This window comes from Rhodococcus sp. KRD162 (assembly GCF_017168335.1).
Classification (GTDB): domain Bacteria; phylum Actinomycetota; class Actinomycetes; order Mycobacteriales; family Mycobacteriaceae; genus Rhodococcoides.
Window position 1 is genome coordinate 1 of sequence record NZ_JABFAU010000047.1, and the last position, 40,466, is coordinate 40,466.

Here is a 40,466-nt window from a genome sequence, read left to right on the forward strand (position 1 = left end):
CATGGGTGGGATACGTGCGCGCTGCGTCCGAAGCGGGCATGGTGGGCGCACTCGCGGACTGGTTCGCGGTGACCGCGTTGTTCAAGCATCCGCTGGGCATTCCGATTCCGCACACGGCACTGATCAAGAAGAAGAAGGACCAGCTGGGCGCAAGCCTGAGTTCGTTCGTCGGCAGTAATTTCCTCGCACCCGAGGTGGTGTCGGAGAAAGTGGCGTCGGCGCAGATTCCGTTGCGGTTGGGTACCTGGCTCGCCCAGCCCGACAACGCCGAGCGCGTGGCAGCCGAGGCGGCAACGGTTTTGCACGGTGTCGTCGATGTGCTCAACGACGAGGACATCACCGCTGTGATCGACAGCACCATCGTGCGCCGACTCGCCGATCCGCAGTGGGGACCGCCCATCGGCCGCATCCTCGAGGAGCTGATCCGCGAAAACCGTCAGCTGCCGCTCATCGAGATGCTCGCCGAACGGGCCCATCAGTGGGCTCTGGGCAGCCAGGACATGATCGATCGCGTCGTCGCCCGGGATTCTCCGAACTGGTCGCCGAAATTCGTCGACACCCTGCTGGGGGAGAAGGTCTACAAGGAACTCGTCGAGTTCACCTGGAAGATTCGGTCCAACCCCGAGCACGAGGTGCGTCTGGCTGCGAACAAATTTCTCGTCGACTACGCCAACGATCTGCAGCACGACCCGGTGACCATCGACAAAGCCGAGAAGCTCAAGGCGCAGATCATGGGACGTGAGGAGATCACCGGGCTGGCTGCGGCCACCTGGAAGGTGGCCAAGCGGCTGATCACGGAGTCGGTCGACGACCCGACGAGCACCTTGCGCACCAAGATCAAGGAGAACACCGCCAACCTCGGGGTGCGGTTGCGCGACGACGAGGAACTGCGCGGGAAGGTCGACGGTTGGTTGCTCGGGGGAGCGAGCTACGTCGCGGAGAACTACGCCGACGAGATCACCACGATCATCGGAGACACTGTCGCTCGCTGGGATGCAGAGGAAGCCAGCAAGAAGATCGAGCTGCAGGTCGGACGCGATCTTCAGTTCATCCGGATCAACGGCACCGTCGTCGGTTCCATTGCCGGACTCGCCATCTACACGGTCTCGGATCTGATCTTCGGGCACTAGTGCTAGCAGAGTGCTTGCAATAGTTAGCACCCACGGGTACCGTCGTGGACGAACACCGAATCCAGGAGGCCGACAATGGCCGAGAACGAGGGAGATCTGGTCGCCAAAGCGACCGAAGCGACGCAGGTCGTCGCCGAGGCAGGCGACATGGTCGCCGCAGTGGTGACAACGGCAGCTCAGGACATAGGTAGCTACATCCGGTCGCAGCGAGAAGCCGCGCAGGTTTCCATGCGACAGCTCGCAAGCCGCGCCGGAGTGAGCAATCCGTACCTGAGTCAGATCGAACGCGGACTGCGTAATCCGTCCGCAGAGGTGCTCGCGCAGATAGCCAAGGGTCTGCGCGTCTCCTCCGAAGTGTTGTACGTCCGGGCCGGGATCTTGGAAGCGCGTCCCCACGGTCCGGTGCGCGAAGCTCTGCTCGGCGATGAACACATCACCGAACGGCAGAAGCAAGTGCTGATCGAGATCTACGACTCGTTCCGTGGTGAGAACGAGTCGACGCAACATCCAGAATCCGACGAACAGGAGACACCAGATGTCTGATCCCAAGAACTTCGAAAGCGTCAGGACGCCCATCTTCGCCGCCGTCGGTGCAGGCGATGCCGTCGTCCAGGCCGTCGCCGATGTCGTAGCGCAGGTCCGCTCTCGCGCCGAAAGTCGTACCAGCGAGGTCAACGCTCGCTTCGCCGACCTGTCCGAGGACGTCACCGAGGGTGTCGAGAGCCTGCGGGAGCGGCTGACGAATCTGCCCGCGGAGCTGCCCGACGAGATCGCCGAGTTGCGTGAGCGCTTCACCCCCGAGGAGTTGCGGAAGGTCGCCGAGGCATACCTGAAGGTTGCCTCCGACCTGTACACCTCGCTCGCCGAGCGTGGCGAAGAGACCGTCGAGCGCATTCGCCGCACCCCTGCCGTCGAAGAGGGTCTCGGCCGCGCCAACTCTGCCGCCAACGACGTCGTCGACCTCACCGAGCAGGCCCTCGGGACCGTCGCATCGCAGACCCGCGCGGTCGGCGAGCGGGCAGCCGCCCTCGCCGGCATCGCATCGGACAAGGTCCGTGAAGGTGCCGAGGAACTCGCCGACGACATCGACGAGGCAGGCAGCGAGGCCAAGGACAAGGCAATCGACGCATCGCAGAAGGTCAGCGGAGCAGCAGGCAAGGTCGAGGCCAAGACTCGCAGCGGTGCCAACGCGCCGGTCAAGAAGACTTCGGCTCCGGCCAAGAAGACCACGTCGGCACCGGCAGCCAAGAAGTCTGCACCGGCTCCGGCCAAGAAGGCTCCGGCGAAGAAGTCCACTCGCTAAAGCACTCGTAAAGAAACGACCCCGGCGCCGAGCGGTGCCGGGGTCGCTTCTCGTACACTGGCGAACGTGATTGCGAGCAGCTTCTCTCAGACGATTTTCCTGATCCTGCAAATCATCTCTATTGCCGGAGCAGCATTCGCGATCTTCCACGCGCTTCGCCAACGTCCCGACGCCTTTCCCGCCGCAGGCAAGCTGACCAAGAACGCCTGGCTGGGCATCCTGGCCGTCGGGCTGCTCCTGACGTTGATCGGCCCCATGGTCATCATGTTCTGGATCATCGGCATCGTTGCCATCGCGGTATACCTCGTTGACGTTCGACCGAAAATCGACGGCATTCAGCGCGGACCGCGCTGGTAGAGGTACACCTTTCGGCGCCCACGCTGTCGTGGGCGTAGCCTCTACCGAACCACACGGGGGTCACAGGTAGGGGGATTGTTCAGTGGTTTCACGCAAGGTAGTCGAACGCGCGCTGTTCGGAGTCGGAGGGCTGGCAGCGGCAGCCGCGGTCGGAGCATTCGCCGTCCGGCGCCGTAGGTTGCATTCGTTCACCAGGACAACCGACGTACGGCCCGACGAGCTGCTTCAGCCGCCGACGTTCGAGCCACAGGTCACCGAGGTCGTCACCGATGACGGTGCTCATCTGCACGTCCGTAGCTACGGCGATCCCGATGCCGAACCGATCGTCTTCAGCCACGGCTGGACCTGCTCCGCCGATTACTGGTTTCCGCAGGTCAATGCCCTTGCTGGGCGCTATCGCGTCATCGCGTACGACCAGCGTGGGCACGGACGCAGCGATGTCGGAACGCGACCGCTGAGCCCCGACGTGCTGGCCGACGACCTGGCGGCAGTACTGGCCGCGACGGTCACCGAGGACAACAAAGCAGTACTCGTGGGCCACAGCATGGGCGGCATGTCGATCATGGCCTGGGCCGGTAACTACCCCGAACAGGTCGACCGACTTGTCAGCGCAGTGCTGCTCGCCAGTACCGCAACCGACTCCCTGGTGCGGGAAACCACCGTCATCCCCCTGCCGCAGCACTTCCCGCGGGTTCCGGCTCCGGTGGGGCGCGCGGTACTGAGCTCGGCCCTTCCCCTGCGGCCGTCACCTGTCACTCGCCAAGCCATCAAGTACATCTCGATGGCACCGGGAGCGACTCCTGCCGAGGTGTCGTTCTGCGAGAAGATCGTGCTCGAATGTGCCCCACACACCCGCGGAATCTGGGGCGCAGCACTGAGCGATCTCGATATCCGCGAGGCACTGGAGAACATGTCCGTCCCCACCAGCGTCCTCGTCGGCTCGGCCGACCGCCTGACCCCACCGGTGCACGCTCGCAAACTCGCGCGTGCACTCGACGACCACAACCACTTGAGCAGGCTGATCGTCATCCCCGGTGTCGGACACATGAGCTCGGTGGAAGCAATCGACGAATTCAACACCGAAGTGGTGCGGCTCCGGAACCTCTAGAGGCTGCTAACTGAAGACGACGGTCTTGCTGCCGTGCACCAGGACACGATCTTCGAGATGCCACCGCAGGCCGCGGGAGAGCACGAGCTTCTCGATGTCGCGGCCCTGACGCACCATGTCGGCGACCTCGTCGGAATGGTCGACGCGGATGACGTCCTGCTCGATGATCGGACCGGCATCGAGCTCGGCCGTCACGTAATGGCACGTCGCACCGATCAGCTTGACGCCACGGGCGAAGGCTTGGTGGTACGGGCGAGCGCCGACGAACGACGGCAGGAAGCTGTGGTGAATGTTGATCGCCCGGCCGGCCCAGTGCGCGCACAGTGACTGGGGGAGTACCTGCATGAAACGAGCCAGCACCACCGCGTGCGGATCGTAGGAATCGACGAGAGTGCGCACCTCCTCGAACGCGGGACCGCGCTCGGCGGGGTCTTTCGCGAATTCGACATGATGAAACGGTGTGCCGTGCGCAGCGGCGATCGGCTCGAGCGACTTGTGATTACCGATCACCGCGGAGATCTGTGCCGGGAGCTCGCCGCCGGCAGCGCGTCCGAGCAGATCGTGCAGGCAGTGCGCTTCCTTGCTGACGAGCAGTACCACCCGCTTGGGCTCGCCCGAATCATGCAGTGCCCATTCGGTTTCCGGGCCGAGCTCGTCGGCCACCTGAGCGAAACGCGCACGGAGATCCTCGATGCTCATATCCACCGACGAGGCCCGAACGGCCTGCCGGGTGAAGAACCAACCGGTATCGGGATCCGCGTGATAGGCAGCTTCGACGATCCAACCACCGACTTCGGCGAGGAAGGTCGAGATGCGGGCGACGATGCCCGTCTTGTCGGGGCAACCGAGGGAGAGAACGAAGCGGCGATCCTCGGATACGGAAGAACTCATGCCGACGATTGTCTCAGGGCGTGCGGACCCCGGTTGCCACCAGTGTCCCCAGATCGATCGAATCGATACCCCGCTCGGTCAGCAGCGCCGAGAACTCGGAACGGATCTGCGCCCGGGTCGCCTCGTCGAACGCAGCGAGTGCGCCCCGCATCGCGCTGCCCAGCACCAGATCCCAGACGAACGACTCCGTTGCGGGAACATGGTTGGACAGCTCCACGACCTCGACATCGGTGGTTCCGGCCGCGGTGAGCCACGCAGACAGCAGTTCCGCCGTCTCCATCCGCCGGATCGGGTGCTTGTCGTAACCGTCCTGCGCGAGTGACCCGTTGTGCTCGCTCGGCGGCGAGTGCGCGCCGATCACCTCGACGTAGGTACTCGCGAACGCCTCGATCGCACCCTTGCGCCACACCGTCACCCCGACGCGCCCGCCCGGACGAACTACAGACACCAGCCGAGCGAAGTCCGCCTCGGGATCGGGCAGGAAGAAGATGCCGTACGAACAGGCCAGCGCGTCGTATCCGGCATCGGGGACCGTCGACGGCGGCTCCCACTCGGTGGCGTCGGCGGCGACGAAGTCGATGTTGCGCAGAGCGCGTTCGGTGGCCTTCACCCGGCCCACCTCCAACAGCTCGTCGGCCAGATCGACCGCGTGCACGATGCCGTCCGGTCCGACGGCGGCAGCTGCAGGAATCGCCGACGCCCCTGTGCCCGAGCACACGTCCAGAACCGTCTCGCCCGATGCCAACCCGAGCGCGAAGACCAGAGACTGCCCGGCCGGACCCCAGACCTGTGGCGTCAGAGCATCGAACTTCGGGCTCGTGGCATTGAAGGTGGCGGCGAGCGAGGCTGCGGTCATGAACGAAAATCGTAGACCGACAAGGCTACGAAATGCGGAGCTGTGAAAAGCTGGGATGCATGACACTCACCCGAGCCGACCTCGCCGCAATGGTCGACCACACGCTGCTCAAGCCCGAGGCCACAGCGGCCGACGTGGCCGCACTGATCGAGGAGGGCCGTGAACTCGGCGTGCTCGCCGTCTGCGTTTCGCCGTCCATGCTGCCGATTCGCGCGGAGGGAATGCTCACCGCCGTCGTCGCCGGATTCCCGTCGGGCAAGCACCATTCGTTGATCAAGGGATCCGAGGCGCGTCTGGCGGTGCAGCAGGGTGCGGACGAGGTCGACATGGTGATCGACGTCGGCGCGGCGATCGCAGGGGACTACAACGCAGTGCTGGCCGATATCGTGACCGTCCGTGAAGGCATCGGCAATGCCGTGCTCAAGGTGATCATCGAATCGGCAGCGCTGTCCGACGAGGCGATCGTCGAAGTATGCCGCGCTGCGGAAACCGCGGGGGCGAACTTCGTCAAGACCTCCACCGGTTTCCACCCGGCGGGCGGTGCGAGTGTCGAAGCCGTGCGGTTGATGGCGCAGACCGTCGGCGGGCGACTGGGCGTCAAGGCCAGTGGCGGCATCCGTACCACGGACGCCGCCCTGGCGATGATCGACGCGGGTGCAACGCGACTGGGGCTCTCGGGTACCCGTGCGGTGCTCGACGGGCTGAGCTGACCGCTCCCGCGTACCTGGGTTACGCGACCAGCGAGCAACCCTCGGGGGTCTGCTGATTCTGGTTCTGCTGCGTGGCCGGAATGGTGTACTGCCCACCTTCGAGGGTGAGTTCGATGCCGGAGTCGGTGACGGTCAGCGATGTCGGAGTCATGTCCAACGGGTACGTCTGCAGGCTGTCGGTGAGCACGCCGACCACGGAGTCGACCAGATCGGTGGGAAGGCCGAGACCCAGAATCGAGGCGTCGACGGTCTTGACCTCGACCTTGCCGTCGACGACCTGAGGCTTGACGGTCAGCTTGGCCAGCGCGCCGACAGCGAACTCGAGTGTTCCGGCCGAGGCGTCCGAGGTGACGCCCGAGACGAGCGCGCCGATGCCCTGGCTCTGCAGGGTGCGCGTGATGCCGTCGGTCGACCACGAGATGTCGGCACTCGAGCTGCCGATGGTGCCGCCGGAATCGGCAGTCTGGTTCAGATTCAGATCGTGTGCTTCGGCGTGGACGACCATGCCTTCGGCGGGGCCGAAGCGGGCGTCGTCGCTGTCCACGGTCACCGACGAAACCTTCTTGTCCACCAGGGACAGCAGCACCGGCTTGAAGCCGAGCCCTACCTCGACCTGGCTACCGAGTTCGGACTCGAGCTGGCCGGCCAGGCACGACTTGATCTGCTGGCGGACGAACAGCTCTCCACCGATGAGGGCGACGAGGAGGACGACAACGACCGAGACTGCAATCAGCGGCACTGTGCTGCGCTTGGCTGTGGATGACATTCCTGGCAGTCTTCCCGATGTTTCTGAGCAAGCTCTGTGAAACTGACGAACCCTTGTTTACGATGCCAAATTTTGTGATGTATAACACATTCTGACGTACGCTTGCGACATGAGTACGACAGGTCCGAGTGTGCAAGAACTGCACTCGCTCGCCACTCGTCAGGACGGCTACTTCACCGCCGAGCAAGCCGGCGAGCTCGGGTTCGATGCGGCAATGGTGCGCGTCAACCTGGCCACCGATACGTGGACCCGCGTCGAGCGCAACCTGTTTCGGCTCGGCCAGTGGCCGCACAGCGAACTCGAGGTGTTCGCGATGTGGTGTGCCTGGTTCGGCGGCGAGGCGGTGATCTCGCACCAGAGTGCCGCCGAGTTGCACGGATTCGGGCACCTGCACCCACAATTCGTGCATCTGTGCGCCTTCGGCGACCTACGCCTGAGCGATACCCGTCTCGCCGTTCACCGTTTGCGACTCGAACCTCGGGACGTCGAGTCGGCAGGCACGTTCAACATCACCACACCCGTGCGGACAGTGCTCGATCTCGCCGCCGGAGGCATCTCGCAGATCACCCTCGACGAGGTGGTGTGCGACGCCGTGGCGATCGGTCGCGTCGACCCGCAGGCCCTGTATGCAGAGGCGGCAGGCAACACCGACCGCGTGGCCGAACGGGTCGAGCTGGCACTGTCGGCCTGCACCTAGCGACGAGAAAATCGGGTGCAGTAAACCGCGCTGACCGCGGCCTACTGCACCCGATTTCACTCGTCCTCGGAGCGAGGGGCGACCGCCGACCAGGGCACCGTGAGCACGTTGTCTCGCATCCGCCTGCGGGGGATCGTGACTGGAAGTCCTTGTTCGGCAAGTATCTTCAGGGCCGCGCGCCAACGCAGGCGGGGTCCGAAGGTGGCAAGCGGGGCAGCGACCGACCACGCCCGATCGGCGCGCTGCAGCAGATCGTGAATGCGCTCGCCCTCGATGTTGCGATGTATCAACACCTTCGGGAGACGCTGGGCGATATCCGACGGCGTCTCGACATCGAACGGATCCCAGGCCAACGTCAACGACCGCGGCCCCTGGGCATCGAGCAGGACCCACGCGCAGCGGCGACCCAGCTCATCGCAGGTGCCGTCCACCAGCAGCCCGCCGGGTGCCAATCGGGACTGGATCCGGCTCCAGGCCGCCGGAACCGCATCCTCGGGATACTGGCGCAGAACGTTGAACGCCCGCACCAGATCGGGTCGAAGCCCGGCCAACTCGAAACCGCCGCGAGCGAACTCCACACCGTCCTTGCCCGGAACGACGCGGGCAGGGTCGATCTCGAGGCCCGTGACGCGCACATCGGCCCTGATGGTGCGCAACCTGCCCGCGAGCTCGAGAGTCGTATTCGGCATCGCCCCGTAGCCGAGGTCCACCACCAGCGGATCCGGGGATTCGAGCAGGACGCGTCGAACATCGGGGTTGTGCATCAGCGACCGATCGCTACGACGCAACCGATTGATGCCGGTGGTGCCGCGGGTGATGACGCCTTCAGGCCCCTTCAGTGGGCTAGGCGTTCTTGTCGAGCCAGTCGGCGGTCACTTCGCCCTCACCGCGCCACAGGTCGACGAGGTTGACGAGCATCAGTTGCTCGAGTTTGCCGCCGATGAACGGCAGGAAGACCTTGGCCTCGGACGAGGTGCGCAGCGTCGAACCGCCGTTGGTGGGAAAGAGCGAGGTGGTGCCCTTCAACGAACCCGGGCCCGCCGGGATCGACGCGTCGTAGTGACCTGCGGTGACTTCCTCGTACGCATCGAAATGCACGTTCCGGGTGATGATCATGTCCTTCTTCATCACCGTCTGTGCGATGTCGGGCAGTTCGGTGCGGGGAATGACGTGGTGCATGACGATGTCGATTCCGGCCTCGGACACCTCGAAGCTCTTCAGCTCGTTCTCCGAGTACTTGCGCATCTCTTCGATACGCGCGTCCCAGTGATCGCGGCTGGACAACGCGGCATACACCTGCTGCGTCGAGTGGGTGAACCGGGCGGAGTAGTTCATTCGGCGAGCCATACCGGAAGACGATACTTATTGTGAGGTCTCGGTAATCCAGTTGCCCGTGAAGTCCTGCTCGTTGTCGATCAGTGAGAGCACCTGCTCGCTGATCATCGCCTCGATCTTTCCGCCGAAGATGGGGACCTTGACCTCGGTGGTTCCCGACAGTGCGATGACCGTCGTATCGCCGACACCGTCGAGCGTCGTGGTGCCGGTGATGCGAGCCGGCGCACCCTCGACGGTGGCTCCGAACATCCCGTCGGCGTGGGTGCCGTCGAACGGCCCCCAGCTCTCGGTGCGTTCGATGATGAGATCGCCCTTCTTGAAGGCAGTCACCGCGGAGGGCAGCTCTTCTTCGGGAACGGACTGGATCATGACGACGTCGATGGTGCCCTCGCCGACGGTGACGCTCTTCAAGCTCGCACCGGGGCCGCCGATCTGTTCGATGCGGTCCTTCCAATACTGCTCGGAGGTCAGTGCAGCGTGAACCTGGTCGGCGGAGGCGGGCACAGTCGAGCTGTGCTCAATGGGGCGAGGCATTGACGCAGATTACCGGTGGATCCTCACACTACGAATGAGCGGTACCCTCGTCTACCGTGGCTACTGCAATTTCCGAGCTCACCACTATGCGACTCGGCGGTCCGGCTCGTGAGTTCGCCGTTGCGACCACCTCCGATGAGCTGGTCTCTCTTGTTCGCGACGCGGACGAGTCAGGAACTCCGGTACTTCTTGTCGGGGGCGGTTCAAATCTTGTCGTGGGTGACCAGGGGTTCGACGGTCTCGTCGTCAAGGTCGAGACCGCCGGACTCGAAGTTTCACACGACAAGCTAAGGGTTGATGCGGGCGTCGAATGGGATCGAGTGGTGTTGACCTCGCTCGACGCAGGACTCGCGGGCTTGGAGACTTTGTCGGGTGTGCCGGGTTCCACCGGTGCCACGCCGATCCAGAACGTCGGCGCGTACGGCACTCTCACTTCCGACCTACTCTCTGAATTGACGGTGTACGACCGCGAAACCCGGGTGACCAGGGCTTGGCTGCCCCAAGAATGCGGCTTCGGCAGTCACCGGCAGTCGGTCTTCAAACACAGCGACCGTTACGTCATCCTCGACGTGACCTTCGCTCTGGATGTGTCGACCACGTCCAAGCCCATCAGGTATTCGGGTCTGGCAGATCGGCTCGGAATCGACGTCGATGGTCTAGCGCCGGTCTCAGAGGTGCGTGAGGCTGTTCTGCAATTGCGCGGCGAGCGTGGCATGGTTCTCGATTCGGACGATCACGACACCTGGAGTGTCGGGTCTTTCTTCATCAACCCTGTCCTGACGCAGATACCTGACAAGGCGAGCGAGTCGCCGACGTATCCGGATCCGCTGGGAACCAAGCTTCCTGCGGCCTGGCTTATTCAGAACGCCGGCTTTGGACGCGGGTACGGGAAAGAGTGGGGCACCGGCTCCGTCGCGTTGTCGTCCAAGCATGTCCTGGCCGTCACCAACCGCGGCGGTGCCACCACCGCTCATGTCATGGCCTTTGCAGCGCATATCCGGGAGGGCGTCGAAAAGGCTTTCGATATCTCACTGGGTCCGGAGTGTGACCTTGTCAACTGCCGATTTGGATAGATATCGGCCGAATCCACGCTGGCGGACGCCTACCATCAGAAGTTCGGAAGTACGTCAGGAGGACGACAAGTGCAGGTCACAAGCGTCGGACACGCAGGTTTCCATATCAAGACCAGCTCAGGCACCATTCTGTGCGACCCGTGGGTGAATCCGGCCTTCTACGCGTCGTGGTTCCCATTCCCGGATAATTCTGAACTGGACTGGGACGCGCTCGGCGATTGCGATTACCTCTACGTCTCGCACCTGCACAAGGACCACTTCGACCCGAAGAACCTGGCCGAGCACGTCAACAAGGACGCCACGGTTCTGCTGCCGGACTACCCGGTGCTCGATCTCAAGCACGAGCTCGAGAAGCTCGGGTTCCACAAGTTCTACGAGACGACGGACTCGGTCAAACACACGATCGCAGGGCCCAAAGGTGATCTCGACATCATGATCATCGCGTTGCGTGCACCCGCCGACGGTCCAATCGGAGACTCGGGTCTGGTCGTCTCGGACGGCAAGACCGTGGCGTTCAACATGAACGACGCGAGGCCGGTTGACCTGGACGTCATGACCGAGAATTTCGGTCCCGTGGACGTGCACATGCTGCAGTACTCGGGTGCGATCTGGTACCCGATGGTCTACGACATGGTCTCGCGCGCGAAGAAGAACTTCGGCATCCAGAAGCGTCAGCGGCAGATGGATCGCGCCCGCCAGTACATCGAGCAGGTCGGCTCAACGTGGGTCGTCCCGTCGGCAGGCCCGCCGTGTTTCCTCGACGACGAGCTGCGCACGCTCAACGATGTCCACGGCGACCCTGCCAATATCTTCCCGGACCAGATGGTGTTTCTCGAGCAAATGCGACTGCACGGGCACGATAAAGGCCTGCTTATGATGCCGGGCACCGCCGCGACGTTCGACGGTTCCGAGTTGCTGTCGCACGAGCACCCGATCCCGACGGCCGAGGTCGAGGCCATCTTCACCACCGGCAAGGCCGACTACATCGAGGCCTACGCCCAGCGTCAGGCGTCGGTAATCGCCGCGGAGAAGGCAGCCTGGGCCCCGGACGAGGGCGAGCCACTGCTCGAGCCGATGCGGGGCCTGTTCGAGCCGATCATGGCCCAGACCGATCTGATCTGTGACGGCATCGGCTACCCCGTCGGAATCACGATGGGCGACGAAACCGTTGTACTCGACTTCCCGAAACGAATCGTGCGCGAACCGATCTCGAACGAGAAGTTCCGCTACAGCTTCACCATCCCGCCGGAGCTGGTACGCACCGCGATACGTGACCAGGAGCCGGACTGGGTCAACTCGATCTTCCTGTCCACCCGCTTCCGCGCCCGACGCGTCGGCGGCTACAACGAATTCCTCTACACGTTCTTCAAATGCCTCACCGACGAGCGCATCGCCTACGCCGACGGCTGGTTCTCCGAGGCGCACGACGACACCGCCACCATCGAAGTTGCCGGCTACGAGATCCAGCGTCGCTGCCCGCACCTCAAGGCCGACCTCACCAAGTTCGGCGTCGTCGAAGGAAACAAGCTGACCTGCAACCTCCACGGGTGGGACTGGAACCTCGACACCGGTCGCTGCTTGACATCCAAGGGTCACGAACTGCGGACCGAGAAGGTCGAGTAGTCGGACCCGCGGCAGGCTGGTAGACAACCAGCCATGAACATCCCCAACTCCGGATTCCTCGCCGGAGTAAAGGAGTCCGTTCCGTCATTCCAGAGCTCTCAGCTCTAGGCCTCGAAGGCGACGAGCTGTCGCTGTGCGATCACCTGTGCGTGCGCGCCAACTCGGCCGAGGCGTACCTGTAGTCGGTGAAGCAGATCTCCGCGTCCGCCCACGTAATCGACACTTCGGAGGTCATTGGGCGTGCGATCACCACTCTGGAGTTCGACACACCCCTCGTAGCTGCCGGATTTTCGGTTCCGTGGGTCGAAGTCGCGGAACCCAAAGCTGGATCTCTCTATCCATCGGGGCTCGAGCACGCCTAGGCACAGGGATCTGCCATTCGATCTGAAAGCGTGGTCCAAGCCGATCAATCCCGACGCGCGTCTGCCCCCGATGCCGGGTCGGTCAGATTCCATGATGTCTCCCTGGGCGCATCCGTCAGAATTGCAGCGGCTGTCGCAGGTAACGCGCCGGCACCTGACACCGGGGGACCGGTGTTCCTCTCGACACAGTGCAGGATTCGAGAGAGGGACACCATGACGAACGCAGGATCGCGGAGGTTCGGGGCAACATTGCTCGGGCTCGCCGCCGCAGTAGCAATTCTGTCGGGGTGCGGTACATCGATCGGTCACCAGGAAGCGACCGTCGGAGAGGTGACGGTCCCCGCCGCCGGGGCGGTTGTCGTTGTAGCAGGGACGCATGCCAACGCCCCCATTCCGAGTCTGGGGGTGCTCGGCAGGGCAGTAGTGGACGAGACCGTCCGAGCCGGCGGTCCTGTCGACGTCGTTCACGTGGCCGCGACCCCAACCCTCGACCAAGACCTGAAACTCAAGCCGGTGGAAGGTACCGAAGCCGGCAAGAATGCAGTGGTGGAGAAGAACCTCCATCGCGTCGACGAGGCATTGCATCGCGCATCCGATGGCAACGGCAGTGACCTGCTCGAGTCCGTTGCCATGGCCGTGGGGCGACTGCGGTCTGTGGACGCAGAGTCCCCGGCCTTGATCGTCGCCGACCCAGGGCTTGCCGATTCGGGGCGCCTGCAGCTCACCACCGAGGGAATGCTCGAGGCCGACCCTGAAGACGTGGCTCATTACCTCAACGCGACCGGTTCTCTTCCGGATCTGACTGGCACTACAACCTATCTGGTGGGATTCGGCTATACCGCGAGTCCGCAGTCCCCACTGGATGCTCCGTTGCGAGCGAGGGTATCCGCGTTGTGGACCGCGGTTTTCGAAGCCGCGGGGGCAACAGTGCGGGTCGACTCGGCACCGAACACGAATGAAGCCCTCGAGACGACGTTCTCGGTACGGACGGTCGATCTGCCCGCTGCACCCGCGCAACCACCGGTGTGCACGTCGGACGAAATCGTGTTCGGTGGTCGGTCGGATGTGTCTTTCGTTGCAGAAAGTGACTCGTTCGTCGATGCCGAGCGTGCGAGGGCCGCGCTGCTACCTATTGCACAGTGGCTCGTCGCCGATTCCCGGCGGACCGCGTCGATTCAGGGAACCACAGCGGACGACGGTTCGGCTCGCGAGCGATTGCAGGCGCTCGGTCTGCGACGAGCGAGTGCTGTGGTTGCGGAGCTGAGAAACGCCGGTGCGTCCGAATTATCAACGACGGCAATGGGAGTGGGTTCGGAATTCCCCGAGTACGTTCGACCGGACCGCGACACGATGACCGGTGAGCTTCTTCCCGGCCCGGCGGCACTCAACCGATCGGTTCGCATCCTGCTCGACGATCCCTGCTGAACCGTCCCAACGAGTTTCGACCCGAACCCCGCAGGCGCGCATGCCTGCGGGGGTTCGGTGTCTTCCCTGTGCGCCGGAACTTGCCTGCGCATTCCTTGCACGCCACACGAGAGGCCAATCGATGTTCGGTAATAGAAATACCCGAGGTGCGGCAGACGACGACGGCTACACACGAGTCGACGTTGCACCGATGACAGCAGCAGATGCGGTGTTCCCGCGTGCGGTGCCCGCACTGCAGAGGATGCCCGAGCCTATACTGCGGTACGACAAACGAATTGCCTTCGGTGACTGGTGGGCAGGCCGGGTCGACCGCCCACTGGTCCGCGAATTGGCCGGTGTCGATTCGCGACCCGCAGATCCGCCGCTGCGAACCCATCGGCTGCAAACACTTCAACATTGCTTCTTGCACCAGGTCGAGCGTGAACGGTTGTCGACTGTGGCGATGATCGCGTCGATCGACGACCGATTGTCCTCGTTGTACCGCGAGCTCGAGATCCGTGCCACGGAGATCGTCAGGGCGCAGGACCGGGTGGCGCAACTCGGAGGTGAGACGCCGACTGCCTCGCCGCGGTCGACGGCGGAGAACTTCGAGAGTGAAGCAGAACGCATGGCCCGGCGACTGCGCGAGCACGATCGCACCCTCGCCGCAGCAGACGGGCAGTTGGCTTCGCACCGGAGCGCCGAGGGCGATGTCCACCGCGAAATCGCAGTACTGCACACCGATCGAACAGCGCACTGGTCTGCACTCCTGGTGCGCGTGCAGCACAGCTGCGAGTTCTACAACCGGCGTGCCAATACCTATCTACGGGCCGCGTTCGCCCGCTCGGTGGCAGCTACGCGGTCGGTCGAGACGAGTTCGATCTCGCCGCCTTCCTGGGCGAACGCGCAGTCCATCCCCGCGGCCCCCGCCGCGAGTGACCGCGCCGGGGGACCGGTGCAGTAGTTACCGGATCGGCCGGCACCCGCGACGAGAACAGGACCACCGATGAAAATCTTCCCGCATCTGCCCACGAACACGCGAGACAGAATCCGAACGTTGTTCAACCGTCACCCCGTCACTCCAATCGTCAACTGGGATGCGCGCGAACCTATCCCGCAACCAGTTCCCGATCTCGATGCCGCCGTCGCGACCGTCGAAGCGATGATCGACGATCATGCCGATGCCGGAAGCGTCGATAGTGCGCATGCCGATGTGTTGGACCGACTTATCGCATCGGTGACCGATCAGTGGCGAGATGCCGCGAAGCTGCACTTTCTCAACCAGGCCACCGCACTCGCGTCCTTACGAGCCCAAGGAGTGCAGCACCTGACGCGGGTCGGTACCGACCTCGCAGAGATCCGGCGTGAGCACGGCCGCCACCAGAGTTTCTACGAGGGGCGATGGAAGGCCTTGACGGACGAGTCCGAACGGCTGGAGCTGCAGGTGGCGGACCCGGCAACAACACGCGGTTCGCTACCCGAGTTGCAGCAGCATCCGCTCAACGAGTTGTCCATCAGTCGGGTGTATGCGCCGTTCACGCCTGTACTACTCCCAGGTGGAGCGGCCGACACCGACACCGACACCGACACCGACAAGGCGGTCTGAGCATGCCCGACGTGAAAGACGCCGACACTTCAGGAGTACGAGACATGACTGCACCGACACAAGACCAGAAGGCGCAGGGTAGCGGCACAAAGCCCACCGGAAAGGCCAAGCCGGCACCGAAGTCAGGGCCGTATATGCCTACATGGCCTCTCGTGCTGCTGATCGCGGGCGTGGTGTGCATGTCGGTGGACACTCTGCTCGCCAAAGCGACCTTCGACGTACTCGTCAACGAGAACGAGACTGTGTCGTGGCTCGTCGCGATCGCCATCTCCGGCATTTCCGCGCTGAGTGCGATGGGGATCGGCTCGGCATACGTCTCAGGGCACAGGAACGTTGCAATTCTGTTCGCCGTCATCTGGACCAGCATCGGGATCGCTCTCGCTGCTGTCCGGTTTTTCAGCGGATTGATCACCGGTGACGGCGAGAACGACCCGGCCGATATGGTGTTGGCCGGTCTAATGCTTGCGCTTTATCTCGCCGCCGGATTCGACGTGGCCTACCAGACGACGAAGATCTGGCGCCCCGAGTATTTCGAGCTGGTTGCCGCCGATCGGCGGCGGTGCCGAGCACAGCGTCGGCTGTCGGACACCGAGAGCGAGTACGCCCGAATCCAGCACGAGATTGTCGAGGTCGACAACCACGGAAAGCGGATGGAGCACGGACTCGACGTCGTGCTCGAGCGTATCGATCACATGGAGCGTCAGCTGTACTCAACCGCTCGAAACCGGCTTGCGTTGCGCCTCGCCGACCCCGGTCAGACATCGCTGTACCGGACCCCTGCCGCTAAGAGTTCGAAATGAGCGCCCTTGCAACACCATCCGATGGTGAGGCAAGATTCATGACCGAGGCACTCGACATCATCGTCGTCAGTACCACCGCATTGGGCGGCGAATCTGTTGCCGCTCTATTCCGTACCTTCGGCTACCGGGTGCGCGCGCAGATGCCCACTTGCGTGGCCCTGGCCGCCGACCTCGTGGTCTTCGTGTCGGCTGTTGCACTCGAACAGCATCGCAGCGTACATTCCACCCACGATCGAACAGTCTGCGTCGTCGGTGTGCCGAAGCATCAGGGACCGGGAGGCGTCGACCACTACCTGGACCCGAGGATCGACGTCGCCAGAGCACGAGCGTTGCTGACATCGATTCTCGGTGCCCCCGAGCATCATTCGGCCACCGAGTTGTCCGCGCGTGAAGCGACGATCGTCGCAGGCTACGTAAAGGGTAAGACCAGGGGCGAACTTGCGCGAGAGTACTACCTCGCGGATGCTACCGTCTCGACACATCTCAGCCGAGCACGGGAGAAGTACCGCGCGCACGGCCGTCAGGTTCGCAGCAAGGTCGACCTCGCCTACCGTGCCATCGAGGACGGGCTCATCGAATGCCCGTGTACTCACCGGCGACCTCGTCCGATTCGGAGTCCTGAGTAGAGCATGAACCGGACGAGAGCACCACCTCGGCCAGTTGCCATCCGTCAGTACCTATCGACCACATGAACCAACCACAGGAGCAGAGAACATGATCAGGATCTACCGAGCACTGCGCGAAGCGAAGAAATGCGCCAACTGCGGCGCGAACAACAACGTCAAGAACAGCACATGCATTGGGTGTGGCACAGCGTTGTGAGCTCGGGGCCGACCACTCGGTGAAACAAAAAAGGGCTCATGCTCTCAGCGAAATGCTGAGAGCATGAGCCCTTTTCGTCGTTGTAGAGGGGTCAGCGCGCTGCCTCGTCGGAACCGTGTTCGGCCAGGGCCTCTAGCGACCCATCCGCCGTGCCTGCCACGAGCTCGATCGCGCTGCGCAGAGATTCGCCAGTCGCGCCGGCGAAGGACACGGCACTGCGGACCAGCAAGTGAGGACCGGACAAGGCGATTCCAATTCCGACGTACCTGTACGCAGCCGTCAGCGCCGTATGGACGTCGGGGACGTCCAGGTTCTTACCGACGACCGCTTCGAGCTGAATCCATTTGTCGTTCGGGGCGTTGACCAGGACCGTCCTGGTTCTACCGGGGCCATTCTTCAGCGTGATCATCAAGTTGTCGTCGCGCCGGGCCACGTCGGCGTATCTCTCACTGACGTACGCTTCGACGGCAGGCCAGTCGCGTAGGGCGGTGTTCTCGTCGTTCTCGTTGCCTTCGACCGGGCTTTCGGTTTCGCTCGCACCGGAGCGGGCGCGAACGATGCGCAACGTCTCGGCCAGGACCGCGTCGCGGATTCGCATCACGGTGCGTGGGTAGTCGGGTCGGTTGCACTCGAGCCACGCGTTGATGCCCTGGTCGTTCCCTGCGTCGACCAGGGCTTCGAACTCCGCGAGCTGATCGCCGTCGAGGCCTTCGCTGAGTTGCTGGCCGACCTGAAGCTCGATCTCCCCGATCACGTGCTCGGCAAGTGAGTGCAATTCGTCGGATTCGAGATCGGGAAACTGTTCGCGCAGAGTCGTCGAGATGAGGATGAGGTGGTCCATGACATGTCCTTCGGTTTGCTGGGGCGCGGGTGTGTCCCGCTGCCCAGGAAACCGATCCCCCCAGCCCGAAAAGGCTTGCGTCAGGCGTCAGGCGTCCGCGAGCGAGCAGGCGCGAACGTGTGCGTGATCGATGCCCAGACGACGGGCGAGTGCACAAGGGCCCCTGTCATACGCCATCGCTCGAGCTGTTGTCGTTGCCATGCGGCCCATTCGACGACCGGATTGTCGGTTTCGTGAGCGGAGTCGACTGCGAGGGCAAGGTCGGTCGTCGGCGTGGCAGGCGATCCGGTGTCGGTCGGCGCTTCGACGAAAACTTCGTCGGAGGGCAACGTCCACCTTGTGGTCGTGACCAGCTCAGCACCGGAATCGATGATGGCCATCACCAAGCCGAACGTCTCGGCGGAACGGTAATCCACGCCGCCCTCGCACGCGATTAGCGCGACCCTGGCAGGCATCGGCCACAGCTGGTGGCCGAGCGCGCTTGCGTCGGCTCCGAATTGCCTCCACGCCAAAGGGTCTTGACTTTGCGACGTGCCGAGCAGTAGGTCCAGGGCGGAGAACGGACGGTGATCGTCGGGATGCGGAGAAGCCGGTGTTCCGTCGGCGGCGATCCGCGTCAAGGGCGCGGCCATGCCCCACACACTGGACATGGTCTCCGACAGGTGGATCGAGGCCGATCCCGGCTCGTGCCTGGCTGCTGACACGTGCCCGAAGTAGAAGAAGCGTGATCGCGGCACCATCGTGAGTGCCCGGTGCAGCAGATTCCTGGTCACGTCTCTGCCGATTGGCCAGAACGTCTCGTCTTCGGCGTACCGGGCTCGACCGGAGTCCGCGAGAAGTTCTATTCGTGCGGCAAACCGTCTTCTGGCTTCGAGACCGAGAGTCTGAGACAGCCCATGGTCTGCGGCGCGGAGAGGTAGACGCGGATCGATCGCGAACAGCGCGGGTAGCCCTCGCGCGCCGGACCATCGTGGAGCGGACACGCTGCGCTGGGCATGAACCGTCGCAGGTGGGTCGTATCGAACCGAGGCGATCTCGATCAGTCGAAGGTCGTCGCTGTCGACGATCAACAGCTCCCACGGAATCCTGGCCAGTTGCGGGCTCGGAGTGACTCGCACGACGAACTGTCGACCGGAGCGACCGTGCTGCCGCAACTCTTTCAGCAACGCCTCCGGCAGTACAGCACTGGTCAGCGTCGCTGCCATCCGTCTTTCGATCGTGCGATCGCCGAACCCGCCGGCTGTGAGTGCACGCCGTATCGCGTCGGGGGTCTTCTCGCCGGTGATCGGGTCCAGGGCGTGGTCGAGTAGGTCGAGTGCAGCGGCCAGATGCGCCGGGTTCAGCTGCTTCGCGTTGGGGGTGAACGGTGGCCGATGCCAGGTCCAAGACAGATAGGTGGCCCCGGCGTCGGCGCACCTGATCAACAATTGATCCGGTGCGCCGACGTCCTCGGTCACAATTCGTCCCAAGGTTCCGCACGCAGCATCTCCGCCAGCAGCGGATGGGTTCCATCCGGTGCCGCGGGCTTCGTGCGCAACGTCGCAACGTACTTGCTGATCGCCGTAAGACGCTCTTGCAGAGCATCTTCCAGTTCGGAATTGGCGTACTGACCTCTGGCGATGATGTCGTCGAGAATCGAGCGCGCCGATGAAGCGCTTTCGCGCGCCGAACCGAACAGCATGTTCGACGATTCCGTTGCCACGTCGACGCGGTCACCGTCGTGTACGTCCACCGAGCTTTGCACCGCCAACGCAGCCCGATGAAAGTTCCAGGACTCCAGCATCAGCCGGTCGACCTCGACCAGAGTTCGTCCCAGTTCGGTCGCACGTACGTCGGCAGGCTTACGGTCGGCGTAGAACACCCCGTATACCGCGTTGTTCCGGTCTGCGGCTGCGATCGACAACTCGCCCACCAACGTTCGATCTCGGACGGTCAGGCGTGTGACTACGAGAACTTCGCCGGTAGCACGGTCCGCGGCGTATCCTAGGAACCTGCTCGCCTCCGCGCAGAACGGATCGACGTCGCCTGCCAACAGCACACTCATCTCGACGGCGCTGTCATCGTCGCGCAGTTCAATGGTCAGCTCTGGCGTCCGGGATCCGCTCCATGCGAGGATGCGCGACGGGACCAGGTGCGGATCGACCGCCGCTCGCTCCGTGGTGAGTCCGGCTTCGGTGTCTGTCTCGCCGAGATGGCCTGCGAGTTGGCCATTTTCTTCGTACTCGAATTGGGCCAACCAGTCGAACAAATCGGAGTCGTCGAAGGTGGTGACTCGATCGAGTTCGCGGGAGAGTTCGGCCACCTCCGAACCCCACACCGTGTCCGATACCGCTCGTGCAGCGGAGGAAGTGAGCGCTGCCAGTTCGGTCGCGGCGCCGCCGCCGAGGTCACCGTCGATGCAGCGTTGTCCGAGCGCGGTGAAAGACGGCGACGCCAATGCCACCAATCGGCTTGCGCTCGACCGGTTGCCGATGCCCTCGGCAGCGGCTGCGCGATCGAGCAGGAGGGCTCCATTGTGCAGAGCAGCAGTCGACCATCGAGCGACCGATGCCGTCAACGCCTGCCTGGCCCACACGGACACGAATCGGTAGGGGCCGCTGTGCACCGTCGATCCCGAACGTGCCTGCGCGACAGTTCGTTCGAGATCGGGGTCACCCACAGCCGCGGCCAACAGGCCTGCGTCGGCATCGGCGGTGATCGCCCAGTTCAACGGTGTCGATGGATCGGCGACATCGACGGTCACTCGGATTCCGCGGGCAACGTCGACGAAGACCTCCGCTACCGCAGGCGCAGGAGCCCCGAACCACATAACAGTGCCCCGGCTGTCGACCTCGAGGTCACCGGACCGATCAGCGGTGCTCATTTGCTCTCCGTTCGAGTAAGTGCGTCGTGGCTGTGAGCCAATTGTCGGGTTAGGACATTCGTTCTTTGCGACCATGTTTGGTTCAACGGTTTTCCGAACTGAACATCGCCTGACTCGATGTCGTCGGCAGTCAGAACGCCCGCGATGCCGATCCGTAGAAGCTGGATGACCATCTTGGCACTGGCCGAGGGGGAACTCTTCATGGCGTCGGTCGGCGTGTCGATCTCGTGCATGGCGACGATGAGCTTGGTGATCGAAGCCGCATCGAGAGTCAGAGGAGTCGTATTGGTCGCTCCTGCACGTAGAAACCTGATCGCTGTCCGTCTTTCCCAGCACACGCCGTCCACGACGTCCGGATCCCGGTGTGCGTACATCTCCCCGACCGATGAATCCTCGAGGTAGGACGCTGCGTCGGCGAACACGGTGCGTAGTTCGACTCGATCGTTTTCGACCTGGTAGCTGTGAGTCTCACTACGCGATGCCGTTGCCGACGAAAAGGTTTCGGCATCGGAGCTGTCGGCTACCCAGTGCGTACGGTCGATGATCCTCAGTTCCCGCCGACGCAAGTCGAAGATCGTCCACTTGAGTTTGAGTAAAAACGTTTTTTCGGGCTGCAGGGGATCGCCCTCGATCAGGTTCTTGAGCAGATACTTGCGCGCACGCACCCAAGCGTCGCCCACCACGTCGTCCTCGGTGGCCACCGAACTGGTGAAACCGGAGAGCATCTTTCCTTTTCGGCGGACAAGCGCGGGGTTGTCCGTGATCACCCGGTTCAGCTCGGCCTCGACGATGTCGATTTCTTCCTGCGTCGGCTTACGCAGAAGCGCATCCGGTTCGCCGTAAGTCTCCGACAGATGATCGATCTTGGAATACAGAACTTCGAGGATGTCGGGGTCCGCCGCTCCGTCGGATGACTCCTCCAGTTTGTCCACCCACTTCATCAGCCCGCGGGCGAATCCGCGCATCGCTGCCGCGTCCACCTGAGCGCCTGCGCGCGTCGGCTCCGCGAGGAACTGATCCGCGGACGCCTTCGTCAAGGTGATTTGTCCGCAGTCTTCCGACAGAATCAAGGCACGCCGCGCGGCACCGCACGTGTCGGAAAGGTACAGCTGACGCAACGGCTCGTTCAGCGCGGCCGGAAGACCAACTGGGCGTCGCTCTTTTGCCGACTGCTGATACGACGAGCTGATTCGGATCAACGGATCGACATAGTCTGCGAATGCTTCTGTGGCGTTGTTCCACACCTCGACGTCGTACCGGAGAGCTGTCGTGTCGCTCCAAAGGGCGGCAGCGCATGCTTTGGTGTACAGCTGCTCTATCCACGCCCTATGACCGAGATCGCTGATCCACCCCTTCGTCTCGTCACGCAGCAGCGAGATGTTGGGCTTCGGCCGAGCCATGGCGTCCGTCCACAGCTTGATGAATCTGTCGCGCGAGATCTCTCGGAACCCCCGGTTGGGGCGCACCCACCATTCCGGGGTTGCCCAACTCAGGCTGTCTTCGCGTGGTGGCATCGAATCTCCTTGACAATCAGTGCGTCGGCGATTGGATTATGACGGTTCATGTGGCACAGGGGGATGCCCGAGCACCCGGTGTCGTTCGACCGAACGACACCGGGAACAACGGTGCGAGAACGTCACACCGCGACGGCCTCGGCATCGCTGCGCGAGGCCGAATGGGATGCCGACCGGGCCGCCGACTTGGCAAGTCGATCGGCAGCCTCGTTCAACTCATGGCCGACATGCCCCTTGATCCACGTGACGGTTACCGGTCGTCGGCCCATGGCGTACCGGATCCGGTTGATCACGGCTGCGGTGGCCTTGTCGTGTGATGTCGGATCGGCCAGCAGAGCGCACAGAGCAGGCCTGCTGTCGCTCAGTATCTGTACCGGGCGTCCCTTGTATGAGCGGAGAGCGAGATGAATTGCCTCCAGTTCGGCGAGCTTGACATTGTGTGTTCGGAGGCTGGACACGGCTGATGTTTCATCGGCTGCGACGCAAGCGATTCCGGCGACCCTCTTGTCGATCAGAACCGAAGCGTCCGACGCGATCACCGTGACAGCGACCCCGTCGCGAACGATTCCGTTGCTGAATTCGTAGCTGCGTTCGACCGGGCACTTGTCACCGAGTCCGGCGTCGAGGTGCGCCGAGACGTGGTGGGACAAGCGTGTCGCGCGGCTGTCGGACTTGTCGACCAGCCGAATCGATGGGAACGATTCGGTGCACTGCGCCAGTTCACGAAACAGCGCCGCCGACTTCACGATCACAACGGTGGGCACGGCGTAGTCTTCCGCGAGTGCATACAGGTCGGCGAACGCATCGAGGAGCAGGACGTGATGTGCGGTAGAGGAATCGACCGTCGCCACGCGGCTGATGACGACCGCATCGGAGTTCGGTTTCTGCCACGCCGCAACGACGCAGACCGTGTCTTCGAGGCCGATTTTGAATCGCACCACACCGATCGGTGCGGACGAGGTTGAAGGATTGGAACACGCGGACGTGACCCGAGTGATGCCAATGGTGTCCGCGGCGGCGTCGGGATTGGCTCCTCGGCCGCGGACGGAAGACCAGAGGGCCGCGAAGAATCGAAGTACAGTCGAGACGAGGTGTCGAGAGAGGATCATCGGTGCTCCCAGCGCTTACGCGTCCGGTTCGTTCGGACGCTGACACTGGGAGTACCGCTCCCCCGCGAACCTCCGTCGAGGTCGCAACCAGTAGGGGATCTAGTCAGGTGGCCTGCGATTCGGCTTGCTCGGACGTCGCCGTGGTCGCCTTGGCTTTCGCGCGCTTGTCCAGCCACTCGTCGAGGAACGAGGGAGCGGATGACGGACATCGCGGCACCGGCCGTTGTTCCTGCTCGTCCTTCGTCGTCGCAGTCACTGCCGATGCGCCGTCGCGAGCGGGGATCGTGTCCAACAGGTACGGCGCAGCCAGTTCCATGTCGGTTGTGTAGTGCAGGTGATCGACGAATCGGGTCAACGCGCTGCCACTGCGCGAGTGCGCGTGGTCGTTGTGGTCGACGGTCAAGGTGTGTGGCCGGGCAGGAGCGCCGGACGCGGCACGGAGCGTAATGGCCGTCAATTCCGGCAGCGTGGTCATCACTGCGGGGGTGATGGTGTCTCCGAACCTCGCACACATGGCGCGGGCGTCGCCGACGGCCGCACGAAACGCCACCGTCGTTCCGACGTTGCCGTCGACAGCGGGTCGGAGGTCGGAGTCGAGTTGATCCAAATACTGGTGAGCCATCACCACGGACAGGCCGAATTTACGGCCCTCGGACAACATCGACGTCAGTGAACCCGAAATGACGGAGTGTGCTTCGTCGACCATGACGGTGAAAGGACTCTTCGACGTTCGGCGCAGCGCGGCTTCCCAGGTGCGCTGCAAGTGCAAGTAGCCGAGTAGTCGCGAAGCCGGCTCTCCGAGTAACGCTTTGGAGAGGTCGATGAGTACGATCCGGTTCTCGTCGATCGCCCGGCCCATGTCGAACGAGTCCACGCCCGATCCGAGCACACCTCGGATCGATGCCGTCGAACTGAACGCCTCGAACTTGGAATTCACCCATGAGACAACTTCACCGTGTTCGCTCGACCGCCCGCTCGCCCGGTCGTTCTTCCACCACGCTGTGAGGCGGGCGTCCCCAGCAATGGCACAGGCTTTGCGCATGAACGCCTCGTCGGCGAGCGCCGCCGGAACATCCAGGATGCTGGCTCGGGCACCGTGCACAGCGGCGAGGGCCCGCATTCCCATCGCGACGCGCTCGCGAAAACGCGGCCCGACGATTCCGTCGCCTTTGCGATCGAAAAGATACTGGAACATCTGCCCGACCTGATCGATCGCGATGTCTCTAGCGACGGCATCGTCGGTTGCCAGCGGGTTGAGCGGGATCGGCATCTCCAGGTTCCCGCTGCGAATCACCCACGTGCGAGCTGCAGCGGCTGCCGGAAGCTCCGATAGAATTCGGTCAACGAGGGTGCCGTGTGGGTCGATGACCAGCATGCCCTCCCCCGCCTCAGCGATTCCGCGAGCCATACCGGCCAGAAGCGAGGACTTCCCGGTGCCGGTCTGACCGAGTACGTGCAGGTGGCGTAGGCGCTCGGTTGCGCTGAGGGAGACGTCGATCCGTGCACCCGGTGTGTGCGCTGCACCGATTCGCAGCCGGTCGATCGGGTCGTTCACCCGCCCGGCCGGTTGGACATAAATGGGCGCAGCTGCGCCGGAAACCGTTCCTGGCAGCGGAACAGTGCCGGCGATCGGTACGGCGAAGATGGCAGGAATGTCGACGGTTCTGGTCCGAAGTAGTACCGGAGTCTGTGTGGGCTCGTCGGCGACCGTCAGACCGTGCCAGTGCTGGCGGACTGTTGCTCGCAGCCTGAACGACGGTGTCGAGAGCTCGGGAAGCACCACCTCGACATGCGTGATCCAGGTTGAATCGTCGAGCGCGCTGGCGTCTCGGCCGATCGTCATCCGAATGCCGCAGCCCGGTGTCGACGCCACGAGGTCCGCGAGCGGCCAGCTCTCGATGGCGTTCTTCATCGTAGGCTCGGTCGATTGCCACGATTTAGTCACGTGACCGTCGCCGTAACCGATCACCGCCTGCCGTCGAGTGGTCAACGGCCACAGGCGTACTGGACCGTCGGCTCGCTCCGTTGGAAGCAGAATGTGTTCGACCTCGGCCACCGGTGCCAGTACTGCGGCGAACTCGTCGAGCATCTCGCCCTGGATCGCGGGTTCCACTCCGTCGACCACAACCGTGGTTTCGACGAGCCCGTGCTCGGCGGCCGACGCGTCGAGGCGGATGCGGCATCCCGCTACCTCGGCGGCGATGCGGGCCATGAGGGTGGGGATATCACGTCTGAGTCGACTTGCCTTCTCGTCTTCGAGCGGACGAAGAGCGACGAGACGAACTGCTTCGGTCGGGTACCTCGGTGCGCTGGTCATACCCACCGCACCGATCCCCCCGGCAGCTTGTGCCGGCTAGCCGCTATTGGAGGACTTTGGCCATCACGCTGTCGGCCTTGAGCAGAAGATAACGAACGCCGTCGACGTGTAGATCCACGGCAGAATCGGCCTTGAAGACGACGGTGTCCGCGACGGCGAAACCCTTCACATCCGGTCCGAGAGCTTCGATCTTCCCGAACGAAGGCTGGGTGAGGGTGTCGGGCAGTACCAAGCCTGATCCTGTCGATGTGACCGATGCCTCGGTTGCCACCAAATAGGTTGTCATTGGTTCCAGCCGCACCGTCTTCGTTCCGGTGGCGTCGGTCATCAGCGCTGTCCTCTCGGGCTGCGTTCTCGCAGTTGACCCTTCGGATCACCGCCGAACGGCCGTAGTATGCCACGGAACTCGCCGCCTATCGGGTGTGACGACGAGCGATCCAGCACAGGAGGTGGTTCGTGGCAGTCGAACGAGGGATGGGACCGCTGGAATTCGTCAAGGACCTGCCCCGCCATCCGGTGGGCGATTTCGTGGAGTTTGCTTGCGCGGATGCCGACCGGCATTATCGGCATCGCACTACCTCTCTTCGTGTTGTCCCGAGAGATGTCTCCGAGTTTTGGTGTCGCGGTCTTCGCTGCTTACAAGATCGTTCAAGCTGCGACGAGCCCGCTATGGGGACGGATCTCCGACGGTGTCCCGATGGGAATGCTTCTGAGTGTCGTGTGTTTTTCGTATGGTGCGGTGTCCATCGGACTTGCCGTCCTGCCGCTCGGCGCAGAGGGCCTCCTCGTCGGTGCAGCGATCCTCGGTTCGGTGACGCTTCCGTTCACAGCCGTCATGCGCGTGTTCTGGAATCGGGTTTCTCTGCGCCGAAGAGCATCGGCAGGCCGCCAACGCGTTAGAGTCGTCGATGTCGGAGGGTGTGCTCCTCGTAGGTCGGGTCGTGGTCGCTGTAACGGCCCTGTGGGTGCCGCTGTGGGTGATAGTTCTGGCTCGAGGGGTCGTTGCAACCGGTGCAGGCGTCGCGCTCTCCTTCACGAAGCTGGTGCGCCCGGCCGTCCCCGTCGGTGGTGCTTGCGGGCGTCGCGGGGTGGACGTGTTCTTCGGAGCACTCTGGCTGTACGTGTCGCTGCTGCTGATCTCGGGATCGCTCGGCGCGTTCTCCTTCGCTCTCGTCGTTCTGTTCGCCGACTCCGACGGTGGCCCGACGGCTACCGCGCTGTGTGTAGGGCTGTGGGGCCTGGGCAGTTTCGTGGGACTGGCCTTCCTCCGCCTCGATGTGGTCGCCCGATCGGGATCACATCGAGGGCTGTACGCATTGCTCGTGGCGATTGCCCGTGTTTCAGGCGGCTGTAATGATCGACGACGGAGTCGTCGTCTTCGTGGTCTCGTTGCTGGCAGGGCTTCCGATCTCCGCTGTCATCACTGGTGCGTACGACTTGCTCACCGAGGTCGTGCCCGAAGGTTCACAGGGCGAGTACTTCGCGTGGGCGACCACGATGATCTTCGTAGGCGACGCAGTCGGTGCCGCGGTATGCGGCGTCGTGGCGGACAGGATCGGGTTCGCAGCGGGACCCGTGTTGGCGTCGGCCTGTGCTGTTGCAGCCGTAGTTGCGATCGGGTGGCATCGAAGTCGAGCGGAAGAGACCGTCTGACGATGGACAGGGATGCCGCTATCAATCGAAACAGGGAGTGCCCGCCGTGGTTTCGGCACCGGAATGGACCCAGACGTCGGGGGAGCGGTGCGGACTGTACGAGGTCGGTGCAGCCCGCGCCGACCGACGCCTCAGGAGAAGTCATGACGACCACGACCACCGTCGGTGCCGCTTCCGCCCGACTCAGCTACGCCAGGCCTGTCAGTTCTCGTCGACCGAAGCCGGGGCGTCATCGTTCGCACCGGGCTCGCACACTGCACTTGTTGGATCTGGAAAATCTGGTGGACGGCTATGTCGCGTACGAGTCCGTCGTGTCCGTTTGGAACGAGTACCGCCAGGTCACTGGAATGTTGGCAGACGAGCAAGCGATCGTTTCGGTCGCCAAGCGCAACGCGAAAGCCGCGTTCTTCGCCCTCCCCTCCGGGGTGAGGCGTGTGCTCGGTTCGGATGGTCCCAATGGTGCCGACGCAGCGTTGATCGATTCGATCGATGCGAAGTGGGTCGCTGCGAACTTCGGACAAGTGATGCTCGCGTCCGGTGATCACATCTTCACACCTACCGTGCAACAGTTCCTGAATTTCGGCGTGCCGGTTGTGCAGGTAATCGGGGGTGGGTTCAGTGCTTACGAGCTCTATGCGGCGTGTACGTCGCAGCTGTACCTGGCGGAAGCACGGCGTAGTGCCTTAGGGCGCAGGAAGTCGGCCGCAGGCTGACCGATGAGGGTAGTTCGTTCGACTGACAGTCGAACGAACTACCCTCATCGGTGTCGGCCAATTCATCGAGGTGCGTTCTCGCAGTTGATCCTTCGCCGCGACCAGGTCCGCAGTACTATCGCATCGACGTGCGGTCGTGTGCGTCATGGACAAGGGGAAGCATGGGCAAGCTGGAAGAGATATCCCGGCTCTACGGCGTCGAGAGCGGGAGTCCGTACCGGCATCTGGCTTCGGACCACGGCATGGCCTTGACCCTGTCGAGCGACTACTACGATCTGGCTCACCAGGCTTACCAAGTCCGTCGGTCGTCGAAGGTACGACGACAGGTGTTCGCAGACCGTCTCGTCACCAAGCTTATGAATGGGGCGAAATGGGATGAGAGTCGAGTCCACGAGGCCGAAGCTCTACACCTGGTCAGCGTCCCACTTGCCGGGGAGGTCCCGCCGCTCGAACTCGTGCAGCTTCTTGCGCCGCCGATAGAACGACTCAAGGACATGCGACGGGAGAACCAGGAGCTGTGGCGATACAGCGGGTTGCTCATTCGCACGGTCTCCATGGCGGCGAGCAAGCTCGATCGATACACGGCTGCATACCATTTCATCAATCAGGCGCATGGTGCACTCGCTACTTCGACTGAGGACCAGGACAACATGACCAAGGCGGAGGCAATCCAGCAACTATTGCTGCAGGAGTGTGGGCAATTGACGCGGAACGTCGAGGCGGGGCTCGTCGAACACGACAAGGTCAGACGAAAGGTGAACTGGGACGGCAACCCTCCCGAGAGGTCGTTGCAGATCGAGGAAGAACTGGTACCGATGCGGGTGTTGGCTCGGGCGGCGGCCGAGTCTGGCCGGCAAGGGTGCCTCCGTATCGAGCGCATCATCGAGCGGTGTGGACTTCCTGACGAGCCCGACCCTGAGGATCGGCGGCTCGCCGCGAGTTCCTGGTTTCTTACCAGCAACATCATGTATCTGCGGTCGCTGATGTCCGCTGCGACCGTCGAGCTGCTCGCGCGGAATCAGGACTCGACGTATTCGACCGAGGCGCAACGGGTGTATGCGTCGATCATCGAGTGGACTCGAACGCCGCTGCAGCAGTCGCACAAGTTGGACCTGACGCGTGCCGCGCTTCACTGGGCATTTCTCAACGATGGCAATCACCCGTACCTTCAGCGGCCACTTCTTGTCCCGATACGGAAGGACGTTCCGAGGTACCTTGCGTTCTCGGTCGACGGCAAACTGGATGTGGACAAGTGTTCTGCCGAGCTGTTTGCCCACGACCACAACGCGGGTGTCCTCGACAACATCGCTCATGCCCAGACCTACCAAATCCTTTCGGAACGAGGAGGAGTCGGCCGGCTCGGGTATCTCTCCTGGCTCGACCGTCGTCGCAGGATGGTCAAATCACAGGTGACCGACGACGACATCGAAGAGCAGGTAAGGAGCAGCAAGACCACAACGACGGTCATGCTGAGCAACGCTGCCAGGATGGTGGTGCGTAGTGGCCGCTACCGCTATGTCTTACAGGGTCTATGACCGACCCGGGGGCTATCCGATCGGAAGCCGAGGACGAGATGGAGCGCGCGGGGGCCCTCGAGCGCGAGTTCGACCACCTGAAGGCGGCCGAGGCGTATCGAAACGCCTCACGCCTGTACCGCGAGCTCGGTGAAAGACCGTTCGATTGGGCTGCGCCCGAGTTTCACTACGCCAAGCAGCTCTCGCTTGCCCGTCGTTTCGAGCAGTCGGTCGTCGCTTTCGATGTCGCGGCCGAATCGTTCCGACCCCTCGGACCGCGTAGGGTCGCGGACTGTCGTGCAGGTGCAGGTGCCGCTTTGGCCAGGCTGGGGCGGTACGAGGAGGCCACAAACCGGTTGACCGAGGCGCTGGTCGTGTACACCGAAAGTCAGCGTAACCATCTGTGCTCGACGAAGATCGATCTTGCCTACGTCTATCTCCAGATCGGTCGCTACAAAGACGCTGTCGACGAATTGGCGTCGGCCAGACCGCTCTGCATTACGCCACTTCAGGCAGTGGGCGTGGAGCTGATCGAGGCGGACATCGAAACAGCCCGGAGTAAATACGCGAACGCCGAAGCGTGCATCGACCGGGCGTGGCGCCTCTCGGGAGATACGGATCCGATGATCTCGGCGCGGCTACATGCAAGCAGGGCGCTGGTGAAGTCCAACGCAGGTGACATCGACAGAGCGCGAGAGTTGTACCAGCGCGCGATCGAGTCGTACTCCCAGATCGATACCTTGGCCGTCCGAGAGCAACTGGCCGTGTGCACGATGAACCTGGGGGCTGTTCTCGGAGCCGAGGGACGCCATTCCGACGCACTCGATCGGTATCGTGACGCGCTGGAAATCTTCGAGCAGACGCCGCCGGTTCTCGATCGAATCGCCGACTGTCGGATGAACATTGGAGTCGAGTACTTGATGCTCGGTGACTTTGTCAACGCCCGTGCCGCCCTGGAAGACGCAAGGGATCAATACGACGCCCTACCCGGTCTGGTGCGGCAATCCTCCGGGTGCGCGATGAACTTGGCCAAGTTGCACACCTTCGGTGGCGATTTCGACGCTGCACGATCCGAGTACGACCTCGCTCGTGCGGGATTCGGGACATTGGGACTGCCGGAGTGGTCAGCGAGATGCACGGTCAACTCGGTACTCGGCCGCGCCGAATTCAGCGAGGGGAAATCAGCTGCGTTGCTTGCGGAATTGTTGCCTGCCATGGTGTATCTCGACTCCATCCGCTTTCAATTTCCTACCGCAGCTTCCCGCACTGCGTGGCGAACGACAGTAGAGGACGCTACGAGGACAGCGTTCGCCTTGGCTCGCGATGATCCCGCAACTCTGACCGAGCTGATCGAATGGGCGATCAACAGCGGCGTGCACAGTGCAGGTAGTTCGCCCGCGAAGCCTTTGTCCGTGGTCGAGGACGCGAGCGCTGCTGGGCTGCAGGACAAACTTTACTCCTTCGGTGCATCATCACCTGCGGATGCTTCAGGAAAAGGTGCGTCGGCGTACGCATCGAAAGGATCGGGTACGACGCGGCTGATCGCAGGTGCCGCGTTGCCGATGAGCCCGCCGCCTGCTTTGTTGATGCCAGGCGGTGATATTGCGTTGGGTAGGTTTTACGATGCTGCGAGACGGGAGTACTCGGACTCGACGGAGTCGCGGGTCGAGATAGCTGTTTACGACTAGTTGTCTGAATTCTGACCTGCCGCATAGTGAATGAATGTTACTACGACGATGTCAGACTTTCTGTCGTCCAGCTGAAGTGGAACCCAACCGCCTATACGGACCGATCCTAGGGGTTCAGTCGCTAACGGTCATCCTAAATGTGTGGTCAGCACCATGGCGCTGGCATCAAAAGACGCAGTACTGTGCCAGTAGGGCTCATGGGGGATTTCACGAAGCTGGTCAATTGCAGCCCTTATCATGGCAGAGCTGTGTTGCATAACTGCAACGGAAATTTCCATAATATTCTGAGTTGAGCTTGCCTCATATTGAAACTTAAAACCGCAAACCAGTGACCAATTGTGCTTATCGGAACCTTCTGCAAGCCAGTAATGACCAAAATTCATCAATCTGTTCAGATCGGACGTGATTCCCACCACGCTCGTCATGGCCGTCAAGCCCGATGCAATACCGAAACCAAGCTTGCCAACCTGTTCCCCTGCAATGCCAAGTACGCCGTCATTGGTGTAGTGAATGAAACCTGCGAGGTTACCCGAGCCGTGAGGCGAATGAGAGAAGACGCTTTCGACGACTCTTCCGAATTCGGACTGATCCATCTAAGAACCTCGCTATCGTCAGGCAGTCTGCTGAAGACGTGAATTTAGCAGTAAATGCAGAAAGTCGTGGTGTGGGTAAAAATCCATCCGTGCACAATCGTGAACTCCAAGCCGCCGTCTAGTTGCATGGATGACTCGCAATGTGGACAGTGGGTGCTGTTCTACATCAGGTGATCTTCAGTAGAGCCGATGTGGGTAGTGGAAAGCTCCGGTCGAGAATCATTAATCCTCGACCGGAGTCATTTCGGGAGTGAGCCTCAGCTGCAACTGCCGTACTGGCAGTTGTGGCGACTGGTCGGGATATTGTGGGCCAGGGCTTCCTTGCACCACTGGCATTTTCCGTTCGAGTTGTTTGCGCATGCACAGGCCATGTCGGTCTCCCTAGTTGTCTATTATGCTGTGGGCCAGGATCTCCGGCTCGCATGCAAAGTATCGCATGTATAGGTGAAAAAGAAATCCGTCATTCGTACGACACGGCTGTTAGCCGCCGAGCTGTTCAAGATGCGATATGTAGGAAACCGCAGATACTCTGGTTCGGTCCAAGCTCTCGATCGACTGCTCCAATTCACTGTCCGATCGCCGAAGAACCTGGAGAAGTTCTCCAACGTCACCGCCACCTGCTCCGCCGAGGATTCTTTCCAGATGAATGGTATTGGCGATCAACTGCTGACGTAGCAGATCGACGGACCTCTTCGACCGCTCAGACTCCGCTGCAAGTCGCCGGGTTGATTCTACTAGCTCCCGCATTGTCATCAGAGTCGTTCCCCTATTTCACGGGCCTTAGTCGCCGCTAATCCGACGCGCCCTGCGGTGGCACCGACAAGGTCAGCAGATACGTCCAACCTCTGGATCATGTCGCGGTCAAGCTTGGTAGCGGTATTTCCCAGTTCCGTTTGGACATCAGCGGACAAGCTGATCAGCATGTTGCGATGTTGTGCGAGCACGCGAACCAAGGCGTCGAGATTTGCTGCGGCCTGGCCTATCTGAACTCTCAGTTCGTCGACCGTCGACACGTAAGTACCTGCTTTCGAGAGAGTTGTTCACAGAGCAATTATCAACGTGATGCAAAATATGGCCACTGCAATCGCGATGCACAAGTAGACGACCTTCTTTTTCTGGGGAATGTGCGTCGATGGAAGAGCTTGTACGCGGGGGACCACGGCCATCTTCGGCTGCGCATTGTTCCTGGCAGCACGTTCTGCACGTGCAGCAGAACGTCTTGCGCTCGACTCGACGAGCAGTGCCTGCTCGAGCGCACGGCGAAGGTCTGCGACTTCCCGTTCCGCGACTCTGAGGCTTTGGATATCGCGAATCGAAGACATGGACATCTGTCGGCCGATGGCGGAGAGTGCATCCTGTACTTCGGTGTGCAGGGTTCGCTCATGGTTCTCGAACTGTTTGGATCGGGCTGTGATCTCGGCAAGGGTAGAGCGATAGTGCTCTTCGACCGCGGTTCGCTCGCTTCGCGCGAGCTTCTCGGCATTGCCGGTTTTGGCGCGCAGCTCCATCCACTTGCAGATCAACGCCTCGTATTGTGCAAACGCGTCGGTCGTCGTCATCTCTGCACCGCCGGACGTGCTGATGGATCAAAGGGCACGAGCGTCCGAGGCCGGTGAACACTCACCGAGTCGGTGTACGTAATACGTGGGAATCCCTCGGGAGGCTCGGTGTGCGGACCGAATGCGGCGGTATACTCCGCGGGCACTAATCCCGTTGAGACGGTGGCACCGAATCCGCGCAGTCTGGGCACAGTCGTCTGGGCTGCCCTCGCCGACGACCAGCATCCCACCACGAACGCTCCCCGATCCACGGACTCGGTGACATATCGAACGAACAGTTCCGATTTGGTCTTGAAGGTTCTCTCGTCTTGCTCGGACAGTTCTCGCAGTCGGTGCAGGTCGAGAAAGACGACGATTTGTCGGAATCTAGTGGCTCCGACAGGTTCTTCGAGGCCGTCCACAATCGTTGACATGGCACTGTTCTTCGGCACAACCTCGACCGAATAGCCCTGTTCGATCCACGATTCGGCCAGCGCCGATCCAAACGTATCTCCTGCGCAGTCGACAATCTGCACTGTTGCGCCGTCGAACAATGGGTGGATCAGCAGCGATAGAACGATCGAGTTCAGGACCGCGTGAGTGAGTTCCCTGCTCGAACCCAACAGTGCAATGTTCTGTTCGTCATCGAAGCTGACAGCCGGGCCTTCCGCGCCTGTCCGCACACCGATCGGAACGCCAAGGCACGCGAGTGCTGGGCCGCTGCGGTCTGCGGCAACGAGTAGTCGTGACGGCGAGTAGTTGCTGCTGACGAAGACCCGTGGTTCGACGCGGTCGACCGACATCCGCCAGAGGTCGTTCTTGAGTCGCTCGAGATACCGAGAATCTGCGTATGCCACGGACCCGACCACGTTGTCGGAGGGTTCGCCGAAATTGGAGTTCACCACGACATCGCCTCGCACTCGAAGGCTGGCAGCGGCAGTATTCCTGTCTCCGAGAATAGCCCGTGATTCATCGGCGGAGTTCTTGAGCGAGATGCGGTGAGGAATCTGAGCGAAAATCGCGTCCCCGCGCGTGGAGAAGCCAGGAATCCCGCGTATCGACTGCGAGGCGAGAACGACGTGGATACCGTACGCCCGACCTTTTCGCACCAGAGACTCGAGCTGATCCACGGCAGCTCGGCCCACCTCGTCGGATCTGCCGAATAGCACTTGGAACTCGTCGATGACGAGTAAGAGTCGCGGCATCGGTTCCGTCGAGACCGAGCGAAAAGCCGTGATGTCGCCGACTCCGGCGTTCTTGAATGCTGTGGATCTGATTTCGAATTGCTCGGTGAGGTGACTCAGAACGGCAAGCCCGAAGTCGCGATCACTTTCGAGCCCGAGAACGTCGACGTGAGGAAGCCATGCACCGTTGCGACCACTCGGGCCCAGCTGACTGAACTCGACGCCCTCCTTGAAGTCCAGCAAGAACATCCGAACATCGTCGGGGCTGTAGCGTGCTGCTACGCCGTAAATCAGTGTGAGAAGCAGATTGGATTTGCCCTGACCGACCGCTCCTCCGATCAATGCGTTAGGAAGCGGAGGGTTCGCATTCCTGAACTCGAGCCCGAGCACTGTCTCGCCTGCTCGGCCGAACGACGCCACCATAGCCGTGTCGGCCCCCTCGACCCAGGCATCTTCAATTGCGTTGACGATGTCCTCGAACGACGTGACGGGTGCGGTCGACTTCACAGCGACGTCAGACCACCATCCGACAGCATCGAGCCAGCGGGCGCGTCCGGCAGGGGTGTCGAGAGTATAGGGAGCGGGCACCGCGTTCCCGCTCAGAACGCCTCCCGATGCCGATGCGCGTGGTATTAGCGAGAGAAAGTCGGAGGTTTCGACACGGTCTGCGGGTCGCACGTGATCGTCCACGTGGACGATGAAGGAAACCCCCCGAGCCTTGGAGCCGTGTGCGAGCTGGACGAGACGCGCGTGGGTGTCCTCGGTGAACCCGGCGGGATAGCCGAGCAGGACGACGAAGACGTAGCGGGGACGACTATTGGCCTTGCCCAACTCGGCGAATGTCGAGGCACCGGATACTGCCATCGACTCGGCTGTGCTCGCTACCGTGGCGAGGTGCGCGAAAAGCCGCTCTCGCAGCAAGCGCTCGTCGTTGATGGACGGAGCGAAAGCGACAGTGTCCGATGCACGAAGCGCCGAAAATATCCCGAGTGAACCCGTCATGGTTGGGTCGAACACGCAGAATTCGAGCCGGCCCGGTGGCGTTGCCAGCGCGATTCGCAATGCCAGTTCGTGCACTAGAGCGGCCGCATCGGCACCGTCGACTGCAACACCAGCACTGTCGGTGACTTTCAAAAGTCCAGGCAGATCGCTACCGCTGAGATGACCCACTCTAACTGCAGCCGGAAGTCCGGTTGAGATTGACTTCGGTGACCATTCGTTCGACACTTGGCCTGCAATCCCAGGTGCTGCGGTGGCCACGGCGAGGGCCAACTTGTCTTCTAGTGCGCGACGGCGTTGTTCTCCGATCAAAGACGAACTATCCGCGTTTTGCTCCGTCGCAGTCATGGCACGCTGTCGAACCTGTTCTGCCACTGAGCGCTCGGACGCAAGCTCAATGGTGCGTAAGGCGGACAACCTGAGAATCGTGTTGTGGAGCGCACCAGCCAACCGAGAGATGTCTGCACGGGCGTTTTCGGCCACCGACTCGAAGTTGGTGCCGGGTGTGAGCTCATCCGGGTATTGGGCACCGCGCGGACCAGTGTTCATTCGCTCGGTTCGAGCCTGATAGCAGTGACGTGCGCAGGCCTTAAAACGGCGTTCTCGATGGTGAATCCACGGCGGATCAACTGTTCGACGACGAGATCACCGGAGCCACCTGAGACTGACTGCACAGCGTGCAAGCGCGGATCGACAACTCCTACCGCCTCGATCTGAACTACGCCCACGGTCAACAGGACGTCCAGTAGTTCCTCTACCACCGACCCGATAAACCCATCATCGGGTTCGGAATTGCTCTCGATCCGATCGATGACGCCGATAATTCCGAGCGCCAGCGGTCGCACCACCATGGTGCTCAGACCCGCGCGCGCAAACTTGATCTCGGTCCGAAGTTCCTCGAATGCAGCAGCTTTCACTCGGTCCTCGGCAAGTCGTCGTCGAAACAAATCGGTAAGCTGATCGAGACGCAGGCCGATGTCCGCGAGTCCTGCTTGCTCGCTAATGCTCGGGTCAGCATCGTCGACTGTCACTGCACCGCTGCCGATGCCGTCTCGCGGGTCAGATCCGAGACTTCGGCGTCCGACAGCGTCGCGGTACGGAGTATCTCCATTTCGCCCACGTAACTGTTGTCCGCGAGATCGGTGACTTCGACGTGGAGGACACCATCGATGTCGCACGAGAAGACGACGCGGATGGGCGAACCGGCCGGCCGCGGCTGACTCAACTTGAGCAGGGAGGTCCCGAGGATGTTTGTGTACCGGAGGTCGCAACCGTCCTCGTCGCTTTCGGTGATCTGAACGTTGAGCTCGGATTGGCCGTCGGCGACGGTACCGAAATCGTCAACAGCTATCTGGCAGGGGATGGTCGTATTCGGTTTGATGAGAAGGTAATTCACCATAGTGCCCGCCGAGCTTTGGATCGCGACGCCCAGTCCATGTGAGACGACGTCGGAAATGCGAACCGTCTTGCCGTCGGCGAGTTCAGTATCACGTTTCTGCGAGTGTGCAGTCCGAACCTCCGCCGCAATCGCAGCACCGAGGGCTACGGCTTCGTCGGGATGGACAGTGGTATCAGGTTCACGACCGGTTACCCGAGCGACGAGAGAGCGCACCATGGGCATGCGAGTCGAACCGCCAACGAGCAGAACTTTGTCGATGTCGGCGAACCGAAGGCCCGCTGCCTCGACGACGTTTTCGAGAATGTACTCAGTCCTGAGCATCAGATCGATGGTCGCTGATTCGAATTGCTCCCTCGTGATGACGATTTTCTCGGTCACACCGTCGGACGAGACGAACACGGGGGCCGACGCCGAGGTCGACAGCCGAAGTTTGGCAGCCTCGACCCTCTCTCTGAGGCCGGCAAGGATGGCGGTGTCCGTGATCGGTTGTCCTCCTCGCCCAACAAATTCTTTGAGCACCAACTCGATCAGGACGTTGTCGAAGTCGAAACCGCCGAGGTTCCGATCACCCTCTGTGGACACGATGTCCACCACACCGCGGCCAGACTTCATGACCGTTACGTCGAATGTGCCGCCGCCCAGGTCGTAGACCAGGACGGTACCCTCGAATCCTGTGTCGATGCCGTAGCTGACAGCTGCGGCAGTAGGTTCGTTGAGCACACCGAGGACGTTCAGCCCCGCAATGACGCCGGCCTGTTTGGTCGCGTTGCGCTGACCCTCGTCGAAGTAAGCAGGAACGGTTATCAACGCGTCGGTGACCGGTTCTCCGAGAGCCTCCGACGCGCCATCCACTAGGTACTTCAAAATGAACGCAGAGATATGTTCGGGCCCGTATGAGCCATCGCTGCTGTCCGGCATGAACACGTAGTCGCGTGATCCCATGTGTCGCTTGACATAGCTGACGATATCGCCGGACGACGAGGCGATTTGATTTTTCGCTGCCTCGCCGACCAGGATGTCGTCACCGTCGAAGAGCACAACCGAGGGCGTTGTGTTCTTTCCATCGCGGTTGTGGACGATTTCGGCGCGTCCGTCCGCTGACATTGCCGCGACTGCCGAGAATGTCGTACCAAGGTCAATTCCGACCACTCGACCCATAATGCCTGCTCTCTCGTCAATGTCTACTTGCTTACCTACCTGGAATTGCCGCTTTCCAACGGGGTACCCAACACTTGTTGTAGACCAGATAGCCTGCACCGAAGGATGCGAGAATGAGCAGGAATCCGATGCTGTCGATCAATACGATTCCAATTACGAACAACATCAACGGAATTCCGATTGCCCACAGAACGGAGTTGTTGAACAACGACGGGACGTGCCACGTCTTTGCTTCCATCCGATCGAGATAGCCGCGCATCTGCACTATCGCTGCCTTGATGTCCGGATCCGTTGTCAACGAATCGGACTCGGAGGCCAGACCACGCATCTTTTCGATTTCGTCGGAACTGGTGACGACATAGCTGTGGCCGGCCTGGCGTGCGGGGGTCTCCTCGGCTTTCTCGAACAACGCAGCAGCTAGGTAGTTCTTGACGATCTGCTCGCTGGGATGCGCGGCGAGGATACGGCGGAGTATGCTGATTCCTTCGTCGGTGTGACCGTTTTGCAGGAACACAGACGCTTCTGCAAGAGGGTACAGAAAGTTGGATCCGTCCAGCTTTGCTGCGGTGCGGTATTCGACAAGAGCCTGGTCCCATCGTTCCAGCGTCTCAAGCAGTGAACCGGTGTGGAAACGATATTCGGGGTTCTTGGCGTCGATGGTGGTTGCCTGTTTGGCTTCGTACAACGCGTCCTGCACTTCGCCAAGGCCAGCGTTGGCCCTGGACCGCAGGATCCACGACTCGGCCGAGTTACCGATCGTGTGGGTTGCCTCGCGGGCGGCGTAGGCGGCGGAGTGATAGTCACCGTGCGACAGGAAATCCCGGGCCTGAGAGACCCAGTCGGAAGTTCCATTCTGGGCGGGGACGGTAGCTGGCGTAGGCGTCGATACACCCTGGGACAACTTTGCGTCGTACTTCGAGCGTGCGTCGTCCGTTGTCAACAGAGCCTGCCTGGCCTCTGCAAGCCAGCGTACCCAGGTTTCGGCCTCGTGCCGCTGGCTCTGGTCACTCGCCATCTGGCGCTTGGACCAAAGCTTCGTCTTCGTGCGATGAGCCGCCCGAATCTCGTCGGACGAGGCGCTTCTGGGCACCTCGAGCTTTTCGTAGAAGTCGACTTCGACCATCAAACGCTCCCTAGCTCTCTAACGTACTTTGATATCGGTGAAAGTTACTGACGGACAGTGTTGCTGAACAGTCGTGCGTTCGTACGACACAGGTGCAGCCTCTGCATCTACAGAAAATCTCGCGGCTTGAATGCGTCCAGCTGCGTGCGTGGGCGCGTTGTCCTTCGGTCGAACGATGGCGGCTCGTCGGCGGCAGCCCTAACATCTTCCTGCGGTGAAGTCGGCTCAGTGTTCACCAATATTGACGTGGCGAGTCGAAGACAATCGGAGGTGCGTTGCGAGATGAGCGATGCCTTGAACTTTTTTCGCGAAGGTGATTCGGGGCCTACGTTCGGTGCGCGTGATACCGGCTCACCCAGGCTCACAACACTTCGTGTACGGCTCAGGTATGCGACTCCAGACGCTGGACACCGGACGCAGCCTCCCACCGAGGTAGCGCGGGCGGACTCAGTCGATCGCATAAGCGGGTCCGGTGGAGCTCGATCCACGGACCTCGGATTCGCGGAACGCATGCGGCGTGCGCTGAGCAACCTGTTTCACATTCGCTACAACGTCGGTTACCTATGACAGGACCACTCGACTGGCTACGCAACGGCCGACCGACATACGGCGAGATGCATCCAGTACCGGAGACCGCTGGATCGCTTGGGACTGCCCCGAGTTCGGTTGATTGTCGGGGTTGAGTGGCTCGTGCCGCGTGTGCGGCCTGGTTGATTGTCTCAAACTCGATAGGGGTGAGTTTGCCGAGGCGTCGTTGGCGGCGTTTGCGGTGATTGGTCTTCTCGATCCAGGTCACGATTGCCAGCCGTAGTTGCTCGCGGATCGACCATCGTTGACGATCGAGGATGTTCTTCTGCAGGAGGGCGAAGAACGACTCCATCCC

At 62.1% G+C, this 40,466-nt stretch carries 40 protein-coding genes and 1 pseudogene; 20 read left to right on the plus strand and 21 right to left on the minus strand.

From position 1 onward, the window contains the following. The 5 genes from J1M87_RS25175 to J1M87_RS25195 form a co-directional block, all read left to right on the plus strand. The coding region (locus J1M87_RS25175) for a DUF445 domain-containing protein (RefSeq protein ID WP_206492451.1) at positions 1 to 1,130 on the plus strand (1,130 nt) is incomplete at its 5' end. 75 nt (positions 1,131 to 1,205) lie between these two features. Next, positions 1,206 to 1,673 carry a helix-turn-helix domain-containing protein gene (locus J1M87_RS25180; protein ID WP_274611095.1) on the plus strand — a complete coding sequence of 156 codons (468 nt, stop codon included), beginning with the start codon at positions 1,206 to 1,208 and terminating at the stop codon, positions 1,671 to 1,673. Further along, positions 1,666 to 2,433 (plus strand): heparin-binding hemagglutinin, encoded by a 768-nt coding sequence (locus tag J1M87_RS25185; protein WP_206492452.1) that lies wholly within the window; start codon positions 1,666 to 1,668, stop codon positions 2,431 to 2,433. The genes J1M87_RS25180 and J1M87_RS25185 overlap by 8 nt, the downstream gene beginning before the upstream one ends. A gap of 66 nt (positions 2,434 to 2,499) precedes the next feature. Next, complete coding sequence (locus J1M87_RS25190) at positions 2,500 to 2,790, plus strand: DUF2516 family protein (protein ID WP_206492453.1); 291 nt, start codon at positions 2,500 to 2,502, stop codon at positions 2,788 to 2,790. 82 nt (positions 2,791 to 2,872) lie between these two features. Further along, positions 2,873 to 3,898, plus strand: a complete 1,026-nt coding sequence (locus J1M87_RS25195) for an alpha/beta fold hydrolase (protein ID WP_206492454.1) — start codon at positions 2,873 to 2,875, stop codon at positions 3,896 to 3,898. A gap of 6 nt (positions 3,899 to 3,904) precedes the next feature. Here the strand turns inward: J1M87_RS25195 and purU are convergent, their stop codons facing one another. Further along, a complete protein-coding gene (gene purU / locus J1M87_RS25200) occupies positions 3,905 to 4,789 on the minus strand; it encodes a formyltetrahydrofolate deformylase (protein ID WP_206492455.1) in 885 nt (294 codons plus the stop codon). Between the two features lie 13 nt (positions 4,790 to 4,802). Further along, entirely contained in the window at positions 4,803 to 5,645 is an 843-nt protein-coding gene (locus J1M87_RS25205; RefSeq protein WP_206492456.1) for a class I SAM-dependent methyltransferase, read from the minus strand. A gap of 59 nt (positions 5,646 to 5,704) precedes the next feature. On the opposite strand from J1M87_RS25205, the gene deoC reads away from it, so the two are divergent. After that, positions 5,705 to 6,355, plus strand: coding sequence for a deoxyribose-phosphate aldolase (gene deoC / locus J1M87_RS25210; RefSeq protein ID WP_374222423.1), 651 nt, complete (start codon positions 5,705 to 5,707; stop codon positions 6,353 to 6,355). Between the two features lie 19 nt (positions 6,356 to 6,374). Here the strand turns inward: deoC and J1M87_RS25215 are convergent, their stop codons facing one another. Further along, positions 6,375 to 7,121, minus strand: coding sequence for a DUF2993 domain-containing protein (locus tag J1M87_RS25215; protein ID WP_206492457.1), 747 nt, complete (start codon positions 7,119 to 7,121; stop codon positions 6,375 to 6,377). A gap of 109 nt (positions 7,122 to 7,230) precedes the next feature. Between J1M87_RS25215 and J1M87_RS25220 the strand changes: the two genes are divergently transcribed. Continuing rightward, positions 7,231 to 7,818: a type IV toxin-antitoxin system AbiEi family antitoxin gene (locus J1M87_RS25220; protein ID WP_206492458.1), complete on the plus strand. Its 588-nt coding sequence runs from the start codon at positions 7,231 to 7,233 to the stop codon at positions 7,816 to 7,818. 56 nt (positions 7,819 to 7,874) lie between these two features. Here the strand turns inward: J1M87_RS25220 and J1M87_RS25225 are convergent, their stop codons facing one another. The 3 genes from J1M87_RS25225 to J1M87_RS25235 all read right to left on the minus strand — a co-directional run bounded on the left by J1M87_RS25225 (position 7,875) and on the right by J1M87_RS25235 (position 9,687). Further along, positions 7,875 to 8,582, minus strand: a complete 708-nt coding sequence (locus J1M87_RS25225; RefSeq protein WP_241257451.1) for a class I SAM-dependent methyltransferase — start codon at positions 8,580 to 8,582, stop codon at positions 7,875 to 7,877. A 79-nt stretch (positions 8,583 to 8,661) separates the two neighbouring features. After that, positions 8,662 to 9,165, minus strand: coding sequence for a DUF2505 domain-containing protein (locus tag J1M87_RS25230; protein ID WP_206492459.1), 504 nt, complete (start codon positions 9,163 to 9,165; stop codon positions 8,662 to 8,664). Positions 9,166 to 9,180: 15 nt separating this feature from the next. Further along, entirely contained in the window at positions 9,181 to 9,687 is a 507-nt protein-coding gene (locus J1M87_RS25235; RefSeq protein WP_206492460.1) for a DUF2505 domain-containing protein, read from the minus strand. A gap of 56 nt (positions 9,688 to 9,743) precedes the next feature. On the opposite strand from J1M87_RS25235, the gene J1M87_RS25240 reads away from it, so the two are divergent. From J1M87_RS25240 to J1M87_RS25275, 8 genes are all read left to right on the plus strand, one after another. After that, entirely contained in the window at positions 9,744 to 10,760 is a 1,017-nt protein-coding gene (locus J1M87_RS25240; protein ID WP_206492461.1) for a UDP-N-acetylmuramate dehydrogenase, read from the plus strand. Positions 10,761 to 10,829: 69 nt separating this feature from the next. Further along, positions 10,830 to 12,383: an MBL fold metallo-hydrolase gene (locus J1M87_RS25245; protein ID WP_206492462.1), complete on the plus strand. Its 1,554-nt coding sequence runs from the start codon at positions 10,830 to 10,832 to the stop codon at positions 12,381 to 12,383. Between the two features lie 185 nt (positions 12,384 to 12,568). After that, positions 12,569 to 12,745: a VOC family protein gene (locus J1M87_RS29525; protein WP_206492463.1), complete on the plus strand. Its 177-nt coding sequence runs from the start codon at positions 12,569 to 12,571 to the stop codon at positions 12,743 to 12,745. A gap of 213 nt (positions 12,746 to 12,958) precedes the next feature. After that, complete coding sequence (locus J1M87_RS25255; RefSeq protein WP_206492464.1) at positions 12,959 to 14,170, plus strand: hypothetical protein; 1,212 nt, start codon at positions 12,959 to 12,961, stop codon at positions 14,168 to 14,170. A gap of 190 nt (positions 14,171 to 14,360) precedes the next feature. Further along, on the plus strand, positions 14,361 to 15,113 hold the full coding sequence (locus tag J1M87_RS25260; RefSeq protein ID WP_206492465.1) for a hypothetical protein: 753 nt from the start codon (positions 14,361 to 14,363) through the stop codon (positions 15,111 to 15,113). Positions 15,114 to 15,155: 42 nt separating this feature from the next. Next, the gene (locus J1M87_RS25265) at positions 15,156 to 15,755 is read left to right on the plus strand and encodes a hypothetical protein (RefSeq protein WP_206492466.1); all 600 of its coding nucleotides are present in this window, start codon (positions 15,156 to 15,158) and stop codon (positions 15,753 to 15,755) included. Positions 15,756 to 15,799: 44 nt separating this feature from the next. Beyond that, positions 15,800 to 16,555, plus strand: a complete 756-nt coding sequence (locus J1M87_RS25270; RefSeq protein ID WP_206492467.1) for a hypothetical protein — start codon at positions 15,800 to 15,802, stop codon at positions 16,553 to 16,555. A gap of 38 nt (positions 16,556 to 16,593) precedes the next feature. Then, entirely contained in the window at positions 16,594 to 17,181 is a 588-nt protein-coding gene (locus J1M87_RS25275) for a LuxR C-terminal-related transcriptional regulator (RefSeq protein WP_206492468.1), read from the plus strand. A 287-nt stretch (positions 17,182 to 17,468) separates the two neighbouring features. Here J1M87_RS25275 and J1M87_RS25280 read toward each other — a convergent pair whose 3' ends face one another. The 7 genes from J1M87_RS25280 to J1M87_RS25310 all read right to left on the minus strand — a co-directional run bounded on the left by J1M87_RS25280 (position 17,469) and on the right by J1M87_RS25310 (position 26,349). Continuing rightward, the gene (locus J1M87_RS25280) at positions 17,469 to 18,218 is read right to left on the minus strand and encodes a DUF5663 domain-containing protein (protein ID WP_206492469.1); all 750 of its coding nucleotides are present in this window, start codon (positions 18,216 to 18,218) and stop codon (positions 17,469 to 17,471) included. Between the two features lie 80 nt (positions 18,219 to 18,298). Beyond that, complete coding sequence (locus J1M87_RS25285) at positions 18,299 to 19,675, minus strand: CHAT domain-containing protein (protein WP_206492470.1); 1,377 nt, start codon at positions 19,673 to 19,675, stop codon at positions 18,299 to 18,301. Beyond that, positions 19,672 to 21,081 (minus strand): hypothetical protein, encoded by a 1,410-nt coding sequence (locus J1M87_RS25290; RefSeq protein WP_206492471.1) that lies wholly within the window; start codon positions 21,079 to 21,081, stop codon positions 19,672 to 19,674. The genes J1M87_RS25285 and J1M87_RS25290 overlap by 4 nt, the downstream gene beginning before the upstream one ends. After that, positions 21,078 to 22,595, minus strand: coding sequence for a hypothetical protein (locus J1M87_RS25295; RefSeq protein ID WP_206492472.1), 1,518 nt, complete (start codon positions 22,593 to 22,595; stop codon positions 21,078 to 21,080). The genes J1M87_RS25290 and J1M87_RS25295 overlap by 4 nt, the downstream gene beginning before the upstream one ends. 122 nt (positions 22,596 to 22,717) lie before the next feature. Continuing rightward, positions 22,718 to 23,704: an RNase H family protein gene (locus tag J1M87_RS25300; RefSeq protein ID WP_206492473.1), complete on the minus strand. Its 987-nt coding sequence runs from the start codon at positions 23,702 to 23,704 to the stop codon at positions 22,718 to 22,720. 103 nt (positions 23,705 to 23,807) lie between these two features. Continuing rightward, on the minus strand, positions 23,808 to 26,021 hold the full coding sequence (locus J1M87_RS25305; protein ID WP_206492474.1) for a type IV secretory system conjugative DNA transfer family protein: 2,214 nt from the start codon (positions 26,019 to 26,021) through the stop codon (positions 23,808 to 23,810). Between the two features lie 43 nt (positions 26,022 to 26,064). Beyond that, positions 26,065 to 26,349, minus strand: a complete 285-nt coding sequence (locus J1M87_RS25310) for a co-chaperone GroES family protein (RefSeq protein WP_206492475.1) — start codon at positions 26,347 to 26,349, stop codon at positions 26,065 to 26,067. 1,025 nt (positions 26,350 to 27,374) lie between these two features. Here J1M87_RS25310 and J1M87_RS25315 point away from each other — a divergent pair. From J1M87_RS25315 to J1M87_RS25330, 4 genes are all read left to right on the plus strand, one after another. Next, on the plus strand, positions 27,375 to 27,674 hold the full coding sequence (locus J1M87_RS25315; protein WP_206492476.1) for a hypothetical protein: 300 nt from the start codon (positions 27,375 to 27,377) through the stop codon (positions 27,672 to 27,674). A gap of 143 nt (positions 27,675 to 27,817) precedes the next feature. Next, positions 27,818 to 28,387, plus strand: a complete 570-nt coding sequence (locus J1M87_RS25320; protein ID WP_206492477.1) for an NYN domain-containing protein — start codon at positions 27,818 to 27,820, stop codon at positions 28,385 to 28,387. 161 nt (positions 28,388 to 28,548) lie between these two features. After that, entirely contained in the window at positions 28,549 to 29,922 is a 1,374-nt protein-coding gene (locus J1M87_RS25325; protein WP_206492478.1) for a hypothetical protein, read from the plus strand. Further along, positions 29,919 to 31,589, plus strand: a complete 1,671-nt coding sequence (locus tag J1M87_RS25330; RefSeq protein WP_206492479.1) for a lipopolysaccharide assembly protein LapB — start codon at positions 29,919 to 29,921, stop codon at positions 31,587 to 31,589. Before J1M87_RS25325 ends, J1M87_RS25330 begins: the two co-directional genes overlap by 4 nt. 128 nt (positions 31,590 to 31,717) lie before the next feature. Here the strand turns inward: J1M87_RS25330 and J1M87_RS25335 are convergent, their stop codons facing one another. Next, positions 31,718 to 32,182 carry a hypothetical protein gene (locus J1M87_RS25335; protein WP_206492480.1) on the minus strand — a complete coding sequence of 155 codons (465 nt, stop codon included), beginning with the start codon at positions 32,180 to 32,182 and terminating at the stop codon, positions 31,718 to 31,720. 444 nt (positions 32,183 to 32,626) lie between these two features. Between J1M87_RS25335 and J1M87_RS25340 the strand changes: the two genes are divergently transcribed. Continuing rightward, entirely contained in the window at positions 32,627 to 32,857 is a 231-nt protein-coding gene (locus J1M87_RS25340) for a hypothetical protein (RefSeq protein WP_206492481.1), read from the plus strand. A 77-nt stretch (positions 32,858 to 32,934) separates the two neighbouring features. On the opposite strand, the gene J1M87_RS25345 is transcribed toward J1M87_RS25340, so the two are convergent. The 7 genes and pseudogenes from J1M87_RS25345 to J1M87_RS25375 all read right to left on the minus strand — a co-directional run. Further along, entirely contained in the window at positions 32,935 to 33,195 is a 261-nt protein-coding gene (locus J1M87_RS25345) for a hypothetical protein (protein WP_206492482.1), read from the minus strand. Positions 33,196 to 33,222: 27 nt separating this feature from the next. Beyond that, positions 33,223 to 33,741 carry a hypothetical protein gene (locus J1M87_RS25350; RefSeq protein WP_206492483.1) on the minus strand — a complete coding sequence of 173 codons (519 nt, stop codon included), beginning with the start codon at positions 33,739 to 33,741 and terminating at the stop codon, positions 33,223 to 33,225. Continuing rightward, the gene (locus J1M87_RS25355) at positions 33,738 to 36,074 is read right to left on the minus strand and encodes an FtsK/SpoIIIE domain-containing protein (RefSeq protein ID WP_206492484.1); all 2,337 of its coding nucleotides are present in this window, start codon (positions 36,072 to 36,074) and stop codon (positions 33,738 to 33,740) included. The genes J1M87_RS25350 and J1M87_RS25355 overlap by 4 nt, the downstream gene beginning before the upstream one ends. Positions 36,075 to 36,448: 374 nt before the next feature. Beyond that, positions 36,449 to 36,934: a nucleotide exchange factor GrpE gene (grpE, locus tag J1M87_RS25360; protein WP_206492485.1), complete on the minus strand. Its 486-nt coding sequence runs from the start codon at positions 36,932 to 36,934 to the stop codon at positions 36,449 to 36,451. Further along, positions 36,931 to 38,460: an Hsp70 family protein gene (locus J1M87_RS25365; protein WP_206492486.1), complete on the minus strand. Its 1,530-nt coding sequence runs from the start codon at positions 38,458 to 38,460 to the stop codon at positions 36,931 to 36,933. Before J1M87_RS25365 ends, grpE begins: the two co-directional genes overlap by 4 nt. Positions 38,461 to 38,491: 31 nt before the next feature. Then, on the minus strand, positions 38,492 to 39,583 hold the full coding sequence (locus J1M87_RS25370) for a tetratricopeptide repeat protein (protein ID WP_206492487.1): 1,092 nt from the start codon (positions 39,581 to 39,583) through the stop codon (positions 38,492 to 38,494). Positions 39,584 to 40,292: 709 nt separating this feature from the next. Continuing rightward, a pseudogene (locus J1M87_RS25375) lies at positions 40,293 to 40,466 on the minus strand (IS3 family transposase); the annotation flags it as partial.

What these genes read in the sequence shown, in the direction of transcription:
- J1M87_RS25365 (WP_206492486.1), bottom strand. Translation starts at nt 38,460, where the DNA reads ATGGGTCGAGTGGTCGGAATTGACCTTGGTACGACATTCTCGGCAGTC.
- J1M87_RS25290 (WP_206492471.1), bottom strand. Translation starts at nt 21,081, where the DNA reads ATGAGCACCGCTGATCGGTCCGGTGACCTCGAGGTCGACAGCCGGGGC.
- J1M87_RS25330 (WP_206492479.1), top strand. Translation starts at nt 29,919, where the DNA reads ATGACCGACCCGGGGGCTATCCGATCGGAAGCCGAGGACGAGATGGAG.
- J1M87_RS25295 (WP_206492472.1), bottom strand. Translation starts at nt 22,595, where the DNA reads ATGCCACCACGCGAAGACAGCCTGAGTTGGGCAACCCCGGAATGGTGG.
- J1M87_RS25220 (WP_206492458.1), top strand. Translation starts at nt 7,231, where the DNA reads ATGAGTACGACAGGTCCGAGTGTGCAAGAACTGCACTCGCTCGCCACT.
- J1M87_RS25185 (WP_206492452.1), top strand. Translation starts at nt 1,666, where the DNA reads ATGTCTGATCCCAAGAACTTCGAAAGCGTCAGGACGCCCATCTTCGCC.
- J1M87_RS25215 (WP_206492457.1), bottom strand. Translation starts at nt 7,121, where the DNA reads ATGTCATCCACAGCCAAGCGCAGCACAGTGCCGCTGATTGCAGTCTCG.
- J1M87_RS25280 (WP_206492469.1), bottom strand. Translation starts at nt 18,218, where the DNA reads ATGGACCACCTCATCCTCATCTCGACGACTCTGCGCGAACAGTTTCCC.
- J1M87_RS25315 (WP_206492476.1), top strand. Translation starts at nt 27,375, where the DNA reads ATGATCGACGACGGAGTCGTCGTCTTCGTGGTCTCGTTGCTGGCAGGG.
- J1M87_RS25180 (WP_274611095.1), top strand. Translation starts at nt 1,206, where the DNA reads ATGGCCGAGAACGAGGGAGATCTGGTCGCCAAAGCGACCGAAGCGACG.
- J1M87_RS25265 (WP_206492466.1), top strand. Translation starts at nt 15,156, where the DNA reads ATGAAAATCTTCCCGCATCTGCCCACGAACACGCGAGACAGAATCCGA.
- purU (WP_206492455.1), bottom strand. Translation starts at nt 4,789, where the DNA reads ATGAGTTCTTCCGTATCCGAGGATCGCCGCTTCGTTCTCTCCCTCGGT.
- J1M87_RS25230 (WP_206492459.1), bottom strand. Translation starts at nt 9,165, where the DNA reads ATGGCTCGCCGAATGAACTACTCCGCCCGGTTCACCCACTCGACGCAG.
- J1M87_RS25270 (WP_206492467.1), top strand. Translation starts at nt 15,800, where the DNA reads ATGACTGCACCGACACAAGACCAGAAGGCGCAGGGTAGCGGCACAAAG.
- J1M87_RS25260 (WP_206492465.1), top strand. Translation starts at nt 14,361, where the DNA reads ATGACAGCAGCAGATGCGGTGTTCCCGCGTGCGGTGCCCGCACTGCAG.
- J1M87_RS25335 (WP_206492480.1), bottom strand. Translation starts at nt 32,182, where the DNA reads ATGGATCAGTCCGAATTCGGAAGAGTCGTCGAAAGCGTCTTCTCTCAT.
- J1M87_RS25300 (WP_206492473.1), bottom strand. Translation starts at nt 23,704, where the DNA reads ATGATCCTCTCTCGACACCTCGTCTCGACTGTACTTCGATTCTTCGCG.
- J1M87_RS25320 (WP_206492477.1), top strand. Translation starts at nt 27,818, where the DNA reads ATGACGACCACGACCACCGTCGGTGCCGCTTCCGCCCGACTCAGCTAC.
- J1M87_RS25350 (WP_206492483.1), bottom strand. Translation starts at nt 33,741, where the DNA reads ATGACGACGACCGACGCGTTTGCACAATACGAGGCGTTGATCTGCAAG.
- J1M87_RS25310 (WP_206492475.1), bottom strand. Translation starts at nt 26,349, where the DNA reads ATGACCGACGCCACCGGAACGAAGACGGTGCGGCTGGAACCAATGACA.
- J1M87_RS25325 (WP_206492478.1), top strand. Translation starts at nt 28,549, where the DNA reads ATGGGCAAGCTGGAAGAGATATCCCGGCTCTACGGCGTCGAGAGCGGG.
- J1M87_RS25370 (WP_206492487.1), bottom strand. Translation starts at nt 39,583, where the DNA reads ATGGTCGAAGTCGACTTCTACGAAAAGCTCGAGGTGCCCAGAAGCGCC.
- deoC (WP_374222423.1), top strand. Translation starts at nt 5,705, where the DNA reads ATGACACTCACCCGAGCCGACCTCGCCGCAATGGTCGACCACACGCTG.
- J1M87_RS25255 (WP_206492464.1), top strand. Translation starts at nt 12,959, where the DNA reads ATGACGAACGCAGGATCGCGGAGGTTCGGGGCAACATTGCTCGGGCTC.
- J1M87_RS25305 (WP_206492474.1), bottom strand. Translation starts at nt 26,021, where the DNA reads ATGACCAGCGCACCGAGGTACCCGACCGAAGCAGTTCGTCTCGTCGCT.
- J1M87_RS25225 (WP_241257451.1), bottom strand. Translation starts at nt 8,582, where the DNA reads ATGCACAACCCCGATGTTCGACGCGTCCTGCTCGAATCCCCGGATCCG.
- J1M87_RS25235 (WP_206492460.1), bottom strand. Translation starts at nt 9,687, where the DNA reads ATGCCTCGCCCCATTGAGCACAGCTCGACTGTGCCCGCCTCCGCCGAC.
- J1M87_RS25205 (WP_206492456.1), bottom strand. Translation starts at nt 5,645, where the DNA reads ATGACCGCAGCCTCGCTCGCCGCCACCTTCAATGCCACGAGCCCGAAG.
- J1M87_RS25275 (WP_206492468.1), top strand. Translation starts at nt 16,594, where the DNA reads ATGACCGAGGCACTCGACATCATCGTCGTCAGTACCACCGCATTGGGC.